47 protein-coding genes (1 of these 47 running past the window's edge) are annotated in these 56,568 nt (G+C 74.8%); 22 read left to right on the top strand and 25 right to left on the bottom strand.

Going from position 1 to position 56,568, the window contains the following annotated elements:
• A protein-coding gene (locus ACFV9Q_RS07160) for a serine/threonine protein kinase (protein ID WP_377233811.1) crosses the window boundary here: on the top strand, positions 1–675 show its final stretch. 732 nt of this gene lie to the left of the window's left edge; only the last 675 of its 1,407 coding nucleotides appear in the window; its start codon lies off the left edge, out of view; it ends in the stop codon at positions 673–675.
• Here ACFV9Q_RS07160 and ACFV9Q_RS07155 read toward each other — a convergent pair.
• On the bottom strand, positions 659–2,098 hold the full coding sequence (locus ACFV9Q_RS07155) for a DHA2 family efflux MFS transporter permease subunit (protein ID WP_377233810.1): 1,440 nt from the start codon (positions 2,096–2,098) through the stop codon (positions 659–661). The two genes, ACFV9Q_RS07160 and ACFV9Q_RS07155, sit on opposite strands and share 17 nt — an antisense overlap.
• A 53-nt stretch (positions 2,099–2,151) precedes the next feature.
• On the opposite strand from ACFV9Q_RS07155, the gene ACFV9Q_RS07150 reads away from it, so the two are divergent.
• Complete coding sequence (locus ACFV9Q_RS07150) at positions 2,152–2,808, top strand: TetR/AcrR family transcriptional regulator (protein WP_377233809.1); 657 nt, start codon at positions 2,152–2,154, stop codon at positions 2,806–2,808.
• A gap of 26 nt (positions 2,809–2,834) precedes the next feature.
• On the opposite strand, the gene ACFV9Q_RS07145 is transcribed toward ACFV9Q_RS07150, so the two are convergent.
• On the bottom strand, positions 2,835–3,458 hold the full coding sequence (locus ACFV9Q_RS07145) for a TetR/AcrR family transcriptional regulator (protein WP_377233808.1): 624 nt from the start codon (positions 3,456–3,458) through the stop codon (positions 2,835–2,837).
• Positions 3,459–3,571: 113 nt separating this feature from the next.
• Here ACFV9Q_RS07145 and ACFV9Q_RS07140 point away from each other — a divergent pair, with 113 nt between their 5' ends.
• From ACFV9Q_RS07140 to ACFV9Q_RS07130, 3 genes are all read left to right on the top strand, one after another.
• Positions 3,572–4,432 (top strand): SDR family NAD(P)-dependent oxidoreductase, encoded by an 861-nt coding sequence (locus ACFV9Q_RS07140; RefSeq protein ID WP_377233807.1) that lies wholly within the window; start codon positions 3,572–3,574, stop codon positions 4,430–4,432.
• Positions 4,432–4,845, top strand: a complete 414-nt coding sequence (locus ACFV9Q_RS07135; protein ID WP_377233806.1) for a nitroreductase/quinone reductase family protein — start codon at positions 4,432–4,434, stop codon at positions 4,843–4,845. Before ACFV9Q_RS07140 ends, ACFV9Q_RS07135 begins: the two co-directional genes overlap by 1 nt.
• 196 nt (positions 4,846–5,041) lie before the next feature.
• A complete protein-coding gene (locus tag ACFV9Q_RS07130) occupies positions 5,042–6,286 on the top strand; it encodes a glycosyltransferase (protein WP_377229842.1) in 1,245 nt (414 codons plus the stop codon).
• A 51-nt stretch (positions 6,287–6,337) separates the two neighbouring features.
• On the opposite strand, the gene ACFV9Q_RS07125 is transcribed toward ACFV9Q_RS07130, so the two are convergent.
• Positions 6,338–6,967: a hypothetical protein gene (locus ACFV9Q_RS07125; protein ID WP_377233805.1), complete on the bottom strand. Its 630-nt coding sequence runs from the start codon at positions 6,965–6,967 to the stop codon at positions 6,338–6,340.
• A gap of 1,191 nt (positions 6,968–8,158) precedes the next feature.
• Here ACFV9Q_RS07125 and ACFV9Q_RS07120 point away from each other — a divergent pair.
• Positions 8,159–8,299 carry a hypothetical protein gene (locus ACFV9Q_RS07120; protein WP_377233804.1) on the top strand — a complete coding sequence of 47 codons (141 nt, stop codon included), beginning with the start codon at positions 8,159–8,161 and terminating at the stop codon, positions 8,297–8,299.
• A gap of 1,667 nt (positions 8,300–9,966) precedes the next feature.
• Here the strand turns inward: ACFV9Q_RS07120 and ACFV9Q_RS07115 are convergent.
• Positions 9,967–10,602, bottom strand: coding sequence for a hypothetical protein (locus ACFV9Q_RS07115; RefSeq protein ID WP_377233803.1), 636 nt, complete (start codon positions 10,600–10,602; stop codon positions 9,967–9,969).
• Positions 10,603–10,778: 176 nt separating this feature from the next.
• On the opposite strand from ACFV9Q_RS07115, the gene ACFV9Q_RS07110 reads away from it, so the two are divergent.
• From ACFV9Q_RS07110 to ACFV9Q_RS07095, 4 genes are all read left to right on the top strand, one after another.
• The gene (locus ACFV9Q_RS07110) at positions 10,779–12,005 is read left to right on the top strand and encodes a YibE/F family protein (RefSeq protein ID WP_377233802.1); all 1,227 of its coding nucleotides are present in this window, start codon (positions 10,779–10,781) and stop codon (positions 12,003–12,005) included.
• 97 nt (positions 12,006–12,102) lie between these two features.
• The gene (locus tag ACFV9Q_RS07105; protein WP_377233801.1) at positions 12,103–12,999 is read left to right on the top strand and encodes an NADP-dependent oxidoreductase; all 897 of its coding nucleotides are present in this window, start codon (positions 12,103–12,105) and stop codon (positions 12,997–12,999) included.
• A gap of 57 nt (positions 13,000–13,056) precedes the next feature.
• Positions 13,057–13,791 (top strand): TetR/AcrR family transcriptional regulator, encoded by a 735-nt coding sequence (locus ACFV9Q_RS07100; protein WP_377233800.1) that lies wholly within the window; start codon positions 13,057–13,059, stop codon positions 13,789–13,791.
• Positions 13,788–14,696: an alpha/beta fold hydrolase gene (locus ACFV9Q_RS07095; protein ID WP_377233799.1), complete on the top strand. Its 909-nt coding sequence runs from the start codon at positions 13,788–13,790 to the stop codon at positions 14,694–14,696. The genes ACFV9Q_RS07100 and ACFV9Q_RS07095 overlap by 4 nt, the downstream gene beginning before the upstream one ends.
• A 145-nt stretch (positions 14,697–14,841) precedes the next feature.
• On the opposite strand, the gene ACFV9Q_RS07090 is transcribed toward ACFV9Q_RS07095, so the two are convergent.
• Positions 14,842–15,654: a TetR/AcrR family transcriptional regulator gene (locus tag ACFV9Q_RS07090; RefSeq protein ID WP_377233798.1), complete on the bottom strand. Its 813-nt coding sequence runs from the start codon at positions 15,652–15,654 to the stop codon at positions 14,842–14,844.
• 258 nt (positions 15,655–15,912) lie between these two features.
• On the opposite strand from ACFV9Q_RS07090, the gene ACFV9Q_RS07085 reads away from it, so the two are divergent.
• Entirely contained in the window at positions 15,913–16,716 is an 804-nt protein-coding gene (locus ACFV9Q_RS07085) for an SDR family NAD(P)-dependent oxidoreductase (RefSeq protein WP_377233797.1), read from the top strand.
• Between the two features lie 183 nt (positions 16,717–16,899).
• Here the strand turns inward: ACFV9Q_RS07085 and ACFV9Q_RS07080 are convergent, their stop codons facing one another.
• Positions 16,900–17,322: a hypothetical protein gene (locus ACFV9Q_RS07080; RefSeq protein WP_377233796.1), complete on the bottom strand. Its 423-nt coding sequence runs from the start codon at positions 17,320–17,322 to the stop codon at positions 16,900–16,902.
• 719 nt (positions 17,323–18,041) lie between these two features.
• Between ACFV9Q_RS07080 and ACFV9Q_RS07075 the strand changes: the two genes are divergently transcribed.
• Positions 18,042–19,370, top strand: coding sequence for an MFS transporter (locus tag ACFV9Q_RS07075; protein WP_377233795.1), 1,329 nt, complete (start codon positions 18,042–18,044; stop codon positions 19,368–19,370).
• A 21-nt stretch (positions 19,371–19,391) separates the two neighbouring features.
• Here ACFV9Q_RS07075 and ACFV9Q_RS07070 read toward each other — a convergent pair whose 3' ends face one another.
• The 11 genes from ACFV9Q_RS07070 to ACFV9Q_RS07020 form a co-directional block, all read right to left on the bottom strand.
• The gene (locus ACFV9Q_RS07070) at positions 19,392–20,954 is read right to left on the bottom strand and encodes an arylsulfatase (protein ID WP_377233794.1); all 1,563 of its coding nucleotides are present in this window, start codon (positions 20,952–20,954) and stop codon (positions 19,392–19,394) included.
• A complete protein-coding gene (locus ACFV9Q_RS07065) occupies positions 20,951–23,053 on the bottom strand; it encodes a fumarylacetoacetate hydrolase family protein (protein ID WP_377233793.1) in 2,103 nt (700 codons plus the stop codon). The genes ACFV9Q_RS07070 and ACFV9Q_RS07065 overlap by 4 nt, the downstream gene beginning before the upstream one ends.
• 52 nt (positions 23,054–23,105) lie before the next feature.
• Complete coding sequence (locus tag ACFV9Q_RS07060) at positions 23,106–25,040, bottom strand: glycosyl hydrolase family 28-related protein (RefSeq protein ID WP_377233792.1); 1,935 nt, start codon at positions 25,038–25,040, stop codon at positions 23,106–23,108.
• Positions 25,041–25,119: 79 nt separating this feature from the next.
• Complete coding sequence (locus ACFV9Q_RS07055) at positions 25,120–26,133, bottom strand: dihydrodipicolinate synthase family protein (protein WP_377233791.1); 1,014 nt, start codon at positions 26,131–26,133, stop codon at positions 25,120–25,122.
• Positions 26,133–27,731: an FAD-dependent oxidoreductase gene (locus tag ACFV9Q_RS07050; RefSeq protein WP_377233790.1), complete on the bottom strand. Its 1,599-nt coding sequence runs from the start codon at positions 27,729–27,731 to the stop codon at positions 26,133–26,135. Before ACFV9Q_RS07050 ends, ACFV9Q_RS07055 begins: the two co-directional genes overlap by 1 nt.
• Before the next feature lie 110 nt (positions 27,732–27,841).
• Positions 27,842–28,636, bottom strand: coding sequence for an ATP-binding cassette domain-containing protein (locus tag ACFV9Q_RS07045; protein WP_377233789.1), 795 nt, complete (start codon positions 28,634–28,636; stop codon positions 27,842–27,844).
• Positions 28,633–29,676 (bottom strand): ABC transporter ATP-binding protein, encoded by a 1,044-nt coding sequence (locus ACFV9Q_RS07040; RefSeq protein WP_377233788.1) that lies wholly within the window; start codon positions 29,674–29,676, stop codon positions 28,633–28,635. Before ACFV9Q_RS07040 ends, ACFV9Q_RS07045 begins: the two co-directional genes overlap by 4 nt.
• Before the next feature lie 31 nt (positions 29,677–29,707).
• Positions 29,708–31,225 carry an ABC transporter substrate-binding protein gene (locus tag ACFV9Q_RS07035; protein ID WP_377233787.1) on the bottom strand — a complete coding sequence of 506 codons (1,518 nt, stop codon included), beginning with the start codon at positions 31,223–31,225 and terminating at the stop codon, positions 29,708–29,710.
• Between the two features lie 63 nt (positions 31,226–31,288).
• A complete protein-coding gene (locus ACFV9Q_RS07030; RefSeq protein ID WP_377233786.1) occupies positions 31,289–32,110 on the bottom strand; it encodes an ABC transporter permease in 822 nt (273 codons plus the stop codon).
• Positions 32,107–33,039: an ABC transporter permease gene (locus ACFV9Q_RS07025; protein WP_377233785.1), complete on the bottom strand. Its 933-nt coding sequence runs from the start codon at positions 33,037–33,039 to the stop codon at positions 32,107–32,109. The genes ACFV9Q_RS07030 and ACFV9Q_RS07025 overlap by 4 nt, the downstream gene beginning before the upstream one ends.
• Complete coding sequence (locus tag ACFV9Q_RS07020) at positions 33,036–34,118, bottom strand: LacI family DNA-binding transcriptional regulator (protein WP_377233784.1); 1,083 nt, start codon at positions 34,116–34,118, stop codon at positions 33,036–33,038. The genes ACFV9Q_RS07025 and ACFV9Q_RS07020 overlap by 4 nt, the downstream gene beginning before the upstream one ends.
• Before the next feature lie 154 nt (positions 34,119–34,272).
• On the opposite strand from ACFV9Q_RS07020, the gene ACFV9Q_RS07015 reads away from it, so the two are divergent.
• Positions 34,273–35,346, top strand: a complete 1,074-nt coding sequence (locus ACFV9Q_RS07015; RefSeq protein ID WP_377233783.1) for a GDSL-type esterase/lipase family protein — start codon at positions 34,273–34,275, stop codon at positions 35,344–35,346.
• A gap of 15 nt (positions 35,347–35,361) precedes the next feature.
• Here the strand turns inward: ACFV9Q_RS07015 and ACFV9Q_RS07010 are convergent, their stop codons facing one another.
• Positions 35,362–36,405 (bottom strand): MBL fold metallo-hydrolase, encoded by a 1,044-nt coding sequence (locus ACFV9Q_RS07010; RefSeq protein ID WP_377233782.1) that lies wholly within the window; start codon positions 36,403–36,405, stop codon positions 35,362–35,364.
• 96 nt (positions 36,406–36,501) lie between these two features.
• On the opposite strand from ACFV9Q_RS07010, the gene ACFV9Q_RS07005 reads away from it, so the two are divergent.
• Positions 36,502–37,605 carry a LysR family transcriptional regulator gene (locus tag ACFV9Q_RS07005; RefSeq protein WP_377233781.1) on the top strand — a complete coding sequence of 368 codons (1,104 nt, stop codon included), beginning with the start codon at positions 36,502–36,504 and terminating at the stop codon, positions 37,603–37,605.
• Positions 37,602–38,582, top strand: coding sequence for a serine hydrolase (locus ACFV9Q_RS07000; protein ID WP_377233780.1), 981 nt, complete (start codon positions 37,602–37,604; stop codon positions 38,580–38,582). The genes ACFV9Q_RS07005 and ACFV9Q_RS07000 overlap by 4 nt, the downstream gene beginning before the upstream one ends.
• A 33-nt stretch (positions 38,583–38,615) precedes the next feature.
• Here ACFV9Q_RS07000 and ACFV9Q_RS06995 read toward each other — a convergent pair whose 3' ends face one another.
• Positions 38,616–39,677: an FUSC family protein gene (locus tag ACFV9Q_RS06995; RefSeq protein ID WP_377233779.1), complete on the bottom strand. Its 1,062-nt coding sequence runs from the start codon at positions 39,675–39,677 to the stop codon at positions 38,616–38,618.
• A gap of 101 nt (positions 39,678–39,778) precedes the next feature.
• Between ACFV9Q_RS06995 and ACFV9Q_RS06990 the strand changes: the two genes are divergently transcribed.
• Positions 39,779–40,246: a hypothetical protein gene (locus ACFV9Q_RS06990; protein WP_377233778.1), complete on the top strand. Its 468-nt coding sequence runs from the start codon at positions 39,779–39,781 to the stop codon at positions 40,244–40,246.
• Between the two features lie 153 nt (positions 40,247–40,399).
• On the opposite strand, the gene ACFV9Q_RS06985 is transcribed toward ACFV9Q_RS06990, so the two are convergent.
• Entirely contained in the window at positions 40,400–43,480 is a 3,081-nt protein-coding gene (locus tag ACFV9Q_RS06985) for a GH92 family glycosyl hydrolase (protein WP_377233777.1), read from the bottom strand.
• A 128-nt stretch (positions 43,481–43,608) separates the two neighbouring features.
• Positions 43,609–44,547: an alpha/beta fold hydrolase gene (locus tag ACFV9Q_RS06980; RefSeq protein ID WP_377233776.1), complete on the bottom strand. Its 939-nt coding sequence runs from the start codon at positions 44,545–44,547 to the stop codon at positions 43,609–43,611.
• A 132-nt stretch (positions 44,548–44,679) separates the two neighbouring features.
• Between ACFV9Q_RS06980 and ACFV9Q_RS06975 the strand changes: the two genes are divergently transcribed.
• On the top strand, positions 44,680–44,883 hold the full coding sequence (locus ACFV9Q_RS06975) for a hypothetical protein (protein WP_377233775.1): 204 nt from the start codon (positions 44,680–44,682) through the stop codon (positions 44,881–44,883).
• A gap of 423 nt (positions 44,884–45,306) precedes the next feature.
• Here ACFV9Q_RS06975 and ACFV9Q_RS06970 read toward each other — a convergent pair whose 3' ends face one another.
• The 3 genes from ACFV9Q_RS06970 to ACFV9Q_RS06960 form a co-directional block, all read right to left on the bottom strand.
• A complete protein-coding gene (locus ACFV9Q_RS06970) occupies positions 45,307–46,131 on the bottom strand; it encodes a DUF899 family protein (protein WP_377233774.1) in 825 nt (274 codons plus the stop codon).
• Between the two features lie 462 nt (positions 46,132–46,593).
• Positions 46,594–46,953, bottom strand: coding sequence for a GntR family transcriptional regulator (locus tag ACFV9Q_RS06965; RefSeq protein ID WP_377233773.1), 360 nt, complete (start codon positions 46,951–46,953; stop codon positions 46,594–46,596).
• A gap of 157 nt (positions 46,954–47,110) precedes the next feature.
• On the bottom strand, positions 47,111–47,548 hold the full coding sequence (locus ACFV9Q_RS06960; protein WP_377233772.1) for a VOC family protein: 438 nt from the start codon (positions 47,546–47,548) through the stop codon (positions 47,111–47,113).
• A gap of 83 nt (positions 47,549–47,631) precedes the next feature.
• Here ACFV9Q_RS06960 and ACFV9Q_RS06955 point away from each other — a divergent pair, with 83 nt between their 5' ends.
• The 3 genes from ACFV9Q_RS06955 to ACFV9Q_RS06945 all read left to right on the top strand — a co-directional run bounded on the left by ACFV9Q_RS06955 (position 47,632) and on the right by ACFV9Q_RS06945 (position 50,496).
• Entirely contained in the window at positions 47,632–48,699 is a 1,068-nt protein-coding gene (locus ACFV9Q_RS06955) for a peptidoglycan recognition family protein (protein WP_377233771.1), read from the top strand.
• A gap of 111 nt (positions 48,700–48,810) precedes the next feature.
• Positions 48,811–49,767 carry a hypothetical protein gene (locus tag ACFV9Q_RS06950; protein ID WP_377233770.1) on the top strand — a complete coding sequence of 319 codons (957 nt, stop codon included), beginning with the start codon at positions 48,811–48,813 and terminating at the stop codon, positions 49,765–49,767.
• Positions 49,768–49,824: 57 nt separating this feature from the next.
• A complete protein-coding gene (locus ACFV9Q_RS06945) occupies positions 49,825–50,496 on the top strand; it encodes a TetR/AcrR family transcriptional regulator (protein ID WP_377233769.1) in 672 nt (223 codons plus the stop codon).
• 13 nt (positions 50,497–50,509) lie between these two features.
• Here ACFV9Q_RS06945 and ACFV9Q_RS06940 read toward each other — a convergent pair whose 3' ends face one another.
• Positions 50,510–52,882 carry a glycoside hydrolase family 3 C-terminal domain-containing protein gene (locus tag ACFV9Q_RS06940; RefSeq protein ID WP_377233768.1) on the bottom strand — a complete coding sequence of 791 codons (2,373 nt, stop codon included), beginning with the start codon at positions 52,880–52,882 and terminating at the stop codon, positions 50,510–50,512.
• 144 nt (positions 52,883–53,026) lie between these two features.
• On the opposite strand from ACFV9Q_RS06940, the gene ACFV9Q_RS06935 reads away from it, so the two are divergent.
• Both ACFV9Q_RS06935 and ACFV9Q_RS06930 read left to right on the top strand, forming a co-directional pair.
• Entirely contained in the window at positions 53,027–54,349 is a 1,323-nt protein-coding gene (locus ACFV9Q_RS06935) for an MFS transporter (protein ID WP_377233767.1), read from the top strand.
• The gene (locus ACFV9Q_RS06930) at positions 54,346–56,298 is read left to right on the top strand and encodes a glycoside hydrolase family 3 protein (protein WP_377233766.1); all 1,953 of its coding nucleotides are present in this window, start codon (positions 54,346–54,348) and stop codon (positions 56,296–56,298) included. The genes ACFV9Q_RS06935 and ACFV9Q_RS06930 overlap by 4 nt, the downstream gene beginning before the upstream one ends.
• Positions 56,299–56,568: the final 270 nt, after the last annotated feature.

Genomic DNA, 56,568 nt, shown 5'->3' with positions numbered 1-56,568 from the left:
GCCGCCGCCGTCCGCGCGAACCCCGGGGAGCGGCCCACGCTCGCGGCGCTGCGCCGGCGGCTGGCGGCCGGGTCTCCGGGTGCGTGGGTGCTGCCCGCCGGCTTGACCGGCGACCTCACGCAGTGGGCGGTGCTGGGCCGGGGCCGGTCGGCGCCGCTGGCGCCGGCGATCCCCGCGGAGCCGACGGCGCGGATCGCGCCGGTGGCGCCCGTGGCGAGGTCGGGGCGGAGCGGGTCCGGTCCCAGCGCGGCCGGGGCGCCGGACGAGACGGAGCGGCTCGACACGGCTGGGCCGGACACGACGGAGCAGCTCGACACGGCCCGGCTGGACGCGACCGAGACGTCGGCGCTGACGAAGCAGCTGGACACGGCCCGGCTGGACGTCCCGCCCGGCGACGCCGGGACCGCTGCCGCCGCTGCCGCCGCCGGCGGTTCCGTCGAGGCCGGCCCCACCGTGGCTGGGCCCGCATCAGGTCCCGCCCCCGGTACCCCGGCGCAGCCGGTGTCGATCCTGCCCCGGGGCGCCCAGGACGACCGGTCGGCACCGGGCTCCGGCCGGAGCGCCGACTCCGGCGGCGGCGCGGGACCGGGCTCCCGGACCTCCCTGGCGCTCATGATCGCCGTCGGCGTGGCGGTGGCGGCCCTGGTGTTCGCGGCGGTCACGCTCCTGCTGTAGCGCGGCCCGCTCCGGCGGTGTCGGCGGCGTCGGCGCTGGCCAGCCGGGCCGAGAGCCCCGCGACCGCGAGGCACGCCACGACGGGGACAGTGAGGGGCCAGCCCGCGACGTCGGCGTCCCAGCGCCCGCCGCCCAGGATCCCGACGATTCCGGCCAGGACGGCCACGCCGAGCGCGCCGCCGAGCTGGTTGGTGACGAACAGGATCGTGGTGCCCGGCGCGATGCGCGCGGGCGGCAGTGCGCGGTAGATCGACGAGACGGTCGGGCTGCCGACCGAGCCGATGCCCAGCCCCACGACCAGGCCGAGCACGGCGTACAGGGCGACCCGGGCGGCGCCGTCGAGCATCCCGGCCAGCGGGTAGCCCGCGAAGCCGACGGCGGCCACGCCGGCCCCGACCCGCACGAGCAGGCCGGTGCTGACCGAGTCCGAGAGCCGGCCCGTGAGCGGCATCGCGATCAGGGTGCCGAGGCCGTACGGGGCCACCAGCAGGCCCGCCGCCGCGGGCGAGAGGCCGCCGACCGACTGGAAGAGCTGGGGCAGCCCGAAGAACGCGGGGTACACGGCCGCGCCGAGCAGGGCCATCACGCCGACGGCGGCGCCGTAGCCCCGGGCGGAGAAGGTGCCGAGGTCGACGATCGCCGTCGTGCCGCGGCGTCGGGCCCACCGCACGAAGGCGAGCAGGGCGAGCGCGCCGCCCACGACGAGCGCGATGGCGAGCGGGTCGACGCCGTCCGGCGCGGCCGCGCGGGAGAACCCGGCGAGCAGGGCCGTCGTGCCGGCCGAGAGCAGCAGGAGCCCCATGAGGTCGAGGGCGGCCGGGGCGCGCTCGTCGTCCCGGACCACGAGCAGCGACACGACCCACAGGGCCGCCGCGGCCACGGCGAGCACACCGAAGACCGCGCGCCAGCCGACCGTTCCGACGAGGAACCCGCCGGTCACGGGGCCGAGCAGCGGCCCGATCGACATGGCGGCCGCCGCTGAGCCCATCACGCGGCCCATCCGGGCCGGGTCGACGGCGCGCGCCAGGGCCGTCAGCATGATCGGCTCCAGGGCCCCGGCCCCCAGGCCCTGCACGACGCGGGCCACCACGAGCACCGGGAACGTGGGGGCGAGGGCGGAGGCGGCCAGGCCGACGGCGAACAGGCCGAGCGCGACCAGCCAGGTGGCGCGCGTGCCGAACCGGGTGGTCGCCCAGCCGGACAGGGGGATCGCCACGCCCGCGGCGAGCAGCGCGACCGTGGCGACCCAGGACGCGTCGGCCTCGGAGACCCGCAGGTCGTCCGCGAGGTCGGGCACGGCGACGCCGACGACCGTGGTGGACAGCAGGGCCAGGACGCCGCCCGCCACGAGGACCGTCGCGAGGGCGCCCAGCCGGGGCGCGGGCACGGGTGTGGACTCAGCAGTTCGCTGAACTGAACTCATAAGTTCACTATATGCGCCGCGCCGGTACAGCGGTCAAGGTAGGATCTGCGGTGATGAGCACGCACACGGACGAGGGGACGGCCGCCCGGCGGCGGGGCGGAGCGCGGCCGGACAAGCGCCGCGCGATCCTCGACGCGGCGCTCCTGGTCTTCGCCCGGGACGGCTTCGCCGACGCGTCCGTGGACGAGATCGCCCGCGACGCGGGCGTGGCCAAGCCGACGGTCTACAACCACTTCGGCGACAAGCGCACGCTCTTCCTCGAGGTGATCACCGAGTACGCCGCGCGCTCGGGGGAGCGGGTGTCGCGGATCGTCGACTCGATCGACGTGGACACCGACGACCTGCGCGCCGAGCTGGAGCGGCTCGGGGCGTCGATCATCGCGTGCGTCACGGACGCCGAGGGGGCGGCGGTGATCCGGCTGCAGTTCGCCGAGTCGCCGCGGTTCGGCGACGCCGTCGACTCCATCCGCGACGCCGGGCGCGACCGCACCCTGGACCGCCTGGCGGGCAAGTTCGGCCAGTTCGCCGCGACGGGGCGCCTGCACACCGACAACCCGGCGCGGGCCGCCCGGCACTTCATGGCGCTCGTGCAGGACGAGGTGCTCACGCGCAGCGCGTACGGGGCGCGCCCGATCGACCCGGCCGAGGCCGTGGGGCCGGTCAACGCCGGTGTCGACACGTTCCTGGCGGCGTTCGGGCCGCGCGGCTGACCTGGGAGTCCGGCGCGCCCCAGGGGTTACGCGATGCCGTGGCGGGCGACGGTCGTCGCCACGGCCTCGTCCACGGCGTTCTCGACCTCGGCCGGCGTCGGGTCCCAGCCCACCACCATGAGTCGGGGCCAGAACACGTAGCTGCCGATCATGCCCAGGAAGTTCGTCGCTGCCATGAGCGTGTCGTCGACACGCGCCGCGCCGGCGTCGTGCTCGGCCTGGAGGTAGTGCTGGACCGCCCGGAAGAACGGCATCTTCCCCGACTCGAACTGGGTGTCGGCGATCTGCGGGAACCGCGGCATCTCGGCGATCACCATCCGGTACAGGCCCACCATCTCGGGCCGTGACATGAGGGCGGCGTAGCGGCGCCCGTACACCCGCAGGCCGCGCGCGAGGTCGCCGGGCTCCGGCGTGGTGCGGTCGTCGTCGGCCGCGTCCCACTGCTGCGTCACCACCGCCTCGAACAGGGCCGCCTTGGTGGGGAACTGCTTGAAGAGCGTGGCCTTGGAGACCTCGGCGTCCTGCGCCACCCGGGCCAGCGACGCGCCCGCGTAGCCGTGGGCCATGAACAGGCGGGTGGCGGCGTCGATGATCGCGGTCCGCTTCTGCTCCGCGAGCTGCTGGTGGTACACGCCCGTCCCTGTCGCCATGCGTCCATCATGCCGGAACCTGCGAGGTGAGTCGCTTGACTCACAACCATAGCCCGGCGTACCGTCGCCGTTGTTGCGAGTCGGATGACTCGCAACTCGACGAGAGGACAGCCGTGCGGCGATTCGAGAACAAGACGGTCCTGGTCACGGGTGCGGGCGGCGGCATGGGCGTGAGCCACGTGCGTGCCTTCCACGCGGAGGGGGCCCACGTGGTGATCGGGGACCGGAACCAGGAGCGCGGGGCCGGCCTGGCCGCCGAGCTGGGGGAGCGGGCACTGGCGGTCACCCTGGACGTGCGCGACGAGCGGCAGTGGACCGACGCCGTGGCGGCGGCCGAGGAGCGGTTCGGGCCGGTGTCGGTGCTGGTGAACAACGCGGGCGTGCCGCAGGCCGCCGCGACGGTGGAGCACACCGAGCTGGCCGACTGGCAGCGCCAGCTCGACATCAACGTGACCGGCCAGTTCCTCGGGATCCGCGCCGTCACGCCGTCGATGCGGCGCGGCGGGGGCGGCTCGATCGTGAACATCGCCTCCTCCATGGCGAACACCGCCACGCCGTACTTCGCGGCCTACACCACGAGCAAGTGGGCGCTGCGCGGCCTGACCCGGACGGCGGCCATGGAGCTCGGCCGAGACGGGATCCGGGTGAACTCGATCCACCCCGGCGCCGTCGCCACCGCGTTCATCACCGAGCCGGCGGCGCCCGGTGCAGCGCCCGTCACTGACGCCTACACGCCGGAGCCGTTCGCGATCCCGCGCGTCGGGCAGCCCGAGGACGTGACCCGGCTGACGCTGTTCGTGGCCTCCGCGGACGCCGCGTACGCCACCGGGTCGGAGTTCGTGGTGGACGGCGGGCTGCTGCTGGGGCCGGCCCTGCGGTACGACGCCGTGGACGCCCCGGCGGCTGAGGACGGCGCCGTCGGCGCCCTGGCGACTGGCGACGCCGCAGCGCGGCGCGAGGGTGAGGCGGCCTGATGGACGCGGCGGTGCGCCGGGCGGTCGAGATCACGCCGGCCGCGACGACCCGGCAGCGGATCGTCGACGTCACGACGACGGGGCGGCGCACCGGCCTGCCCCGGGAGATCGAGATCTTCTTCTACCACGTGGCCGGCCGCACGTACCTGTGCAGCGGGACGGTCGACCGGCCGAGCTGGTACGTGAACCTGGTGGCCGAGCCGGCCTTCACCTTCCACCTCAAGCACGGCGTGCGGGCGGACCTGCGGGCGACCGCCCGGCCCGTCACCGAGGACACGGAGCGGCGCGCGGTGCTCACCGAGATCGCCGCCGACCTCAACCAGCCGGCCAACCCCGGCCACCTGGCCCAGCCGGTGGACCTGGAGGACTGGGTGCGCCGGTGCCGCCTGGTCGAGGTGAGCTTTCTCGACTGAGCGGTGCCGGCCGTCCGGCGGCGGGCCTCCGGCGCGGGCTTCCGGCGTCGGGCGTCGGGCTGGGGATGCGAGCGGGTCCGTCGTCCCTTAGGAATGACCTTGCGCGCAGCAACGGCTCTGCGCAGGCCGGGCGACCAGGCCGCACCGGGCGGCATCGACTGTGGCATCGACGACGGGCACGGGAGGTCGCGGGCACGTGAGGGTATCCGTCTTCACACCGAGTCATGCGCCGGGGTATCTCGACGACTGCTACCGCAGCGTCGTCGCCCAGACGTACCGCGACTGGGAGTGGATCGTCCTGCTCAACGGCGACGCCCGCTGGGAACCGCCGGAGCCGGACCCGCGGATCAGGGTCCTGCGCGGGGAGGCCACCGGTCTCGTGGGGGCGATCAAGCGCGAGGCGTGCGCGCTCGCGACCGGTGAGATCCTCCTCGAGCTCGACCACGACGACGTCCTGGCGCCGCGCTGCCTGGCCGAGGTGGTCGACGCGTTCGACCGGCACCGCGACGCGGTGCTCGTGTACTCCGACTTCGCGCAGATCAACGCGGACGGCTCGCCGAACTTCGACACCTTCAACCCGGCGATGGGCTGGGAGTACGCGCCCGCGAACGTCAACCAGATGCTCGTGAACCGTTGCCGGGCGCTCGCGCCCAGCCCGCACAACGTCGGCTACATCTGGTACGCCCCGAACCACGTGCGCGCTTTCCGGCGCTCTGCGTACGACCGGGTGGGCGGGTACGACGCGTCGCTCGAGGTGCTCGACGACCAGGACCTGATGATGCGCCTGTACGAGGTCGGCGACTTCCACCACGTCGACGCCTGCCTTTACCTGCAGCGCATCCACGACGGGAACACGCAGCGCGAGGGACGGATCAACAAGCTGATCCAGCGCGAGACCGTGGAGCGCTACCACCGCGGCATCGCCGGGCTCGCGGTGGCCTGGGCCAAGCGGGCCGGGCTGGCGTCGATCGACCTGCACACGGCGCAGTGGTCGGCGCGGACGCTCGTCCCCGGCGCGGACGACCTCGGGATCGACGCGGACTACCCGGTGCTGCCGTACGGCGACGGCGAGGTGGGGGTGATCGTCGCGACCGAGCTGCTGCAGCGGATCCCGGACCGGTACGCGTTCTTCACCGAGTGCCACCGGGTGCTCGCGCACGGGGGACTGGTGCTGACGACGACGCCGAGCACCGACGGGCGCGGGGCCTTCCAGGACCCGACGCACGTGGCCTGGTGGAACGAGAACAGCTTCTGGTACCTCACCCAGGCCCCGCTCCGCGAGCGAGCCTTCCCGGGCAGTGCGCACCTGCGGTTCCAGGTCGGCGGCCTGCGCACGTACTTCCCGACGGAGTTCGACCGCACCCACAAGATCTCCTACGTGGGCGCCCAGCTCGTGGCGGTGAAGGACGGCCCCCGCCAGGGCGGTCCGCTGCTCTGCTGAGGGTGTGCTGACGGTCTGGTGTGCTGACGGTTCACTGACGGGCCGGCCGGCTCAGCGGGTGACCTGCTGGACGTTGACGCTGCCGACGAACCCGCTCAGGTTCGTGGTGCCGTGGGTGACGGCGCGGTTGCCGTTGAAGAGCTGGAGCGTGCCGCCCGCGGTCGAGATGGTGATGGTGTTGCTGACGTATCCGTCGACGCTCGACAGGTTCGACGTCGTCTGCCTGATCCGGGACCCGGGGACCTCCGTGCCGCTGAGGACGAGGTAGGCCGAGACGACCTCGCTGGCGGCACCCGTCAGGTCGCCGACTGCGTCCGCGGACCAGGAGTAGGTGACGACGTAGGTGCCCGCGGGCAGCGTGATCGCGCCGCCGCTGAGCGCCACGCCGGTGCCGTAGGTGGTGCCGGCCGTGGTCAGGGGCACCACCGTGTTCGCGTTCTGCCCCGCCGTCGACGTGGTGTAGAAGTACCCGCCGTTCGCGGGCGCGGCGGCGCCCTGGGCGCCCTGCGTCCCGTTGGCGCCCTGTGGCCCGGCGGGACCCTGCGCACCGGTCGCTCCCTGTGGCCCGACGGCGCCCTGCGGGCCCGCGGGGCCCTGCGCGCCGGCGGTCCCGGTCGCGCCCTGGGCGCCGGCCGTGCCCGGCGTGCCGGTCGCGCCCTGGGTGCCCGTTGCCCCCTGCACGCCCTGGGGCCCCTGCGGGCCGGCGGGACCCTGCGGTCCCGTGGGACCCGTGAGGCCCTGGGGTCCGGTGGGGCCCTGCACGCCGGTGGCGCCCTGGGCTCCGGTGGCGCCCTGGGCGCCTGTTGTGCCTTGCGGGCCTGTTGCTCCCTGCGAGCCCGGTGTGCCCTGCGGACCTGCGGCGCCTTGTGCGCCGGTCGCGCCTTGCGTGCCTGGTGTGCCCTGCGGACCTGCGGCGCCTTGTGCGCCGGTCGCGCCTTGCGTGCCCGGTGTGCCCTGCGGTCCGACGGCGCCCTGGGTGCCGGTCGCGCCCTGGGGGCCGACGGGACCTTGTGTGCCCGTCGCGCCCTGGGTTCCAGTGAGGCCCTGCGGACCGATCGGGCCCTGTGTTCCGGCTGTGCCCTGGGTGCCTTGGGGGCCCTGTGCGCCGGTGGCTCCGGACGTGCCCTGTGGCCCTGTCTGGCCCTGGGCACCCGCCGTGCCCTGGGGACCTGTGGCACCTTGCGAGCCGGTCGCTCCTTGTGTGCCTGGTGCGCCGTCGACGCCGTCGGCGCCGTCCGCGCCCTGAGGGCCTTGCGGCCCGGCGGGCCCCTGCACTCCCTGGGGTCCGGCAGCGCCCTGAGGTCCCGTCGGACCTTGAGCGCCGTCGGCGCCCTGCGACCCGGTCGCGCCCTGCGAACCGTCGGCTCCGTCAGCCCCGTCCGCGCCTTGCGGTCCGGTCGCGCCGTCAGCCCCGTCCGCGCCTTGCGGTCCGGTCGCGCCGTCGGCTCCGGTCGCGCCTTGGGCCCCGTTGGCGCCCTGTGAACCTGTCGCTCCCTGCGGGCCCGTTGCGCCCTGTGCGCCGTCGGTTCCGTCACTGCCGTCTGCGCCTTGCGGTCCGGTCGCGCCATCAGCACCCTGGGCGCCCGTGGCGCCGTCGGCTCCGGTCGCGCCTTGCGCCCCGTCGGCTCCCTGCGGTCCTGTCGCTCCCTGCGGGCCGTCGGTTCCGTCAGTGCCGTCCGAGCCTTGCGCTCCGTCTGCCCCCTGTGGTCCGGTCGTGCCCTGTGGTCCGGTCGCGCCGTCGGTTCCGGGGGCGCCCTGGGCGCCGGCCTCTCCCTCCGGACCGACACTGCCCTGAGGGCCCTGGGGTCCGGCCGGTCCTTGCACGCCCGCAGGTCCGTCCGTGCCCGACGCGCCCTGTGGACCGGTCGGTCCTTGCGCGCCGGTCGCGCCCTGAGCGCCGTCCGCACCCGATGCTCCCTGCGCGCCGGTCGCGCCCTGCGGGCCGTCGGCACCATCCAGGCCGTCCGCACCCTGCGCCCCGGTGGCGCCTTGCGGGCCGTCGGCACCGTCTGACCCGTTGAGGCCCCGCGGTCCGGCCGCACCCTGTGCGCCCTGTGCCCCGTCCGAGCCTTGGGCGCCTGTTGCGCCCTGTGCGCCGTCGGTCCCGTCCGTGCCGTCCGCGCCCTGCGGGCCCGCGGCACCTTCCGCTCCTTGGGCGCCGGTCTCGCCGTCGGGCCCGACGTCGCCCTGAGGCCCCTGCGGTCCGGCCGGTCCCTGTACGCCCACGGGTCCGTCTGCGCCCGAAGCGCCTTGGGGGCCGGTGGGTCCTTGCGGGCCGTCGGCGCCCTGCGCGCCGTCCGCGCCCTGAGGGCCGGTTGAACCGTCAGCACCGTCAGCGCCCTGCGCACCGTCAGGGCCTTGTGCGCCGTCTGCGCCTTGTGCGCCGTCGGCTCCGCTTGCTCCCTGCGGCCCTGTGGCTCCGTCCGCTCCCTGCGGACCCGTCGCACCGTCCGCTCCCTGCGGTCCGGTGGCGCCGTCGGCACCCTGGGAGCCTTGTGCGCCGTCGGTTCCGTCGGTTCCGTCTGCTCCCTGCGGCCCTGTCTCGCCGTCTGCTCCTTGGGGACCCTGCGGACCGGCCGGACCTTGTACGCCCTCCGGACCGTCAGCTCCTGAAGCACCCTGTGCTCCGGCAGGGCCCTGCGGGCCGGCGGCTCCTTGGGCGCCGGTCGCTCCGTCTGCGCCCTGCGGACCGTCGGCTCCGTCAGCACCCTGCGCGCCCGTGGCGCCATCGGCACCGTCGGCACCACCAGCGCCTTGAGATCCGGTGGCGCCCTGCGCGCCGTCGGCTCCCTGCGGGCCTGTCTCGCCCTGCGCGCCGGCCTCGCCCGCAGACCCCGTGCTGCCCTGGGGACCTTGCGGGCCGGCCGGTCCCTGCGCGCCTTCGGGCCCTTCCGAGCCTGCTGCACCCTGAGGCCCGGCAGGCCCCTGCGCGCCGTCAGCTCCCTGTGCCCCGTCCGCTCCGTCAGCGCCGTCGCTGCCGTCAGCACCCTGCGGTCCCGTCGCGCCGTCGGAACCGTCTGCACCCGCAGCACCCTGCGCGCCCGCGGGACCCTGCTGTCCGGCAGGTCCCTGCGCTCCGTCGGCTCCTTGTGCACCGGTCGCGCCCTGGGCGCCGTCCACGCCGTCGACACCGTCCGTGCCGTCGGAGCCGTCAGCACCGTCGGCTCCCTGCGCCCCAGTCGCGCCGTCCGCGCCGTCGGCACCTGGAGCGCCCTGTGGGCCGACCATGCCCATCGGCCCGGCGGGTCCCTGGGCTCCGTCGACACCGTCCGCCCCGTCCGTGCCGTCTGCACCATCAGTGCCGTCCGCACCATCGGTGCCGTCGACACCGTCCGTGCCATCCACCCCGTTCGCGCCCGGCTCGCCGTCGGCGCCGTCCGGGCCGCGCGCGCCGTCTTCACCCCGGGGGCCGGGCGGGCCGCCGGGGCCCGGGACTCCCCGTGCGCCGTCCGCTCCCTGCGGGCCGACGGGGCCGGTGCGCCCCGTCTCGCCGGGTTCACCGGTCGTGTCCTCGAGGTCGCCGAACACCGGGCCGCGCACTCCCGGGGGCTGCTGTCCCGCCCAGGGGTTGTCCGGGCCGGTCGCGGCGTCGGCGTCCGCTGCGAGGCGGCCGCCGGCGAGGAAGAGCACCGCGGTCGCGCCCACCGTCAGGGTGGTCCGACCGGCTCTCCGGTACCAGGTCACGAAGCCTCTCCGCCGACGAGCCCGATGGTGCCGTCGTCGGTCAGCTTCTTTGACTCGTCCTTCTCCGGTGAGAAGACCTCGACCTGGAAAGCGGCGTTCTGGAACGAGAAATAGGTCGAGAGCGGGCGGTCGTCGAACACGGCGATCACCGCGCCGCTCTTGCTTTGCTCGACGGTCGCGAGATCCTCGTCGGCGGACTTCAGGCCGTCGTATCCCGAGATTGCCTCATAGGTGGCGACAGTGAGGTATTTGTCAGGGTCGGCCGCTTTCGCATTCTGCGGCAGATAACGGACAAAAGTTCCGCTGTTGGCGGTGAGGGTCAGCTCGATCTTGGTCTCAGGGATCTCTCCCGCCCAGTACAAGGGGTAATGGTTCGCCGAGACCTGTTCGAGGGTCTGCGCCGACACCACGGTCGGCACCCCGACCCTGATGTCGTCGGCAGCGGCGACAGCAGCGGCAGCGGCCTGATCGGCGCTGTTCGCCTGCGCGCCCCGGATCGACCAGCTCCCGACCGCGACAGCGACGAGGAGGACGACGGCGACCAGGGCTACGAGTGTGACCTTCGCTGGTGTTCGCAAGGAAAGACCGCCTGAGGTGTCGGGTATTGATGAAAAATCCTCGTCCCATGTCACACCAGGAAGGTGATCGTCGCAATTCATCCACAGCCGATACGCCGGTTGTGTCGTTAGTTGACGCCTATGAGGTAAATCCGGTGATATTGGATGGCGCGCTCCGCGGTTTTCGGCGGCCTGTGGACAAAGCCTTCTCTCGCCGCGCCCGCGGCGCACTCCTGAGCCAGGATGTCGGCATGGCGCATGCTCCCTCGCACGGCTCGGCGGGCCCTGCCGCGCCGAAGACCACGTTCTTCCTGGTCATGATCCTGGTCTCGGCGCTGCTCGCCACGCTGGCCGGGCTGTGGCTGCTGTGGCCGAACGCCGGCGACGTGCCCGACCGGGTGCCGAACCGGGCCGAGGGCACGTCCTTCGTGGACGTCACGATCGCGGGCCCCGCTGACCCGGCCACGGGGAGCATCCCGGTGGAGCTGGCCGACGGCGGGGCCTCCCGGATGCAGTCGCCCGGTCCGTCGGTCCCGCTCGCCGAGGGCGACCGCATCACCGCCGTGGACATCTCCGGGGTCGCGCAGCCCGGCGTCGACCCGCTCGTGTTCATGGACTTCCAGCGCGAGCTGCCGATCGCGCTGCTCGCCGTCGTCTACGCGCTGGTGGTGCTGCTCGTGGCGCGGTGGCGCGGGCTGGCGGCGATGGCCGGGCTCGGGATCGCGTTCGTGGTGCTCCTCGGGTTCACCATGCCGGCCCTGCTCGCGGGGCAGAACGCGTTCGGCGTGGCGCTGGTGACGTCGTCGCTGATCATGTTCGTCACCCTGTACCTGGCGCACGGGTTGTCGGCGCGCACCTCGACGGCGCTGCTGGGCACGCTGGTGGGCCTCGCGCTGACGGCGGGGATCGCCGCCTGGGCGTCGGGCGCCGCGCAGATCACCGGCACCTCCGACGATGCCTCGGCCTTCCTGCCGTCGAGCGCGCCCCTCGCGGACCTGCGCGGCATCGCGCTGTGCGGCATCGTCCTGGCCGGCCTGGGCGTGCTGAACGACGTGACCATCACGCAGGCCTCGGCGGTGTGGGAGCTGCGCGCCGTCGCGCCGACGGCGACCCGGGCCGAGCTCTTCACGAGCGCCATGCGGATCGGCCGCGACCACATCGCCTCGACCGTCTACACGATCGCGTTCGCCTACGTGGGCGCCGCCCTGCCGCTGCTCATGATCGTCTGGCTCGTGGACCAGTCGCCGCTGACCGCCCTGACCTCGGGCGAGATCGCCGAGGAGGTGGTGCGCACCCTTGTGGGCTCGATCGGCCTTGTGCTCGCGATCCCGGTGACCACCGCGATCGCCACCCTCACCGTCCCGGGGCCGACGACGGGCCTCGTGGGCGTCGCCGGCCTCGAGCCGTCGTCGGACCCCGAGCTGATGGCGCCCGTCTCGGAGGCGTGGGCCGCGCAGGCCCGGGCGTCGGAGTCCTGACCTGCGGTGTCCCGAACTGCGGAGTCCCGAACTACGGAGTCCTGAACCGCGGTGTCACACACGGCGGGCAGACTGGTCCTGAGGGAGAGGACGCACGATGCGCGCAGTGGTGTACGACGAGTTCGGCGGGCCCGAGGTGCTGCACCTCGGTGAGGTCCCGGAGCCGGAGGCCGGCCCGGGGAAGGTCCGGGTCCGGGTCGAGGCGGTGGGCCTCAACGCCTTCGACGGCAAGGTCCGTTCGGGGGCCATGGAATCCGTGTTCCGGACCCGCCTCCCGGCGGTGCCGGGGCTGGAGGTCGTCGGCGTCGTCGACCAGGTGGGGGCGGCCGTCGCCGGGGTCGCCCCGGGCGACCGGGTCACCGGGTGGACCAGTCGGGGCGCCGCGGAGCTGGCCCTCCTGAAGCGGTGGGCCCCGGTGCCCGACGGGCTGGCCGTGACGCAGGCGGCCGCGCTGCCCGTGGTGGGCGAGGCCGCCCGGCGGGCGTTGCGCATCCTCGGCCCGCAGCCGGGGGAGACCCTGCTGGTGCACGGGGCCAGCGGTGGCATCGGCGGGCTGGTGACCCAGCTCGCCGTCGCGGCGGGCGTGCGCGTGGTCGGCACGGCGTCGCCCGCCAACCAGGGCCGGGTCGCGGCCTACGGGGCGACGCCCACGACGTACGGCGCCGGGCTCGTCGAGCGCGTCCGCGGGCTCACGCCCGTCGTCGACGCCGTGCTGGACACCTCCGGAGCTGGCGTGCTGCCGGACAGCATCGAGCTGCGGGGCGGCACCGACCGCGTGCTGACCCTCACCGACCCGGCGGCGCACGACCTCGGCGTGGAGTTCGACGAGCGGTCCGAGCCCTCAGCTGCCGAGCTCGCGGACCTCGTCGGTCTCGTGCTGCGCGGCGAGGTGTCCGTGCCGGTCGCACACGTGCTGCCGCTCGCGGAGGCGGCGCGGGGGCAGGAGCTGGTAGACGGTGGGCACGCCGGCGGCAAGGTCGTGCTCGTGCCCTGACCTGGCGGTTCACCCGTAGTGACCAATGCGGTAGTTTGGGTCACTACGGAGGTGCGCATGCCCAGACCGACCATCCCGGACCGCCGGGAGACCCTGCTCGACGTCGCCGAACGGCTCGTGCTCGACCGCGGCTTCGACGCGATGTCGATGCAGTCCGTGGCGGACGCCGCGGGGGTGAGCAAGGGCGGCGTCTACCGCGAGTTCGCGGGCAAGCACGAGCTGCTCGACGCCGTCCTGCTGCGCTCCACCACCCGGCTCGGCGCACGGGTGGACGAGCTCACGGCGCACCTGCCGCGCCCGGTCGCGCTGAGCGCGCTCTACCGCGCGGGCGTCGAGGCGCTGCTGGCCGACCCGCTGATGTCGGCGGCGTTCCTCGACGACCGCGCGGTGCTCGGCGAGCACGTGCGCGCCGTCGACCCCGAGCGGTACCGCGCCCGGTTCCGCTGGATCACGGCGCACGTCGAGGAGCTGCGCGCCGCCGGCCGTGTGCGGCCCGACGTCGACCCCGAGGCGGTCTCGCTCGCGCTGTCGAGCGTGACGATCGGGCTGCTGTCCGCCTCGGCGCTGATCGGGCCGCTGACGCCGGACCGGCTGCGCGCCGCCCTCGGCGTGGTCGAGGGGCTGGTGCGCGAGGGCATCGACGTCGGCGCGGACGAGGCGGGCACCGATGACGTCGGGCCGGGCGAGATGGGCGCTGCCGGCGTCGGCGTGGGCGAGGTGGGCGCTGACGAAACGCGCGCCGCCGAGGCGCGTGCCGGCGGCGTCGGCCGTGCGGAGAGGACCGGGTCATGACGACCGCGACCACCGCCTTCGACGACGTCCGCGACCTCACCGTCGCGGGCGGGCCGATCCGCCTCTACACCAGCGGCCGCCCCGACGCGCCGCCGGTCCTGCTGCTGCACGGCGCGATGCTGGACACCGCGGAGCTGGACTGGATGCACGTGGCGCCGGCGCTCGCGGAGCACTTCCGGGTCCTGGCGATCGACCTGCCGCGGCACGGCGGCAGCCGACCCTGGGCGGGGCCCGTGGACCAGCCGCGGCTCCAGCGGGTCGTGATCGGGCTGCTGGACCAGCTCGGCATCGAGCGGACCGCGCTGGTCGGGCTCTCGATGGGCGGGGGCGTGTCGATCGGCACCGCGCTTGACCACCCGGACCGGGTCAGCGCCGCGGTCCTGCTGGCACCGGGCGGGCTGGGCGCGCGGCGTTCGGCGCAGCTCGTCACCTGGCTGTCCACGCGCACGCCCTGGCTGCTCCGCGCGACCACGGCATGGCTGGCGCGGAGCCCGCGCGCGGTGCGCCGCTCGCTCGTCGACAACCTGCAGCACGGCGCGGACACCCGTGGCTTCGAGCGGGCGGTCGAGCTCGCGCAGCGGGAGGCCGAACAGAAGGACAGGCACCGCGAGCCGGCCCTCGACGACTGGCAGGCGCTGTCGTTCGGCCCGTTCGCGATGCGCACCGACTTTCTCCCGGCGCTGCACCGGCTGTCGGTGCCGACGCTCTGGGTGCGCGGCTCGGAGGACCCGCTGGTGCTCCAGCCCGAGCTCGACGCCGCGATCGCCGCGGCGCCCGGCGCGCGGTCGGCGGTGCTGCCGGGCGCGGGCCACCTCTCCACGCTGGACCAGCCGGACCGGGTGGTGGCGCTGGTGCGGGAGTTCCTCCTGGCACACGCCGGGAGTGCCGACCCGGACCGTCGCTGACCCGGGCGGCGTCGAGCGGGCGCGCGAGGTGCGCTTCTACCCAGCCATTAGGCCCGAAAACAGCCCCGTTTCGGGCCCAATCGCGGGGTAGAAGCGCACCTTCCGGTGCGGTGCGGGCGCGGCGGGCCGTGCGTGGCGCGGCGGGTCAGCGGGTCGCCTCGTGGACCAGGCTCTCGATCTCGGCGGTCAGCAGGGTGCCGCCGTCTAGTCCCATCGTGTCGAAACCGCCGACCAGCTCCAGCGACACCAGCCCGTGCACGCGGTACCAGGTGGACAGCGCCAGCCGCAGCGCGCCGGGTGCGGTCTCCGGCGGGGCGCCGAGCGTCCGGCCCCACCGGGACAGCTCCGCGTCGAGGCCTGGCCGCGCACCGGACTCTTGTCCCGCACCGGACTTTGGCCCCGCACCGGGTTCGCCGCTGTCGCGGCCCCCGCCGTCCGCGCCGTCGTCGCGGCCCCCGCCGTCCCCGACGCCCCCGCCGTCCCGTACGAGCTCCTGGAGGGCCGTGACCAGGGCGAGCATGCTCGCGGTGATCGGGCCCACGTGCTCCAGCGGGTCGACGGCGTCGCGCCGGCTGCCAGTGAACAGCATCGCGTAGCGCCGCGGGTGGTCCAGGGCCCAGCGTCGCCACGCGTGGGCGATCGCGGCGACCCGCTCGGCGGCGGGCCGGTCCGACGCCGCACGCGCGGCGCCCTCGACGGCGGTGCCGAGGTCCGTGTACCCGGCCAGGACCAGGGCGTCGAGCAGCGCGTCGCGGGAAGCGAAATAGTGGTAGAGCGCCGGCGGCGTCATGCCCATCGCCTTGCTGACCGAAGCGATCGACAGTCCGTGCGCCCCGCCCGAGTCGACGAGCTCCAGCGCCCGCTCCACGATCTCGTCGACCGTCTGCCGCCGCAGGCGCTCGCGGCGGGTCAGGGTCCGCGGCGGTGCGGGCCGGGTGTCGACGTCGTCCACGGGCATGCCGCGAGCCTAGTGCCAACTCCTGGAGCCGATGCCCGGGAGCCGAAGCGCGGGGCGTCGCGGGGCGCGGCGTCCGGAGTGCGGCCCGGCTGCCCGGGAGACCGACCTGGCCGGCACCCGGAGCCGCTCCGCGACACACCCGGCACCCGGCGCCGCTCCGCGACACACCCGGCGCTCGCCTGGCACGATGACGCGCATGTCGACCGACTCCGTGCGCACCCACGCGCCCACCCCGCCGCACACCCCGGACGGCACCCGATGAACCGGACCTGGTTCGTCACCGGCGCGGGCCGCGGGCTCGGCCGCGCGATCGCGGTCGCCGCCCTGGAGCGCGGCGACCGCGTCGCGGCGACGGCGCGGGACCTGGCCGCGATCGACGACCTCGTGGCCGGGTACGGCGACGCCGTCGTGCCGCTGCGCCTCGACGTGACTGATCGGGACCAGGCCCGGGACGCGGTGCGGGCGGCGGCCGAGGCGCTCGGCCGCATCGACGTGGTGGTGAACAACGCGGGTTACGGCCTGTTCGGCACGGTCGAGGAGATCACGCCCGAGCAGCTGCGCGACCAGCTCGACGTCAACCTCTTCGGCGTGCTGCACGTGACCCAGGCGGCCCTGCCGGTGCTGCGCGCGCAGGGCAGCGGGCACGTGGTCCAGGTCTCCAGCTCCAGCGGGGTCGCGGCCTGGCCCGGGCTCGGCGGCTACAGCGCGTCGAAGTGGGCGCTCGAGGGGCTGTCGGAGGCGCTCGCCCAGGAGGTCGCGGGGTTCGGCGTCCGCGTCACGCTCGTCGAGCCGGGGCCCGTGGACACCGGGTGGCGCGACGAGTCCGGGGTGCACGCCGCCCAACTGCCCGCCTACGACGCGCTGCGCACGGCCGCCTGGCACCCGCCGGGCTCGTCGTCCCCGGCCGACGTCGCCCGCGTGGTCCTCGCCGTGGTCGACGCCGACGAGCCGCCCCTGCGCATCCTGGTCGGCGACCTCGCCGTGGACGCCGTGCTGCCGATCACCGAGGAGCGGGTCGCCGCGTGGCGCCGCTGGGAGGACCTGGGGCGCTCGGCGGGCTGACGGCGGCGTGGCCGGACGGCGGGGGGCTGGCGGCGGCGCGGACGGCGGGGGGCTGGCGGCGGCGCCGGACGCCGGGGGCTAGCGGCGGCGGCCTGACGGCGGGGGCTGACGGTTGCGGCCTGACGGCGGCCCGGCCTGACGGCTGCCCGGCCTGACGGCTGCCCGGTCTGACGGCGGCGCGGGTCAGCGCGTGCGCCAGCCCGGCAGCAGGCGGTCCAGGACGTCGGCCAGGGGCATGGACTCGCCGTCCTTCCCGCCCGCGCCGAGGACCAGGGGCGGACGGCGCGTCTCGGGGCGGATCCCGCGCAGCCGGTCGAGCAGGCCGATGGGCGCGGTGAGCACGTAGAAGTCGCCGTCGGTGCTGACCCCGGCGCTGCGGTCGACGCGCAGGTACCAGCCCTTGAGCCCGGTGCGCGCCGTCCCGCGCCCGCCGTAACCCTGGACCTGGAGGTCCTCGGGGGCGAGCCCGGCGGTGCGCGCGGCGGCCACGAACTCGCGCAGCATCGCCTCGGCCCGGGTGTGCTCGGCGTCCTGCCGCGCCTCCAGGCGTTCCGCCTGCACCCGCACCGCCTCGGCGCGCTGCCGGGACCACTCGTCGTCACGCATGGGCGCAGTCTCGCACTCCCGGCAGGGACGGTGCTTCGGCGACGATGCTTCGGCGACGGCGCTTCGGCGACGGCGCTTCGACGGCGACGGTGCTTCGACGGCGGCGCTGCGACGGCGGCGGTCGCCCGAGCGATCGGCGCCGCACAGCTGGGTCGGCAGTTTGCATCGCAGAGTCGGCAGTTTGCATCGAGGTCGGCACAGGCCTGTGCCGACCTCGATGCAGACTGCCGACCGCCGACCGGACGAGGAAACTGCCGACCGGACGAGGGGACTGCCGACCGGAGGAGGGGCTGCCGACCGGACGAGGAAACTGCCGACCGGACGAGGAAACTGCCGACCGGACGAGGAAACTGCCGACCGGACGAGGGGACTGCCGACCGGGCGAGGGGGGCTGCCGACCTGGCCCGCGCGCTGCCGACCACGAGCAGACTGCCGACCTCGCCGGTGTACGGTGAGAGCGTGCCCGAGGCAACTGAGTTTCACAGCGGGCGTCGGCAGTACGACGCCGGGCGGGGCGCACGACGACCCAGCGGGCGAGCCGCAGGGTGACGGGCCCCGATCGACCGACGGGCCCCCAGCAGCCAGGCGGCCCCCAGCAGCCAGGCGGCCCCGATCAGCCGGGCGGCCCCGATCAGCCGGGCGGCCCCGACCGACCCACCGGACCTGACGACCAGCCCGCCCCCGAGCCCGCGCGGTTCGACCGCAGGCTCATCGCGCCGATGGTTCTCGGGTCGGTGCTCAACCCGCTCAACACCTCGCTGCTGGCGGTCGCGCTCGTGCCGATCGGCCTGGCGTTCGGGGCGCCGCCGTCGGACACCGCGTGGCTGGTCAGCGCGCTGTACCTCGCGTGCGCGGTGGGGCAGCCAGTGGTGGGCCGCATGGTCGACACCTACGGGCCGCGGCGGCTGTACCTCATCGGCACGGCGCTCGTCGGCGCCGCCGGGCTGCTCGGCACGTTCGCGCCGACGCTCGGCTGGCTGGTCGTCGCCCGGGTGCTGATCGGCCTGGGCACGTGCGCCGGCTACCCGGCGTCGATGGCGCTCATCAAGCGTGAGGGGCGCCGCACCGGCGGGCCGTCGCCCGCCGGGGTGCTGGCCACGCTGTCGTTCGCCAACCAGGTGATCGCGGTCGTCGGGCCGTCGCTCGGCGGGCTGCTCGTGGACCTCGGCGGCTGGCGCACCGTGTTCTCCGTCAACGTGCCGTTCGCCGTCGCCTGCCTGGTGCTGGGCGCGCTGTTCCTGCCGCGGGACGACGACGCGGACGGCGTCCGGGTCCCGCGCCGCACCTGGGACGCCGCCGGGATCGCCCTGTTCGCCGTGTCGCTCACCGCGCTGATGCTGTTCCTCATGGACCCGGCGGCCCGGGCGCTGTGGCTCGTCGCGATCACGCTCGTGACCGGGACGGGGTTCGTGTGGCGGGAGCTGCGCACGACCGACCCCTTCCTCGACGTCCGCGTCCTGGGCCAGAACCGGCCGCTGCTGCTCACCTACGCCCGGCAGATGCTGACCGGGATCGTCATGTACTGCGTGGTCTACGGGATGCCGCAGTGGCTGGAGCACGCGCGCGGGCTGTCGCCGTCGCACACCGGGCTGGTGGTGCTGCCGATGTTCGGCACCGCGATGCTGTTCACGGTGCTGACCGGGCGCAGCCCGGCGATCCTCGGCAAGCTGCTCGCCGGGTCGGCGGTCCAGGTGGTCGCCTGCGCCGCGCTCCTCCTGCTCGACGCCGGCACGCCCGTGCTCTGGCTGTGCGTCGTCATCGCGCTGCACGGCATCCCGCAGGCGCTGAACGGGCTGGCCAACCAGAACGCCCTGTACGAGCAGGCCACCCCCGAGCAGATCGGCGCGGCGTCCGGGCTGTTCCGCACCTTCATGTACGTGGGCGCCCTGTGCGCGACGGCGGCCACCGCCGCGGCCTACCGGCAGGAGCCCGACACCACCGGCATGCACGCCCTCGCCCTGTTCGCGGGCGCCTGCGCCGTCGTCCTGCTGCTGACGGTGCTCGGCGAGCTCCTGTTCCGGCGCCGCCGCCGCCGTCGTCCTGCCTGAACCCGGTAACGACCCACCGGGTCAGTCCGGGAGGACCGACCGTTCCAGGCCGCGCTCGCGGTAGTACGCCAGCAGGCGGTCCCACCCGATCACCCCGGCCGACCGCGCCCACGCCTCCCAGCAGCGCTCCAGCCGCGCGACGACGCCGGGGTGCGCGGCCGCGAGGTCGTGCGTCTCGCCGCGGTCCGCGCCGACGTCGTACAGCTCCCACGGCTGCCCCGCCTCGCGCACCAGCTTCCACCGGCCGTGCCGCACCGCGGCGTTGCCGAGGTGCTCCCAGAACAGGGGCCGCTCCACCGCAGGCGCGCCCCGCCACTGGTCGAGCATGCTCACGCCCGTCATGCCGTCGGCGTCGCCGCCCGCCGCGCGCAGCACCGTCGGCGCGACGTCGACCACGTGGCCCGGCCCCGCCGTCCTACCTCCGCCGCGCACGCCGCCCGCGGGCCACGACGCGATCAGGGGCGACGCGATGCCGCCCTCGTGCACCCACCGCTTGTACAGGCGGAACGGCGTGTTCGACAGGTGCGCCCACGCCCGCCCGTAGCTCGCGAACGTGTCCTCCGGCCCCGGGACGACGGCGGGGGAGCTGCCCACCCGCACCGCCCGCCCGTCGCGCGTCGTCGGCGGGGACACGTCCGGGCTCAGGCTGCCCGACGGCGGCGGCAGCTCCTCCGCGCACGCCCCGTTGTCCGAGCAGAACACGACCAGCGTGTCGTCCAGCGTGCCCTGCGCCGCGAGCTGGTCCAGCAGCGCGCCCACGCCCCGGTCCATCGCCTCGACCTGCGCCGCGTATACCGCCATCCGCTCCGCCTCCCACTCGCGGTCCGTCGTCTCCGCCCACGCCGGCACCCGCGGGTCACGCGGCGGCAGGTCCGTGGCCGTGGCCAGGCCGAGGCGGTGCTGCGCGGCCAGCCGGCGCTCGCGGAGGCGGTCCCAGCCCGCGAGGTAGCGCTCGCGGTACTGCGCGACGTCGGCCTCGCGCGCGTGCAGCGGCCAGTGCGGCGCCGTGTACGCGAGGTAGAGGAACCACGGCCGGCCGGCGCGGTGCGCCCGCTCCACGAACCCGCGCGCATACCGGCTCAGGTCGTCCGTCAGGTAGTAGTCGCCCGCGGTGGCGGACGGCGGCAGCCGCTCCTCGCCCTGGACCAGCGGCGGGGCGTAGTAACTGGTCGCGCCGGGCAGCACGCCGTAGAACTCGTCGAACCCGCGGCGCGTGGGCCAGGTCTCGTCGGGCTCGTCCGTCCGCGACGACAGGTGCCACTTGCCCGCCAGCGCCGTCGTGTAGCCGACGGCGCGCAGACGCTCGGCGAGGGTCGGCGCCGCGGGGTCGGGGGAGCCGCGGTAGCCGTCCGGGCGGTCGTCGCTGGTGAGGACGCCGACGCCGACGTCGTGCGCGTGGCGGCCCGTGAGCAGCGCGGCGCGCGACGGGCTGCAGCGGGGCGTCGCGTAGAAGGAGCTCATCCGGACGCCGCGCCGGGCCAGCCGGTCGAGGGCGGGGGTGTCGATCTCGCCGCCGAACGCGCCGAGGTCGGAGAACCCGAGGTCGTCGGCGAGGACGACCAGCACGTCGGGCCGGCGGGTCATGTCGCCCCCTGATCCAGAGGTGCCGGGTCAGACGTGCGGGTCACCCGGGGGACCTGTGCGTCTGACACGGAGGCCTCCGACACGGACGTGTCCGACCCGGCCGGGGTGATCCGGGCGTGCACCACGCCCAGGCCCTCGATCCCCGCGACGACGTCCAGCCCCGCCGCGTACTGCTCGCGCGTGACGCGCGCCCGGGCCGACGCCGAACCCAGCGTCACCACGTCCCCCGGGAACAGCGTGATCATGCGGGAGATCGTGGCCAGCAGCTCGCCCGGCCCTGCGGCGTACTCCGCCGTCGAGCCGCGGACGGTGCCCGCCGCCGTCGTCAGCCACATCTCGCGCCCCCACCAGCCGGCCGGGTCGGGCAGGGCGGCGACGGGCAGGAGCGGGCCGGGCGCGGGCATGACCACGTTGAAGCCGTCGGCCCAGCGTCCGTAGACGGCGCCGATGCCGCGCTCGCCGGCGCGGGCGGGCTCGGCGACGGCGTCGGAGAACGACTGGTCGCAGACCGAGATCAGGGGCGTGTACCCGAGCACCAGGTCGCCCGCCCCCGCCGTGCCGGACGCCCAGGTCCCTCCGGGGACCTGGACGTCCGACACGGCGGGGGCTTCGGCGACCAGGCGGCGCAGCACCAGCGCCAGCTCGACCGCGACGACCAGGTCCGTGGCGCGCGCCGGGACGCGCACGACGGCGCTCGCGACGCCGCCCGCAGCGCCGCCCGCGACGCCGCCCGCAGCGTCGCCCGGGACGCCGACCGCAGCGCCGCTCGCAGCGCCGCCCGCCGTGAGCGCCGACGCCGGACCGTTGAGGAAGCGCGGCACGGCGAGCCGCGGCAGGCCGTCCGGGTCGACGGCGTCTTGCGGGGCGGCATTGCCGAAGGCGGTCCAGAAGTGCCGCACGCCCGCGACCGACCAGTCCGCGGGCGCCCCGATCACCGTCGAGCCGGGCTCGGCGCGTTCGCGCAGCGCGAGCTCCCGCACGGCCCACGACGGGTGCCGGGTCAGGTCGGGCGGCGCGGCCGGGGACCCCGGGACGTCGTCGGGCGCCACCACCGGGTTGGCCAGCGCGCCCACCCGCTCGATCTCGACCTCGAGCCGCGTGCCGGCGGCGACCTCACCGGGGGTGACGGGCAGGCCGTCGATGCCCATGGTGCCGAGGTGGATCACGTCGCCCACGTGCAGCGACGCGAACGAGGAGTACCAGGCGAGCACGCGCTCGATACCCAGCAGGGTGGCGCCGCTGTGCGCGCGGTCGCGTGTGCGGCCCGACTGTCGCGTCCACATCAGCAGGTCGTACGGGTCGCCCACCTCGTCCTTCGTGACGAGGTACGGGCCCATGGGGCACATCGTGTCGGCCTTCTTGCCGGCCCACGACGCCGTCGCCTGGAACAGCCAGTCCTGGTACCCGGGCGGGAGCGAGTACCCGGCGCCGGCGTTGCCCGGCACGGCGGAGAAGTAGTGGGTGCCGGACACGTCGTCCACCACGGTGTACCCCGCGACGTGCTCCATGGCCCGCTCGACCGGGACGTCCCGCCCCGCCCGGCCGATCACCACGGCCAGCTCCACGTTGTAGGCCATGGCGGGCAGGTGGTGGCCGTGGCGGACGACGACGGGGGCGCCGTGCCCGACCACCGCCCCCTGCGGCCGCTGGTGCCCCAGCGGGAACAGGTTGAGCAGCGGCACACCCGGCCGGTTCCGCACGAAGGACGGCGAGTTGGTCACCAGCCCCCAGCACAGGCGCGGCTTCGGGACGGGCGCGAGCAGCTCGATGTCGTCGTCCGCCCCGCCGTCGCCGACCCGGTGCCCCGAGCGCGGCAGGAACGTCAGGTCGGTCCGCGCCCGCTGCTCGACGGCGGCGGCGAGCCGGGACAGGGCCGCCAGGCCGGCGTCGTCGAGCGCGAGGAGGCCGACGAGCGTGTCCGGCCACGGCCCCGCGAGGAAGTGCGGGGCCGGGCCCGGGGCCGGGACGGGCGCGTGCGCCGCGAGGGCGGCCTCGGCGCGGACGGGCTCGACGAGCCACTCGCGGTCCGCCACGCCGGGGTCGCGCAGCACGACGCCCCAGCGCTCCGTGCCCTGGGCCAGGAAGCTGGCGAGCCTCACCGCTCGTTCCTCACCGCTCGTTCCTCACAGCTCGTTCCTCACAGCCGGTACCTCACGACATCTCCCCGGCGCCCGGCACCTCGATCGTCGCGCCGTCGGCGGTGAGGTACCCGGCCACGATCACCCGGTACCAGCGCCGCCCGTCGGACACGGCGAGCGTGGGGAACGGCCCCAGCGCGTCGGGCACCATCACGAGCCCGCCGGCGACGGGCTCGGGGAGCTCGGCCACGGGGTTGGGCACGAGCTGCAGGCTGTGCGCGTGAACGCGGCGCATCCGCAGCTCCGCGGAGCCGAGGTCGCGCTCGTTGTCCGCGGTGGGCACCACGCCGTCGGCCCCGACGCGGACGGCGGCCAGCGCGTTCGCCTCCGGCGTGGCGGCGACCAGCTCGACGACGGCGGCGCCCGCCGCGCCGTCCGGCACCACCCGGACGCCACCCTTGATGCCCGGCCCGGCGCCCGCGACCTGGGCGGACGCCGCGAGGAAGCTGCCGTAGGCGTCGCCGTCCGCGTACCCGTCGGCCGCCGTGGCCCGCACGACCGACGCGCCGTTCTTCGCGGAGGTGAGCTCGTGCTCGTTGTTCCCGGCACTGCGCCGCTGGACGTAGCACCCCGCACCCACGGTGCCCGCGAGCAGCACGGGCGCGGCGGCGTCCAGGGTGTTGCCGCTGATCGTGGAGCCGGTCAGGGTTCCGGTGACCCGCACGGGCGCGTTCGCGGGCACCGTGTTGGCGCCGAACGCGTTGCCCATCACGGAGATGCCGTCGGCGTCGCCGGCGATCCGCACCGCGCCGCGGATCACGCTGCGCTCCAGGTTCCAGTTGTCGAACGAGTTGGCGGAGACCGTGATCTCGGACGCCGACTGCTCGAACGCGACCGGGTCGAGGTTGATCCAGTTGAACGTGTTCCCGGTGATGGTGACGTTGTGCGCGTCCACGCCGCGGAACAGGATCGCGTTCGGGGGTCGGTTGCCGCCCGGCTCCACCCCGCCGCCGCCGATCACGTTGCCCGCGATCGTCAGGTTGGAGCCGCCCGCCGTGATGTCGATCGCCGGCCCGGAGGCGTGCTCCACGACGTTGCCGACGATCGTGGAGTTGATGATGCCGCCGACGAAGAACCGGCGGCCGATGTCCACCAGGTTGTTCGAGATCACGGCGCCGCGGAAGTTCTCGTTCTCCGCGCCGGTGGTCGCGATGCACTGGTTCATGCTGTGGAAGTGGTTGCCCTCGATGAGCCACTTGCGCATGCCGTACGGCAGCAGGTGCAGGTCGCCGCCGCCCGTGCCGTCGGTGGGCCACTGCACGGTCAGGGCGGTCCCGGAGATCGCCACCAGGTTGTTCGTGAACACCAGCCCGCGCCCGACGTGCACCACCGCCTGGTTGAACGACACGAAGGTGCACTCCGTGATGGTGGCGTCCATGTCGTCGGTGTTGGTGGTCCGGGCCGTGCGCACCGCGACCGAGCCGGGCGTGCGGGTCCGGGTGATGAACGACAGCCCGCGGATGCCGCACAGCGGGGCGTGCATCTCCAGGCCGGTGCCGTCGAAGTCCACGAGGATCAGCGACGTGCGCACGCCCATGGTGCCCTGGCCGGCCAGCACGATGCGGTTGAGGTTCATCGGCTCGGTGAACTCGGTGTCCCGCACCACGAGCGGCGCGGTGATGCGGTAGGTGCCCGGCGGGAACCAGACGATCTTGCTGAGCCGCTCGAACTGGGCGTCGATGGCGGCCTGGATCGCGGCGGTGTCGTCGTTGACGCCGTCGGCCAGGGCGCCGAACTCCTGCGGCGTGGTGGCCCCCGAGATGTCGAGGGTGGCCAGCGCCGGGTCGGAGAGCTCGGGCGGGCCGGGCTCGCCCGGGACCGCGGAGCCGGGGGACAGGCTGGGGGACAGTGCGGCGGACAGCGGCGTGGACACGGCGCCTGCGGCGGTGGCGAGACCGGCCAGGCTGGCGGTGCGGAGCATGTTCCGTCGGGTCACGGGCTGGTGCATCGTTGCTTTCCTTCCGTTGAGCCTTACGGGCTGGGCCCTCGTGGGGCGGCCCAGATGGGGGTGACTCAGGTAGGGGCACTCAGATGAGATGCTCCGCGAAGGGCGCGAGGAAGGCGTGCAGCGCCTCCCGTTCGGCCGGGTCGCACGCGATCAGGGGTGGTGCGACGTGCGGTGGGCACAGCCCGCGCCGGGCGAGCACGGCCTTGATCGCGGGGGTGCCCGGGCGCACCTTGTGCAGGCCCACCAGGGCGGTCAGCAGCTCCTGCAGGCGGGCCACCTCGGCGGTGGCGCCCGCGCGGTGCGCGGCCACGAGCGCGAGCGTCGCGCGCGGCGCGATGTTGCCGATGCCGGGCACCACGCCGTGCGCGCCGAGGTCCAGGGCGGCCGCGAGCTGCGTCTCGTCGCCCTGCCCGACGGCGAACCCCGGCCGGCGCGCCGCGATCCCGACCAGGTGCCGCATCAGCACGAGGTCGCCGGAGCTGTCCTTGATGCCGACCACGTGGTCGAGGTCGGCCAGCGCGTCGGCCAGGCCCGGCGTGATCGGGCTGCTGTACCGGGGCGCGTTGTAGGCCACGACGGGCAGGCCGACGTCGGCCAGGGCCGCGAAGTGCGCCACGACCTCGTCGGCGCGGTGGTGGAAGTAGATGGGCGGGCTGAGCACCAGGGCGTCCGCGCCGGCCGCCGCGGCGGAGAAGGCCCGCGCGAGGACGTCGTGCGTGCCGGCCGCCGTCACGTTCACCAGCACGAACCCGCCGTCGTGACCGGTGCCGTGGTGCGGTGTGATGTGCGGCGGTGTGCCGGGACGCTGCCCGCCGAAGTGGGGCCCACCGTTGTGGTGACCGTTGTGGTGCTCGGAGCTCCGGCCCAGCGCGTGCCAGCGCGCCACCACCTCGGCGGTGAACGGGCCGACGTCCGCGACAGGCACCAGCGGGCCCTCGCCGTTGCTGCCGAACAGCATCAGGGTGCGCACCCCGTGGGCGTGCAGGCTGTTCAGCAGCCGGCTCGCGCTCGCTGCCGCCGGCCGGCCGCGCACGTCCATGGGCGTCACGAGCGGCACGGTCACCCCGGTCAGGAGCGGTGTTCCGGTCAGCATCAGTACCCCCTGATCTCGGGCCAGTCGAGCTCGAACCCGTCGGCGACGAGCTCGGCCTGGAACGCGGCGAGCAGCGCGGCGTCGCCGTGCACCTGGGCGGGCTCCACGCCGTGGGCCAGGCAGTGCGCGGCGAGCGCCCCGGCGGCCTCCCCGGCGTTCCACTCGACGGGGTGCAGCCGGTAGCAGCCGTTGGTGATGTGCGTGGTGCCGATGTTCTTCCCGGCGGCCAGCAGGTTGCGCACCCGCACGGGCAGCAGTGCGCCGAGCGGGATCCGGAACGGGCTGGACGGCACGTCCAGGTAGTTGTCCCCGCCGGTGCTGGGGTGCAGGTCGATCCGGTACATGCCCACGCCCACGGAGTCGGGGTAGGCCACGGCCCCTGCGGCGCCGCGCACCGCGAGCGACAGGTCCTGCTCCACCACGGTGGTGCGGGCCCGGATGCGGCGCGACTCGCGCACGTAGGGCGCCTTGGCGAACCCGTCCTGGGTGCCCAGCACGTCCGGCCGCAGCCGCAGTCCCGGCCAGCCGGTGCCGCCGTCGGGCCGGGGCGCCTCGGTCTGCAGCCAGTAGAGCATGCTGAGGGACAGCTGCCGGGCGCCCAGCAGGTGCTTGTCGTGCTCGGCGTCGGGCACGGGGTCGTCCGCCGGGCCGACCAGCGGGCCGGGCAGGTAGTCGATCATGGGCCAGTTGACGAGCGTGACGTCGCTGGCGGCGAAGCCGGCCTCGAACTGCTCGCGCGCCACGATGCGGCGGAACAGCCACAGCTCCCGGTCACCGGGGTCGGCGCTCTGGTCGGCCACGACCGGGCCGCTGGGCGCGTGCGGCACGAACGTGCGCACCAGCGGCTCCAGCGTGCGCGGGTCGGGGGCGGTGAGGCTGAGCATCCGGTCGGGCCAGTAGGTCGGGCGGTAGTCGTGCCAGGTCTCGTACTGCTCGGGCCGGTCGACCGTGTGGTCCTCGCCCTCGCGGTGCTCCACGGCGAACACCCACGAGAAGGCCTGCTGGTTGCCCGGCTGCGGATGAGCGGGGGCGCTCGGCTCCCCGGTCTCCTCCTGCGACTCGAACCCCGTCACGTGCTCGACGCCGCCCAGCGGCAGCAGGTCGCCGAGCTCCGTGGCGTCCAGGACGTAGGGCGCCGCGACCGTCACGTGGGCGCCGTCCGGGCCGGTCAGGGTCACGGCTTCCACCCGGTCGCCGTCCGCGTGCACCGCCACCGGGCGGTGCCCGAACAGGACCCGCAGCCGCCCCGCTGCCAGGTACGGCGCCACCATCGCGTCCAGCACCGCGGCGGCGACCCGGGGCTCGTAGCACAGCCGGCTCACCCGGCCCAGGCCCGGGTTGAGGTCCATCACCCGGCGGGCCGACGGCGTCAGCGGGTACCACGCGCGGTAGTACTGCCGCACCCCCTCCCGGAACGCCCGGTAGGAGCGCGTGCAGCCGAACTGCTCGATCCACGGGTGCTCGTCGGGCGGCACGCCCTGCGCGCTGAGCTGCCCGCCCAGCCAGTCCGTCTCCTCGGTCAGCACCACCGACCGCCCCCGCCGCAGCGCGGCGAGCGCCGCGGCCACCCCACCGGCCCCGCCCCCCACGACCAACACGTCGGCCCCCACAACCCGCCCACCCATCCGTTGAGTGCTGGGCATTTGTGGTGTCGAATCGTTCTGAGAGGACAGATACCCAGCACTCAACGGGGTCGGTCGGGCGGGCGTCATGCTGCTCCCTCCAAGGTTTGGGCCGCTTGCAGGAGGGCTTGGGTGTACGGGTGCGCCGGTGCGGTGAAGAGCTGTTCCGCGGAGGTGTCCTCCACCAGCACCCCGCGGTGCATCACGGCCACCCGGTCGGCGATCTGCCGCACCACCGCGAGGTCGTGCGTGATGAACAGCAGCGACAGGTCGTGCTCGTCGCGCAGGTCCACCAGCAGCCGCAGGATCTGCGACTGCACCGACACGTCCAGTGCCGAGACCGCCTCGTCGCAGACCAGCAGCCGCGGGCGCAGCGCGAGCGCCCGGGCGATGCTCACCCGCTGCTTCTGCCCGCCCGACAGTGCGGACGGCCGCCGGTCCGCCACCCCCGGGTCCAGCCCGACGTCGGCCAGCACCCGTGCCAGCGCCTCCCGCCGGTCGCCGGACGGCGCCACCGACGGGTGCACCCGCCACGCCTCGCGCACGATCGCGCCCACCGTCATGCGCGGGTTGAGCGACGACCCCGGGTCCTGGAACACCATCTGCACCGCGCGGTGCAGCTCCGGCGACCGCCGCCGCACCGGCCCGAGCGGGTGCCCCTCGAACGTGATGCTGCCCTCCTGCGGCGTCACCAGCCCCAGCACGCACCGCGCCACCGTCGACTTGCCCGAACCCGACTCGCCGACCAGCGCCACGGTCTGCCGGGCACCGACGTCCAGGTCCACGCCGTCGACCGCCGTTACCGTGGTGCGGCGCTCGCGGACCGACCGCCGCGGGCCGGCGAACGTGACGCGCAGGCCACGGATCTCGAGCACGCTCACGGGGTGACCTCCTCGGCGAAGTGGCAGGCGCTGAGCCGCCGGGCCGCGGGCTCGCCCGGGTCGGTGCCGTCCGGGGCACCGCCGCCCGTGTCGATCTCGCGAAGCGCCGGGACCTCCGTGGCGCAGCGCGCCCGCGCCATCGGGCAGCGGGGGTGGAACGGGCACCCGGACGGCGGGTCGAAGGGGCTCGCGGGCGCGCCCGGGAGCGGCTCGGCGATCGCCGTCCGGCTGGTCACGGCCGGGACGTTGCCCGCGAGCGCCCGCGTGTAGGGGTGGTGCGGGCGGTCGAGCACGGCGCGGGCCGGGCCCTGCTCGCAGACCCGGCCTGCGTACATCACCACCACCTCGTCGGCGACGTGCGCCATGACCCGCAGGTCGTGGCTGACCAGGATCATGGCCAGGCCCTCGCGGTCGCGCAGGTCGGCGAGCAGCGCCAGGATCCGCGCCTGCGTGGTGACGTCGAGCGCGGTGGTCGGCTCGTCGGCGATGACCAGCTCGGGCCGTCCGGCCAGCGCGATGGCGATCATGACGCGCTGGCGCATGCCGCCCGACAGCTCGTGCGGGTACGAGCCGGCCTGCCGCTCCGGCTCGGGCAGCCCGACGCGCGCCAGCAGCTCCAGCACGCGCGCCCGGACCTCGGCGCGCGGGCGGCCGGCGCGCCGCAGGATCTCGCCGACCTGCCGCCCCACGGTCTGGATCGGGTCGAGCGCGGCCGACGGGTCCTGGAAGACGACGCCGATCTCGCGCCCGCGCACCTGCCGCCGACGGCGCTCGGGCGCGGTCAGGAGGTCCTGCGACTTCCACCGCACCTCGCCGGAGGCGACGGCGGCGTCCGGCAGCAGCCCGACGACGGCCATGGCCGTCATCGTCTTGCCGCTGCCGGACTCGCCGATCAGGCCCGTGGTGCGCCCGGCCAGGACGGTGAACGAGACCCGGTCGACCACCGTCCCCGCGGGCAGGGCGACGCCGAGCCCGGTCACCTCGAGCATCGGGGTGGTGCTCCGCTCGGGGGTCACCACCGCGACGGACTGGTCTGCCATCCGTACTCCCTCCCGCGCTCCGGCGCGCCCGTCAGCTCTCGGAGTTCGTCACGCGCGTGAAGTACGGCAGGCTGTCGGACGCCGGCACGAAGCCCTCGACCCCGGAGCGCCACGCGTACGGCATGCCGACGAACATCGGGTACATGCCCACGGCGTCGTCCCAGACGATCTGCGTGGCCTGCGCGTACAGGTCCTCCCGCTCGGCGGTGTCGCTCGTGGCCTCCGCGGCGGCCAGCAGCTCGTCGAGGTCCTCGTTGCAGTAGCCGGTGCGGCCCGCGGCGCACGGGTACAGACGCCCCAGGTTGGTGGCGGCGTCGTACCCCTGCGAGCCGATCTGCTGGATGTTGAGGTCCCACTTCAGGGCCAGCAGGTCCTCAAGGAACACCGCCTGCTCCTTCTCCAGCGGCTCGACCTGCACGCCGATCTCGGCCAGGTCGGAGGCCACGGCCTGCGCGAGCTGGCGGAACTGCGGCTGCGAGAACTGCATGCGCAGCTTCGTGTCGTAGTCGAAGCCGGCGGCGTCCAGGGCGGCCTTGGCGGCCTGCGGGTCGTAGGCCACCGGTTCCTGCGGCGCGTAGCCGAGCACCACGGGGCTGACGACGGAGTCGGCCGGCGAGCCCGTCTCCGGGAACAGCGACGTCGTGATCTCGTCGAAGTCGACCGCCTGCCACAGCGCGCGCCGCACGGCGGCCTCCTTGAGGGTCTCCTCGGAGCTGTTCATCCACATGGTCAGCACGCCGGGGCTGTCCACGCTCTCGACCGTGATCGAGGTGTCGCCCTGCAGGGCGGGGATCTGGTCGTCGGGCATGGCCCACGTGACGTCTACCTCGCCGGTCTGCAGCGCCGTCATGCGCGCCGAGACCTCGGGGATCGACTGGAAGACCAGCTCCTCCAATGCCGGGGGTCCGTCCCAGTAGGTCGGGTTCGGCGTCATCCGCAGCGTCTGGCCCGGCTCGAACGACTCCACGACGAACGGCCCGGAGCCCACGGGGTCCTGGAAGAACGACTCGTCGACGTCGGGCGGGGTGACGAAGAACGACGAGATCTTCGCGACGAACGACGCGTCCGGCTTGCCGGCGTCGAACACCACGGTCGACTCGTCGGGCGCCTCGACCTGGTAGTCCACGAAGTTGCCCGCCAGCGGGCCCTGCAGCTCCAGCACGCGCTCGAAGGAGGCGACGACGGCGTCGGCGTCGACCGGCTCGCCGTCGGAGAACTCCACGCCGTCACGCAGCGTGAACGTCCACTCGCTCGTGTCGTCGTCGGGCTCCCACTCGGTGGCCAGGTCGCCCGTGAACTCGCCCGGGCCGGTGCTGACCACGAGCTGGCTGAACAGGGCGCGGGCCGCGAGCTGCGTGCCTGCGTCCATGCTGGACGGGCCGTGCGGGTCCAGGTTCTCGATGGGGATGGGGCCGGCCGCGGTCAGGGTGCCGCCCGCGGCGTCCCCGCCGGGGTCGTCCCCGCCGTCGGAGCCGCCGCAGGCCGCCGTGGCCAGGAGCGCGAGAGTGATCGTGAGGGCGGGTACGGCGCGCCGGGTGCTGAGCTTCATCGCTCGTTCCTTCCGGAGGGGTGTGCCGGGTGTGTGCTGGTGCAGCGCCGGGGTGCGGCGTTGTCAGGTCTGGGCGAAACGTCTGGTGAGGCGGTCGCCGACGAGGCCGATGCAGACGACCAGGACGGTGAGCGCGATGCCGGGGAAGGCCGAGATCCACCACGCGGTGGCGAGGTACTCCTTGCCGCTCGCGATGCTCTGGCCCCAGGACGCGACGTGCGGGGGCAGGCCGAGGCCCAGGAAGCTGAGGGCCGCCTCGGACAGGACCACGGAGGCGAGCTCCATCGTGGCGAGCGCGACCACGGGCCCGGCGAGGAACGGCACCACGTGCCGCCCGAGGATCACCGGGGTGCGCACGCCCATGATCCGGGCGGCGTCGACCCAGTCGCGCTCGCGGACGGACAGGGCCACGCTCCGCGACAGGCGGGCGAACCCGATCCAGCCCGCCACGGACAGCGCGATGATCACCACGCCCGTGCCCCGGTCCAGGAGGCCCGCGATCACGATGGCGAGCAGGATGCCGGGGAACGCCATGAGCACGTCGACGGTGCGGGCCACGGCGACGTCGGCGAACCCGCCCGCGTAGCCGGCCACCGCGCCGAGCGCCACGCCCACCACGGAGCACAGCGCCACCACGACCACGCCGATGGTCAGGGACGTGCGCGCCCCGTGCACCACCTGCGCCAGCACGTCGCGGCCCACGCCGTCCGTGCCGAGCCACGCGGTGCCCGACGCCGTGGCCGAGCCGGGCGGCAGCAGCCGCTCGGTGACGACGGTCGCCACCGGGTCGTACGGCACGAGGTACGGGCCGACGACGGCGGCGAGCACGTAGACGCCGATGATCCCGTAGACGACCCAGGCGCCGACCGAACCCGTGCCTCTCATCGGCGGGCCTCCAGCCGGATGCGCGGGTCGAGGCGGGCGTAGGCGAGGTCGGCGGCCAGGTTGAGCACGACGACGCAGACGGCGATCAGCACCGTGGCGGCCTGCACCACGGCGTAGTCGCGGTTGCCGACCGCGCCGACCAGCAGGTTGCCGAGCCCGGGCCAGGCGAACACGGTCTCGATGACGACGGCGCCGCCCAGCAGCGTGCCGACCTGGAGGCCGACGACCGTGACCACGGGGACCAGCGAGTTCTTCAGGACGTGCCCGGTCAGCACCTCGCGCTCGGTCAGGCCCTTGGACCGCGCGGTGCGCACGAACGGCTCGGACATCGTCTCGGCGACGCCGCTGCGCGTGATGCGCCCGACCAGCGCGGTGAACGGGATGGCGAGCGTGACCGCGGGCAGCACCAGGTGCTCCAGGTCCCCGCCGCCCGCGCTCGGCAGGAGCCGCAGCCACAGCGCGAGCACGAGGATGAGCATGATGCCGACCCAGAACGGCGGCAGCGCCTGCATCCCGAGGGTGACCGTGGAGGTGGCGCGGTCCACGAGGCTGCCGGGCCGGTGCCCCGCCAGCACGCCGAGCACGATCCCGACCGTGACCGCGACGAGCGTGGCCGCCAGCGTGAGCGTGACGGTCGCGGGGAACCGTTCGAGCACCGCGTCCATGGCCGGGCGGCCGTACCGGTACGACTCGCCGAAGTCGCCGCGCACGGCGTCGCCCAGGAACGACAGGTACTGGGCGAGCAGCGGCTGGTCGAGGCCCAGGGTGTGCCGCAGCTCCGCGATCTGCTCGGGGGCGGCGTCCGGGCCGAGGGCGACCGTGGCCTGGTCGCCCGGTGCGAGCCGCACGATGAGGAAGACCGCGGTGAGCACGCCCCAGATGGTGAACAGCCCGACGGCGAGGCGCCGCAGCAGGAACGTGAGCATCATCGCGGGCTCCCCACCGAGTCGCCGTCGACGGGCGTGCACGCGACCGAGAGCTGGCGCGGGCCGTCGTCGGCGTCCAGGATCTCCAGCAGGAGGCCCACCGCCGCGCGGCCCATGTCCTCGCGGGGGAGCGTGAAGCGGGTCCAGTCGCGGCCGGACGAGGTCGCGGTGTTGTTCGGCGCGCTGCCGGGCGTGCTGCTGGGTGCCGGGTCGCCCAGCAGGGCGACGGAGAGGTCCTCCGGGATGCGCAGCCCCGCCGCGGCGGCGACCCGCTCGAGGGCGGCGACGGTCTGGTCGTCCTCGCTCGGCTCGACCAGCAGCGCCGTCACGCCGTCGGCCCGCCACCGCTGGAGCAGGTCGGTCAGCAGCGCGGCGGTGGTGGCGGCGTCGTCCGGCATCTCGTGGACCGGCTGGTCCGTCAGGCCGGCGTCGGCCAGGCCCGCGCGGAACCCCGCCTCGCGGTCGCGCGTGGGCTCCTGGTGGTCGGCGGGCCGCAGGTAGGCGAGGCGGCGGTGCCCGGCGTCGGTCAGGCGGCGCACCATGTCGCGGGTGGCGCCCACGTAGTCCGGGGCCACGTAGGAGAGCTCCGCGCCGGGCAGCTCGCGCCGGCCGACGAAGACGAACGGAAAGTCCTCGCGGACCAGGTCGGCGAGGTCCGCGCGGTCGATGTGCCGGCCCAGCAGCACGCAGCCGTCGGCGACCTTGAGCCGGTTGATGCCGCCCGAGTAGATGCGGCGCTCGCCCGTGCCGACGGAGCTGAACAGCAGCAGGTCGTACCCGAACTCGGCGGTTGCCTCCTCGACGCCCAGCAGGAACGGGAAGTAGAAGTCGCGCTGGTCCACGGGAAAGACCGGCTCGAACGTGTAGAGGCCGAGCATGCGGTTGCGCCCGCCCTTGAGGCTGCGCGCGGCGGTGTTGACGGTGTAGCCGAGCGCCGCCGCGGCGTCGAGCACGGCCCGGCGGGTCTGCTCGGCGACCTGGCTGCTGGCCTGGCCGCCGCTGACCACCAGGGATACGGTCGCCTGCGAGACGCCGGCGGCCCGCGCGATGTCCACCTGGGTGGGACGCCGACGTTGCGTCATCGCAGACTCCTCGGGTAGCCGGCGCCATTGCCGGGTAGCCTCTTTAATACGTATTAAAGCCGTGGGACGCCACACTATGGATCCGGGCAACGGGCCGTCAAGGAAATCCCGGCCGAAACGCCTGTATTCACCCGGTCGACGGAACGAGGGCGGGATGCGGGAGATCCGGGCGGACGACGACGTCCTGACCTGGGCCGGTGCCGTCTCCGTGGAGCACGGGCCGCGCTGGTCCCGCGCCTGGCGCCTGCCGCACGACCGGATCGGCCTGTTTCCCGGCGGCGCCCTGCGCTCGCGCGCCGCGATGCCCGCGGGGGTGCGGCTGGTGCTCGGCACCGACGCGCGGAGGCTCGCGGGGTTCGCCGCGGTCCAGGGGGTGGAGGTGCCGCTGGACGTGGTGGTGGACGGCGGTGGGCCGGGTGGTGCTGGATCGGACGGCGCCGGGCCGGGTGGTGCCGTCGTCGCCTCCGTGCCGGTCGGGCCGGACGGGGGCTTCGCGATGGAGCTCCCGCCCGGCGACAAGCGGGTCGAGGTGTGGCTGCCGCAGTTCGGGACCTTCCGGCTCCTGAGCCTCGCGATCGACGACGGCGCGCGGGTCTGGCCGGCGCGCGGCCCGTCCGGCCCCCGGCTCGTGACGTACGGCAGCTCCCTGACGCAGTGCCGCCAGGCGGCGTCCCCCACGCGGACGTGGCCCGCGCTGGTGGCGCGCGGGCTCGGTCTGGACCTGACGTGCCTGGGCTTCGCGGGGGAGGCGCACCTCGACCCGATGGTCGCGCGCGTGCTGCGCGACCTGCCCGCCGACGTCGTCGTGGCCTGCCTCGGCATCAACGTGTACGGCGCGGGCACGTTCACCGAGCGGTCGCTGCTCCCGGCGCTGCTCGGGTTCCTGAGCACGGTCCGCGACGGGCACCCGGGCGTGCCCGTGCTCGTGGTCTCGCCGGTCGCCTCGCCGCGGCGCGAGGACGCCGTGGGTCCCGCAGGTCTGACGCTCGCGCAGGTGCGCGACCAGGTGGCCGACGCGGTCGGCCTCCTGACCGCGCACGGCGACCCGGACCTGCACCTGCTCGACGGGCGGGCGGTGCTCGGCCCCGAGCACGCGCACCTGCTGGCCGACGGCCTGCACCCGGGGCCCGAGGGCTACGCGCACATGGCGTCGGTGATCGTGCCGGTGGTGCGGGAGCTGCTCGCCGGCCGGGGCGTGGGTGGCGCGGTCGTGCCGAGCCGGTCGTGAGGTCTCAGCGAGGCCTCACAGCAGGTCCAGCGGCGTCCCGTACTCCGGGACCACCACCCGCGTGCCCGGCGAGAGCTGCCCGATCCGCTCGGTGAGGTCGCGCATCCGGCCCCGCGTACGGTCGTCGGCGCGCGGCGGGTTGGTCAGCGGCGACTCGAAGTCGTCCCAGTGCACCAGGACGACCTGGCCGACGCCGTCCAGCGCCGCGAGCAGGCGGCCCGCGTAGTCGGCGGTGACGTCGGTGCTCGGCACGGGCAGCGCGACGGTGTCGACGCGCAGGCCGCGCAGCGCCCGGTCGTCGTAGTCGCTGCCGCCGAGCAGCAGCACGGACCGGCCCTGCGGTGAGCGCAGCAGGTACGACAGGGTGTCGCCCTCCGGCAGGTCGGCGATCGTGCGGGGCCGCGCCGGGACCCGCGTGTGCACGCCGGGGAACAGCAGCCCGCCGGACGCCGTGCGGCTGTGCAGCGAGGGCACGACGCGCAGCACGAGGTCGCCCAGGTGCAGCTCCTCGCCGCCGCGCACCACCGCGAGCTGCTCCCGGGGGACGCCCAGGGCCAGCGCCAGGTGGTACCCGGTCAGGGTGGTGAACACGGTGGCGCCGCGGGTGCGGGCCAGGTGGGGCACGTCGGCGAAGTGGTCCCAGTGGGTGTGCGTCACCAGGATCGAGTCGACGGCGCCCTCCGCCGTCCCCGGGGCGCCGAGCGCGGCGTCCAGCGCGGCGGCGTCGACCCGCAGCCGGGTGGTGGCGCTGAACTTCCCGGCCGCGAGGCCGGTGTCGAACCGCGTGACGTACGGGTCGAGCAGCACCGTGGTCGTGGGGGTGCGGATACGCCAGCCCGAGGTGCCGAGCCAGGCGAACGTGGCGAAGCCGGCCGGGGCCGCGGTCTCGGCCGGGTTCGCGGTCTCCGGGCCGACGGCGGTGGCGGCGACGGCGGCCGACGCCGCGCCCGGCACGGCCGCACCGGCCAGCCCGCCGAGCACGCCCAGGGCCGCCGTCCCGGCGCCGGACATCAGTGTGCGGCGGCTGAGGCCGCGGTTCGAGGTGGTGGGTGTCGTCATGCGGCACACCCTTCGCGAGGCCGCCGGCGAGAGTCAAAGAGTCTTGCCGACGTGACCCGAGTCGATCCTGATATGGCCCCCGCCTAGGCTCGGGGCGTGGACCTCCTGAAGCACCTGGGCTTCTTCGCGGCCGTCGCCGACACCCGGCACTTCGGCAACGCCGCCGCCGACCTCGGCATGACCCAGCCGCCGCTGTCCCAGGGCATCCTCCGGCTGGAGCGGCACCTCGGCGTGCGGCTCTTCGACCGCGACGCGCGCGGCGTGCGGATCACCGCCGCCGGGCGCCGGCTCCTGCCCGCAGCGCGGGAGCTGCTCGACGCCGCCGACGACCTCGTCGCCGCCGCCCGCGACCTCGCCCTGCCCGAGCAGGTCCGGCTCGGCCTCGCCGCCGACCTGGAGGACGCCGTTCCCGGGCTGCTCCGGGTGGTCGCGGGCGGCTCCGTCGGCGCGGGTGCTGCGGGCTCGGGCGGCCCCGCTGGCTCGGGCGTCTCGGGTGTCGCGGGTACCGCGTCCGGCGCCGTCGTGCCCACGGTCGCGGGCAGCGTCGAGCTCGTCGACCTGCTGCGGGACGGCCTGCTCGACGTCGCCGTCGTGCGCCACCCGGGCGTGCTCGACGGGCTGACGGCGGGGCCGGTGCTCGTGCTGCCGACCCGGCTGGTGGGTGTCGGCACGGGTGCAGATGACGGAGGCGGCTCCGACGCCGGTGCAGGTGCGCACGGCGGCGGCCGGGTCGGCGCCGGACGACCGGGCCCCGGCGCCGGCCTCGCCGAGGTCCGCCTGCCCGTGGCCGTGCCGCCCCGGCACTACCAGCCGCCCGCGCACGACCAGCTCGTCGACGCCCTGCGCCGCGCCGGCCACAGCGGCGCGGTGATCGAGGCGCGGGACGCCGCACAGCGCCGGGCGCTCGTCGCGGCGGGTGTTGCAGCAGGAATCGTGCCAGTGCCCGTCGGGCAGTCCGGCCCGGTGTCAGACCTGGACGACTGCCGGGACCACGACCGGGGGCACGACCGGGGCCACGGTCCGGACGGCAGGGACCGAGGCTCCGACGGTGGCCCGGGTCCGGAAGATCCCGGCCCGTCGTGCCCGCCGCTGCGGCTGCGGGTGGCCCTGCCGCACGCCCCGCAGCGCAGGCCCGAGGTCGACCACGACGCGGTCGCAGCCGCGCTCGAGCGGGCGCTCGGCGCGGGACGAGCCCGATGAAGCCCGCCGCGTCGTCCGGGGCCCCGTCCGTCGCCCATCCGTCCGAGGTACCCGAGACGTCGACGGCCGCCGGCACCTGGGCCGCTGACACCTCCGCCGTCGTCGCCGCGCTCCGGGAGGTGGCGCGCGACGCAGGCGTCACGGCCCGGGTCCATGCGACCCGCCTGACCGGCCCGCCCGGCATTGTCGCCCTGGACGACACCGACGCCGTCGCGATCGCCTCGCTCTACAAGCTGCCCCTCGCGCTGGTCTGGGCGGATCTCGTGGCGGCCGGCGACCTCGCCGCGGACCTGCCCGTGCGCCTCGCGGCGGCTTCCCGCATGCCCGGTCCGACGGGCGTCGCGATGCTGCTCGACGACGTGTCACTGACCGCTCGCGACGCCGTGCGGCTGATGCTCGCGGTGTCCGACAACGCGTGCGGCGACGCCGTCCTGGCCCTGGTCGGCCGCACCCGCGTGCACGAGCACCTGGCGGAGCTGGGCCTCCCGGCGACTCTGGTGCGGCAGGGCTCGGCCGAGGAGACGCGGGCCGTCCTGCGCGATACCGGCACCGGCGACTGGGCCGCCGCCCAGGGGGCGCTCGCCGACCCGGACCGGGCCGCGGAGACGTCGCAGTACGACCCGGCGTACGCGAGCGCCGCGACGGCGGCGCAGGTCGGTCAGGTGCTGCGCATCCTGTGGTCGCGCACCGGCCCGGCCCACGACCTGGTGCGCGACGCCCTGGCCCATCAGGCCTGGCGGCACCGCGTGGGCAGCGGGTTCCCGCACGACGACGTCGCGCTGCTCGGCAAGACCGGCACCCTCGGGCGGCTGCGGCACGAGGCCGCCGTCGTCCGGTTCCCGCACGAGCACCCCGTGGGCGTGGTGGTGCTGACCCGGGCCGCGCGGCCCGAGCGGCACCTGCCGCGGGTGGACGCGGCGATCGGTGAGCTGGCGCGGCTCGCCGTCGGGCCGCTGCGGCTGCCCGACGACGTGTGAACCCGGCACGCGGCCGGCAGCACGCGACCGGCGTCAGCCCGCGGCGTCCTGGCGGCGCTCGTGGGTCAGGAGCGTGATCGCCACGGCGACGACGACGCCGATCAGCGTGTCGATCGCACGGTCGCTGACGAGGCCGGCGACGGGCACCGGGTGCGCGAGGTGCGTCATGGACAGGGCGAGCGGCGTGATGAACAGCATCGCGACGGCGTAGTTGCGGCCCACGTACAGCTCGGCGCCGGCCTGCAGCAGCGCGGCGACCGCGATCACCACCAGCGGCGGCGGCCCCGCCGTCAGCAGCGCCCACGCCAGGAGCACGCCCACCAGGGTGCCCGCCAGGCGCTGGGCGGCGCGCATGATCGCCCCGGAGGCATCGGGCGCCGACATCGGCACCACGGCGGCGACCATCGCCCAGTACGGGTGCCCGACGGCGGTGGCGATCGCGCCCGCGACGGCCACGCCGGCGGCGTACCGCACGAGGTAGTGCGAGAGCGTCCACTCCGGGCCGGTGCCGGATGCGACGGCCGTGGCGGCGACCGCGCCAGAAGCGACGACGGCCGGGGCCGGGCCCGGCTCGAACCGCGCGAAGACGGCGGTCAGCGCGAGCGCGAACAGCACGGCGGCCACGGCCACGGCCAGGGCGACGACCAGGCTGCCCGCGTCGGCCGGGACGGAGGAGCAGGCGCCCAGCGCGAACACGGGGAACAGCGGCCCGGGCGGGTGCCAGCGCAGCCGGTGCGACACGATCGCCACGCCCGTGGCCCACAGCGCCGCGACGGGCACCACTACCCACCCCGTGCCGGGGACGGCGGACGCCAGGACCGCGATCAGCGTGCCGACCAGCACCGACGCGACCAGCACGGCCCCGGCCTGGACCTGCATCACCAGGCGCGGCCGGATCGGCACGGTGCGGCCGAACAGGCTGGTGAACGCGCCGAACGTCGCGTAGAGGGACCACTCCAGGTGGCCCGTCGCCCACAGCACCAGCATCGGCACGGCCACCGACGCGGCGGCCCGCAGCGCCACGGGCAGCTCCCCGCCGTACGGTCCCACGTGCAGCATCCGGCGCAGGTGGGGGAGCGGGGAGCGGAAGTTCATGACCTTTGCATCTTCCCACGCGGCAGGGTCGGGATAACCCCCGGCCCAGCACGGAGGACAGCCGGTTGGTGCGTCGGGAGCCCGCTGACCAGCATGGACGCATGACCGAAACCGCACCGCACACGTTGCTCACAGGCCGGTCGCTCCGGACGTCCGCGGCGGGCGCGTTCGCGCTCGCCGTCGCGGCCGGGATCGCCGAGGCCGTCGTCGCCGTCACCTCGATCGTGGCCCAGCAGGGGGCCGACGCCGCCCTGCTCACGCAGGTCGGGGTGCGCGGCCTGATCTTCGCCGCCGCCCTGACCTGCGCCTGGTACCTGGCCCGCGGACGGCGCTGGGCCTGGTGGGCCCTGCTGCTCGGCCTGGGCGTGGTGGGCCTCGCCTCGATGCTCCTGCCCATGGCCGCGATGCTGGCCGACGGCGCCTCCTGGTCCACCGCCTTCGAGGGAGACGTCTCGCCGCTCTTCCCCGTGATCCGCGCGCTGCACATCCTGTTCGTGCTGGCGGGCGTCACGCTGGCGCTGCACCCGGCGGTCCGCGCGAGCCTGGGCACGGGCGGCCGGGAACGCTGACCGGCGGTCGCTGACATTGGCCGCTGACACGGGCTCCCAAGCGACCATGCACCTGCTGCCAGAACCTGATCGGTCCTGGCAGCAGGTGCATGGTTGACGTCGCGGTCTGGCGCGAGATCGGTCGCCCGATCGGCAGCCTGCTCCGCCGCCCGGTCAGCCGGCCGGCGTCGCCTCCGGAACCGGCGCCGTCGCGACGTCGAAGACGTGCATGATGCCGCGGTCCGTCGAGGCGGGCAGCACCACGGCGTCGACCGTCCTGTCCGGGTCCAGCGCGACGGGCCGCGTCGCGAACACGCGGAACGTGCCCGTCCCGGCCGTGCCGTTGCGGTTGTTGCGGCCCTGCACCTCGACCAGCGTCGTGTTGCCCGCACCGGGTGCCGCCGCCCAGTCGGTCAGCTCGACCTCGACCGGCTGGCGCGTGCCGTCCGTGTACTCGACGTACGCCGTCCCGCGCGCGGGGCCGTTCGTGGCCAGCCCGAGGAACGAGACCGACGACGCCGGGGCGTCGTCCAGCTCGACCCGCTGACCGGCGACGATCCAGTTGTCCGGCTCGCCGGCCCCGGCGTCGGGCCAGGTGAACGCGACACCCGTGTCCGCGCCGTCCACGCGCAGGGGCAGGCGCGCCCCCGGCGCGGCGCCCGCCGCCGTCAGACCCTCGCGCGACAGCGACCAGTCGCTCAGGTCCATCGACCCCAGGTTGCCGCGGCCGTCGGGCGTGGTGCCCACGTTGTTCCGGCCGTCCATCCCCTCGCTGTACGACGGCGGGACGTCGTCCGCCCCGGTGCCCCACGTACCCGGCTCGTCGGACATCGTGAACCGCAGCGTTCCGCCCTTCCGGGCGAACGACGCGTCGACGACGGACGCGTTCTGCGCCCGGCCGTTCACGCGCAGGCCGGTCGTGTACCGGCGCTCGCTGCTCGCGCCCGGCGCCACGATCTCGTAGTCCCGGTGGCTGTCGGCGGCGTCGATCGTGATGCGCTCCCACAGCGGGGCGCTGACCACCAGGTCCGCGGTGCCGTAGACCACGGGGTAGATGCCCAGGTTGGCCCAGACGTACCAGGCGCTCAGCCCGCCCTGGTCGTCGTTGCCGGGCAGGCCCGTCGGCGTCGTGTCGTACAGCTCGTTCACCGCGCGGTGCAGCACGTCCGTGGTCTTGTGTGGCTTGCCGAGCCAGTTGTAGACCCACGGGTTGGAGAAGCTGGGCTGGTTGCTCAGATAGCTGCCGGTCTGCGTGTAGGCGCCGGCGTCCAGGTGCTCCAGCAGCACGTCGAGCGCCTGCTCGGACGCCGCCACGCCGCCCCGCTTCTCGACCAGGGTGCCGATGTTGTGCGGCACCATCCAGCCGTACTGGTAGCCCGTCGACTGGTTGAACTGGCCGCGGCCCGCGGCGTCGTCCCGCACGCGCAGGTCGAACGACCGGTCGAAGCCGGTGCGCTCGCGCGGCCTGATGTGCTGGGTCACCGGGTCGAACACGTTCTGCCAGGACTGGGCGCGGACCATGAGGCGGTCGTGCGCGTCGTCGTCCCCGAGCCGCTCCGCGAGCTGCGCGATCGCGAAGTCCTCCACGGAGTACTCCAGGACGCGCGCCGTCGCGAAGTTGCCCTTGCGGTTCTCCACCATGCCGGTGGCGAGGTACTGGTAGGCGTCCGGGCGCGTGCTCTTGTCGCCCGGCAGGGACTGGGTCTGAAGGAGCGAGGCCAGCGCGGCCTCGCGGTCGTAGCCGGTGGCGCCGAAGTCGTCCATCGCGGCCAGCGCCACGGGCAGCGAGTCGGCGGCCATCCGGGCCTGCACCAGGTTCAGCGTCGGGCCGTCGTACCAGGTGCCGGTCTGCCGGGCCATGAGCACCAGCGACTGCGCGACGTCGTCCGCGACCTTCGGGAAGGCCATGGCGAGGAGCTGCGCGTGGCCGCGGTAGAAGTCCCAGCCGGCGAAGTTCACGTAGAGGTGGCGGCCCTTCTCGACGCGGTGCACCTCGCCGTCGTAGCCGACGTACTGCCCGTTGACGTCCTCGAACACGTTCGGGTGGTGCAGCACGTGGTAGAGCGCCGTGTAGAGCTTGGTGCGCTCGGCGTCGGTGTCGGTGCCCGCGTCGGGGCCGTCGCCGCCGTCCACCTCGATGGTCCCCAGCGCGTCGCGCCAGGTGTTCCGGGCGGCGGCGCGGACGGCGTCGAAGCTCTTGTTCCGCACCTCGGTGACGCGGTTGAGCGCCGCGTTCTCGACGCTCGTGTAGCTCAGGCCGATGCGCGCCGTCACGGTGCTGCCCGGCTCGAAGCCCAGGTAGGCGCCCGTGCCGTGCTTGGCCGTGGTGCCGGCCGCGTGGCTCGCGCCGGGCGTCACCGCGCCGTCGCCCCACACGCCGTGGGCCTTGATGGGGCGGTCGAACGTCGCCGAGAAGTGCACCGTGTAGTACGTGCCCTGGTTGCAGACGGCGCCCGCGGTGACGGTGCCGGTCACGGTGCGGCGGTCCGCGTCGACCGTGACCTCGCTGGTGCGGATCGAGTTGTTGGAGCCGGCGACGTCGAGCAGGAGGGTGGCGGCGTCGTTCGTGCCATCGGTGCCGGGGGTGCCGGCGGCGCCGGCCTCGGGGAAGGTGAAGGAGGCGACGGCGGTGCGCTGGCTCGCCGTCAGCCGGGTGCGGACGCCGTTGCTCGTCGTGACCTCGTAGAACCCGGGCTCGGCGCGCTCGTCGTCGTGGCTGAACGGCAGGTCGTAGTCCCGGATGTTCGACGCCGGGTCGGTCGGCAGGGCGCCGTCGTCGGTCAGGCTGCCGGTGAAGGGCAGGAGCGGGAAGTCGAAGCCGCTGTAGTTGCCCGTGCAGCCCGTGCCCGACAGCCGGGTCATGCCGAAGCCGCGGATCCGGTCGGCCGTGTACTCGTAGCCGCCCTTCTCGCCGTTGCTGCCCTCGCGGTACGTCGTGGGGCTGGGCTGCACCAGGCCGAACGGCACCGTGGCGCCCGGGAACGTGTTCCCGTAGGCGTCGTTGCTCTTGTTCTCCGTGGTGTCCAGCTCGGTGCCGATGAAGGGGTCGACGGCGTCGAACGGGGAGAGCTCGCGGGAGTGCGACGTCGCCTGCTGGGCCTGCTGGGCCTGCTCGGCCGCGGCGGGCTGGGCCGCCGCGGACAGCGTGACGGCGGGGGTGAGCGCGAGGAGCGTCACCACCCCCGCCGCGAGCGCCGCCCGGGTACCGGCGGGACGGGTGGGGCGCGATGCTGGGCGCCATCTGGATGAGGACATGACGAGTTCCTGACGTGTCCGGGGAAGGGTCGGCTCAGTGTGTTGGCCGAGGTCTTCGTCCAGATGAGCGCCGCACGGCCGCCGGGTGAACGCGCCGTGGCGGCCCGGCTACCGCTGGTGTGGCCCGGCTACCGCCGCAGGAAGTCGGTCACGGCCGCGAGGAACTCGTCGGGGGCCTCGTCGTGCACCATGTGGCCCACGCGGATCTCCACGAGCCGGCCGTGGGCCACGCGCGAGGTGAACTCCGCGAGGTCCGCCTGGTCCACGTTGCTCGTGGGGCCGCCCGCGACGACGAGCACCGGCGCCTCGATCCCCAGCGCGTCGTCCCACCAGGCCGGGTCGGGGTCGCCGCGCTGGGCGCGCAGGGCGTTGACGAGCGGCCAGTCGAACGGGACGGGGTGGTCCGGCTCGTCGAACGGCTCGAACCGCGGCCCGCCGGGGCGCGGCGGCGCGGCGTCCTCGAGGACGAGCCGGGTGACGGGGGCGGTGGACTGAGTCGGAGTCGGAGTCGGAGTCGGGGTCGGCTCGTCGCTGGCGGCGGGCGCGGTGGCGTTCAGGGCGGTGGTGACCAGGGCCGCCGTGACGGCGCCCATCGAGTGCCCGACGATCGCGAAGCCGTCCGGGGCCGCGACCGGGCGGGCCGCGACCGTGCCGCCGGCGTCGGCCGCGCCGGCGGCGTCGTCCTGGGCGGTCACGCCGAGGGCGGCACAGAACGCGAGGGTGTCGGCCGTCATCAGCTCGTACGAGTACTGCCCGGGGCGGTCGCTGTCGCCGTGGCCGCGCGCGTCGGGGGCCAGGACGCGGTAGCCGAGCGCCGCGAGGTCGTCGAGCAGGGGATCCCAGGACAGCGAGCTCTCGCCGAGGGCGTGCAGCAGGAGCAGCACCGGTGCGGCGGGGTCGCCGGCCTCGCGGTAGGCGAGGCGCAGGGGAGCGGTGGCGGCCGGTCCGACGGTGTCGGGCGCGGCGTTGGTTGGCCTGGTGGCGGTGGGCGCGACGGCGTCGTCGTGCCGCAGGGGTGCGTGCTGGATGTCGACGTGGCGGACCGGGTGCTGGGCTGCGGTGGTCATCCGCGCAAGTATGCCGAGCCCGGGACCGGCCGTTGACCAGCGGGAACAACCGGCCGGGAAAATCCGCTGACCGCGTACGGGTCCGGCCGCTACGGTCGGGCGTCGCTGACGCACCGGACGGAGGTGAGACGTGTGAGCAGCAACAAGAAGGACCGAACCCGGCACAGGCACGCGCTCCCGGCCGAGGCCGTGCGCGAACGCGCCGAGCATGCCCGGTCGGGCGCGGCCGGGGTGCACGACGATCAGCAGGCCCGGGCCTACCGCACCGGCGCCACCAACCGGGTGGGCTCCCGGTCGGCCCGTGTCCGCGCCACCATCCGAGCCGACGAGCGCTGACCCGCGCGAGGCCACACGGGGCGGGGCCGCAGTGCCGCCGAGATCGGTCCCTTGCGTCGAGACCGGTCGGTCGCCCGACCGATCTCGACACAACCGACCGATCTCGTCCAGCCCGGTCGGCACTGGACTGAGCACGAGCTGCCCGTCCGGCAGCGGACCGATCTCATTCAGCCCGTCCGGCAGCGGACCGATCTCGTGCTGCCCGGTCAACATTCGGACGACGCCGACCACGCGCCCGCGCCGTGGCGGGGCCGTCGATGTGCGCTTCTACCCCGTCATTGGGCCCGAAACACGGCTGATTCCGGGCCCAATGACGGGGTAGAAGCGCACCTCCGTCCGCCGCACCTCCGCACACCGCGCCTCCCGGCACCCCCACGCGCATCCGGCCGACGCCGGGCAGCGCGCAACGGGCAGAGGCCGGGGTCAGTGGTGGTGGTGCTCGGCCGTCGTCACCGGGGTCGCGCCCGGGCGGGTCCACTGGATGGCCGGCCGGCCGCCGGTCCAGCTGTTGCCGGCGCCGTCCTCGTGGGTGCGCCAGAACCAGCCCGGACCCTTGCCCTCCGGCCAGCCCGCAGGGGAGTCCTGCCACGACTCCAGCCGGCCGCGCGCCGTCATGTCGAGCAGCGCCAGCGCCGGCATGGTGGCCTCCGCGCCCCGTCCGGTGACCGAGTTGGTGAGGAACACCCGGTCGCCCTGCCGCAGGAAGCACACCCAGGTGCCGAACTCGTCGCCGCCCACGATCTCGTCCGCACCGTCCTGCGCGGAGTAGTCCAGCACGGAGTACCAGTGCTCCGGGTACCCCATGAACTCCACGAACGGCGCGAGCTCCGTGTACGGCGCCTTGGCGAACACCGCGAACGAGACGCCGCGGGCGGTGAGGTAGGCCGGGTCCTGCACCGCCCAGTAGGTCAGGGTGCAACCCTCGCACTGGTTCTCGAACGGCTCGCCCGGGTGCCACATGTGCTTGTAGACGATCAGCTCCTCGCGGCCCTGGAACAGGTCCAGCAGCGTGGTGGGCCCGTCCGGTCCGACGACGACGGCGCCCGCGTCGACCTCCGTCATCGGCAGCCGGCGCCGCGCCGCCGCGATGGCATCGCCCTCGTGCGTGTGCGCCTTCTCCCGCACCAGCAGCTCGTCGCGCGCGGCCTGCCAGGCGGTCCGGTCGACGACGGGCGGCACGCCGGGGGAGCCTGCCTGGGCGCTCGCGGCACCTTCCTGGTCGGGGTGGTGCTCATGTGTCGTGGTCATGTGCTCTCCTCGGTCGACGGGCTGCCCGGCGTGCGGACGACGCCTCTCCACGTACCGACGACCAGCCACGTCGAAGCTCATCGGCCGGGCGTCCATGAGGACGACGAACGGGCCACGCCCAGAACGACATCCTGCTCAGAACGACACCCGCCGACGGAACGGTCCGGGAGGCGGCCTGTGGCGACGTCGGCACATTCCTGCGCGGTCGGCAGTCTGCATCGAGGTCGGCACAGGCCTGTGCCGACCTCGATGCCAACTGCCGACTTTGTGCGGCAAACTGCCGTCGTCGCAGCGGACTGCGGACTTTGTGCGGCAAACTGCCGTCGTCGCAGCGGACTGCCGACTTTGTGCGGCAAACTGCCGTCGTCGCAGCGGACTGCGGACTTTGTGCGGCAAACTGCCGACGTCGGCGCGGACTGCCGAGTTCGCGGGGCAAACTGCCGTCGTCGGCGGCGAGTCCGACTACCGCAGCGCCGCCGAGACGATCTCCAGGGCCTCGGCCCGGCTGATCCCGAGGGCGCGGGTCGTCTCCGCGTACTGCGTCGCGGCGTCCTGGGCCAGGGCGAGGCGCTGGTTGCCGGCAGCGCTGACGAACGTCCCGGCGCGGCCGCGGGTCTCGACGAGCCCGGCCGCCTCCAGCTCGCGGTACGCGCGAGCCACGGTGTTCACGGCGATCCCGAGGTCGGCGGCCAGGGCCCGCACGGTCGGGAGCCGCGCGCCGACGGGCAGGGTCCGGTCCGCCATCTGCTGCGCGAGCGTGGTGCGCACCTGCTCGTACGGCGGGACGGAGGACTCGGCGTCGATGCTGATCACGCTCGCCACAGTACAAGCGCGACCCACGCCGGACAGGCCGGAACACGCCCCACGCGACGCGGCCACGCCCGTCACACCACGCCCGTCACACCACGCCCGCCGGCCACGCCCGTCACACCACGCCCGCCGGCCACGCCCGTCACACCACGCCCGCCGGCCACGCCCGTCACACCACGCAGAGCTCGTTCCCCTCCGGGTCGCGCACCGTGACGTGGTCCAGGCCCGCCGGCCCGGGGGCCTCCCACGCGATCGTGCCGCCTGCCGCGACCAGCTCGGCGACCTTGGCGCGGATGCGTTCCTCGCGCACCTGCGGCGGGAGGTCACGTCCGCCCGAGACCTGAAGGTCCACGTGCACGCGGTTCTTGACCGTCTTGGGCTCGGGCACCCGGAGGAACGACACGGACGGCAGCCGCCCCTCGGGGTCGGCGAGGTAGGCGACGTCGTGCCACTCCTCCTCGGGCACGCCCTGCGCGGCCAGCCAGTCCTCCCAGGAGCCCCACCCCGCGGGCGGCGGGCGCTCGGCGTAGCCGAGCGCGAGCATCCAGAACGGGGCGACGGCGCGGACGTCGGTGCAGTCGATGGTGAGGGACCAGGCAGTGGTCATACCCGCACGCTAAGGGGTCGCCACGTCCGCCGCACGGTGGTAGACATGACGGACATATACGGAACTTGGGGCGAGGGGGAGCCGTGGCTGAGACGTACGAGATCAAGGGTGAGGGCGGCGTGGTGCTGGAGGTGCTCGGGCCCGACGACGAGCCGCAGGGCGAGGTGACCGAGCCCTGGACGCCCCCGGAACCCACCGAGACCCCGGAGACGCCGCAGATTCCAGAACCCACCACGACCCCCGAACCGCCCGAGCCGGCCGTCGAGCCCACCGCCACGGTGAGCATCGCGACCCGCGCGTCCTGGGGCGCCCGCTATCCCGACGGCGACCTGACGCTGACCGGCCCCGCCGTCGAGGTGTGGGTGCACCACTCGGTCACGGCTCAGCTCTCGCCCGGCGCGAGCGTGGCCGCCGAGGCCGAGCAGATGCGCGCGCTGGAGAGCGTGGGCCAGACCCGGTTCGGCACCGGCATCTCGTACAACGTGGTGATCTTCCCCTCCGGCCGGGCCTACCAGGGCGTGAGCTGGAACCGCCGCGGCACCCACACCGGCGGCCGCAACAGCACCTCCCGGTCCATCTGCTTCGCCGGCAACTACGAGACCAACAACCCCACCGCCGCCCAGATCTCCACGGCCGCGGCCATCTACGACGCCGGCAAGGGCCGCTGGTGGACCCAGGGCGCGCCGCTCGGCGGCCACCGCGACGTCTCGCAGACCGCCTGCCCCGGCCGCAACCTGTACGCGCGCCTCGACGACATCCGCGCCGGCGAGGGCTCCACCCCGCCCAGCCCGGGGGAGCCCGGCGGCCTGACCGTCGACGGCTTCTGGGGCTCGTCCACCACCCGCCGCCTCCAGCAGGAGCTCGGCACCCCGGTCGACGGCGTCGTCTCGTCCCAGAGCGTCGCCTGGCGTGACGTCAACCCGGGCCTGACCACCGGCTGGCGCTGGGTCACCGACGCCCAGGGCTCCCGCGTGATCGCCGCCCTGCAGCGCAAGATCGGCATGCCCGCCGACCAGCGCGACGGCAAGATCGGCCCGCAGACCATCCGCGCCCTCCAGCGCTACCTCGGCACCCCGGTCGACGGCGTCATCTCGCGCGACTCCCGCGCCGTCATGGCCCTGCAGCGCCGCCTCAACCAGGGCCGCGTCTGACGACGGCCGGGTCGGCCAGGTTCGCGTCGGCCAGGCCCGTCCGACGACGGCGGGCCGGGCCCGACCGCAGCCCACCGACCCCGCGCCGCGATCACCGCTAGTCTCGCGTCCATGACCGACGCCGCCCAGCGCCCCGCACCCGACCAGCCCGCCGGCCGCCCCGCACCCGGCCCGATCCCGCTCGGCACCGCACCCCGGCCCACCTTCGGCGTCGATCTGGAGGCGCGGATCCGAGCGACGTTGACGGACGAGCTCGGCGGCCAGGCGCTGAGGCTGGACCACGCGCCGATCACGGCGGAGCTCGACGGCGCCGACATCACGTCGGCCGTCATCGATCTGTCGGGCGTCGCCGTCTCGCTGCCGCAGGCCGCGCAGGCCGGTCACCCGCATCACGCCGCGCACCCGGGCCACCACACCGGCCCGCAGGCCGCGCGCGAGCGCGCCGGCTGGCACCCCGAGGTGATCGCCAGCGAGCGCGGCACGCTCCATCACCTGCGGATCGACGCCCACCGGCTCGTCGCGGTGGACCTGCCCGTGGACATCACCGCCGAGCTCACGAACCTGCGGTTCGACTGGGTCGAGGGCTCCGACGGCCGCGTGGGCATCCAGCCCGTCGAGCCCAGCGCCGACCACCCGGTCTCCGGCCACGCCCGGGTCGCCGTCGACAAGGCGGGCCTGGTCGCGACGGCGCGCGGGGTGCTCACCGTCGTGCTGCTGCAGCAGGGCATCACACTGACCGGGCTGGACCTCGACGTGGTCTCGCAGGGCCCGCGGGCCGCGACGCTCCGGGTCGACGCCGCGATCAGGAAGGGCGTGTTCCTCTCGGCGCGGGTGCAGGCCACGGCGTCGGTCAGCATCGACGAGAACATGGTGCTCGCCGTGCGCGACGTGCAGCTCGGCAGCGGCAACCCGCTGGTCGCCGCGCTGCTCGGGACGATCCGCGGCAAGGTCGAGGCCGCCACGAGCCGGGACATCGACCTGGCCGAGAAGCTGCCGGACGGCGTCCGCCTGGCCGACGTCCGCCTGGACGTTGGCCGCGAGATCGTGGCCAGCGCCCGCCTCTCCTGAGCCGGAGGGGCGCGGCCCGAGACCGTCGCCCCGTCCCGGCCGGGGTACGTTGGGCGCATGTCCGTCAGCGCTCAGACCGGCCCGTCCACCAGGACGGGAGCCACCGCCGGAACCGCCCGCACCGCGACGACCGGTCAGCGCGGCGGCTACGCCAAGGGCCGCGCGACGCAGCAGGAGATCATCCGCGCGGCGATCCTCGTGTTCGCCGACGTCGGCTTCCACGGCGCCTCCCTGCGGGACATCGCGGCCCGGGTGGGCATCTCCCACCCGGGCCTGCTGCACCACTTCCCGAACAAGGCCGCCCTGCTGGAGGCCGTGCTGGAGTACCGCGACGCCGTGGACGAGCAGTCCTTCCAGGAGGACATGGAGCGCGGCTCCGAGTACTTCGAGGCCCTGCTGAACCTCGTGGAGCGCAACCGGCTGCGCCGTCCGCTCGTCGAGCTGTTCGCCGGGCTGTCCACCGAGGCCACCTCGCCGGACCACCCGGCGCACGAGTACTTCCGGCGCCGGTACGCGCGCGTGCTGGGCGAGCAGTCCCAGCTCCTCCGGGAGCGGGCCGCGCGGGGCGGCCTCGCTCCCGGGGTGGACCCGGACCAGGCGGCGCGCACCGTGGTGGCGCTCATGGACGGCCTGCAGATCCAGTGGCTCTTCTCCCTGGAACGGCCGGGCGCCGAGCGGGTCGACATGGCTGCCGACCTGCGCGGCTACCTGAACCTCATCCTGCGCTGACCGCGCCGGGCGCTCAGCCGTTCGCCTCCGCCAGGAGCGCCGTCAGGCCGTCCCGGTCGAACCCGCCCATGCCGAAGTCGGCGACGACGGTCAGCGGCATGTCGCCGATCATGCCGAGCATGTCCTCGGCCACGGCGCCGCCGTGCACGAGCGCCTGGATGCGCGGCCCGACGACGGGGTGCGCCATCGCCTCCGCAACCGTCGAGAGCGGCTCCAGGGGCAGGCGCACGTCCTCGCCCTCGACGACGACGGTCGCCGCACCGCGCAGGTCGCGCGACGAGGCGCCCACGGAGATCACGAACTCGCCGCCCTCGACCACCCAGCGGCGCAGCACGGGGTGCCAGTAGGCCAGGTCGCGGCCCACGAGGTCGAGCGTGACCTCGCGCGACTCGCCCGGTTCCAGGTCGACCTTGGCGAACGCCTTGAGCTCCCGCTCCGGTCGCTGCACCTGGGACTCGGGGTCGCCGACGTACACCTGCACGACGTCGGCGCCCGACCGCTCGCCGGTGTTGGTGACGGTCACGGTCACGCGCACCACGGCGTCGTCGGCCGCGGCGTCGTCCGCCCCGGACGCCGTGCGCAGCACCTCGGCGGCCACGCCGTCGTAGGCGAACGTGGTGTACGACAGGCCGTGGCCGAACGGGAAGGCGACGTCCGCCTGCCGCGCGTCGTACCAGCGGTAGCCCACCAGCAGGCCCTCGCCGTAGCGCACGTGCCCCAGCTCGCCGGGGAAGTTGCCGTAGGACGGGTTGTCCTGAAGCCGCAGCGGGATCGTCTCGGCCAGGCGCCCGGCCGGGTTCACCGCCCCGAGCAGCACGTCGACGACGGCGGAGCCGCCGGCCTGGCCGCCCAGCCAGCCCTCGACCACGGCCGGGGCGAGGTGCCGCCACGCCGCGACGGAGACGGCCGAGCCGTTCGCCAGCACGACGACGACGCGCGGGTTGACCGCCGCGACGGCCTCCAGCAGCGCGACCTGCTCGGCGGGCAGGTCCATGTGCGCGCGGTCGAAGCCCTCCGACTCGTAGGAGGCGGGCAGGCCCAGGAACACCAGCACGGTCCCGGCGGCGCGGGCCACCTCGGCGGCCTCGGCCAGCAGGGCCGCCGCGTCCGTGCCCGAGCCTGCGTCGGCGCCGTCGACCGTGTACCCGGCCGCGAACGGCACCTCGGCGCCCGTCGCGGCGCGGAGCGCGGACAGCGCGTCGTCGAGCCGCGTGGGGTTGACCTGCGAGGACCCGGCGCCCTGGTAGCGCGGCGTGCGGGCCAGCTCGCCGACGACGGCGACGCCGTCGGCCGAGTCGAGCGGCAGCAGCGGCGCACCGGCCGAGCCGTCGGCCGCGGGGGCGGCGTCGTTCTTCAGCAGCACCGTCCCGGCAGCCGCGGCCTCGCGGGCCAGGGCGTGGTGGGCGTCGACGTCGAAGCCCTCACCGGAAGCCGCGGCGGCGTCCAGCGCCGGCAGCGAGCGCGCCACGAGGCGCAGCACGCGGCGGGCCGCGACGTCGACCACGGCCTCGTCGAGCGTGCCGGCGCGCACCGCGGCGACGACCTCGGCGTCGGTGCGGCCGCCCGAGGCGGGCATCTCCAGGTCGAGCCCGGCGGCGACGGCGGCGACGCGGTCGCGCACCGCGCCCCAGTCGGACACGACGAGCCCCTCGAAGCCCCACTCGTCGCGCAGCACCTCGGTGAGCAGCCAGTGGTTCTGCGACGCGTAGACGTCGTTGATCTTGTTGTACGAGCACATCACCGTCCACGGCTGTGCCCGCTTGACCACGCGCTCGAACCCGGGCAGGTAGATCTCGCGCAGGGTGCGCTCGTCGACGTCGGCCGAGACGCGCATGCGGTCGGCCTCCTGGTTGTTGGCCGCGAAGTGCTTGAGCGAGGTGCCGACGCCCTGGGACTGGATGCCGGCCACGAGGGCGGTGCCGAGCTCGCCCGAGATCACCGGGTCCTCGGACAGGTACTCGAAGTTGCGCCCGTTGAGCGGCGAGCGCTTGATGTTGATGCCGGGGCCCAGCAGCACGGCGACGTCGTTGACGCGCGTCTCGCGGCCCAGCGCCTCGCCGACCCGGCGCAGCAGCGCGGGGTCCCACGTGGAGCCGAGCGTGGCCGCGGGCGGGAAGCAGGTGGCGGGCACGGAGGTGCCGAGCCCCAGGTGGTCGGGGGTCTCGGCCTGCTTGCGCAGCCCGTGCGGGCCGTCGGTGACCATGACGCCGGGCACGGCCACGCCGTCCCGGTCGACCGGCTGCGTGGTCCAGAAGTCCAGGCCCGACAGCAGCGACGCCTTCTCCTCGAGCGTGAGGGCGGCGAGCACGCGCTCGACGTCGAACGCGCGGCTTCCGGCGCCCGATCCTGCGGCTGCCGGCGCCTCGGTGGTCTCCTCGATGGTCATGTGTGCACTCCTTAGCCTGGACTGTTGCGCTGCAAACCTACCGAGTGGTAGAAATTCAAAAACTACCACCCGGTAGCCGTTGACGACAGCGGCCCACCGGGAGCCCGCCCAGCCGGGGCAGTGCTGCCCCACCCAGGAGTCACCATGGCAACTCTCGATTCGCGTCCCGCGCAGGACCCGGCCGCCACGCCGCCGCGCCCGGCAGCCCACCCGGCGCCGTCCAAGGCCGGCGGCACCGGCCTCGTCCTCGCCTACGTCGCCGCGTTCTTCGCGCTCTACGTGGCGCTCCTGACGCCCGTGATCAGCACGCTCGCGCTGCGGGTCAGTGCCCTGTCCACCCCCGAGACCCGCGCCGCCGACCTCGCGCTCGTCACCGGCGTCGGCGCCTTCTTCGCGTTCGTGGCCAACCCGCTCGCGGGCGCCCTGTCCGACCGCACCACCTCCCGCCTCGGCATGCGCCGCCCGTGGCTGCTGTGGGGCGTGCTGCTCGGCTCCGCCGGCATCGCGATCATCGCGGTCGCGCCGAACATCGCCGTGGTCGCCATCGGCTGGGCGATCGCGCAGACGGCGTTCAACGGCACCCAGGCCGCCCTCCAGGCCCTGCTGCCGGACCAGGTCTCCGAGCGCCTGCGCGCCCGCGTCTCCGGCTGGCTCGGCATCGCGCAGAACCTCGCGCCGCTGGCCGGCATCGGTATCGCGGCCTGGCTGACGGCGGCCGGCGCGGGCTCGGCCTGGCTGTTCCTCCTGCCCACGGCGCTGGCGATCGTCGGCGTGCTCGCGCTGGTCGCCGTCCTGAAGGACCGCCGCCTCGACCCGGCCGACGTCGAGCCGTTCCACCTGGGCCGCTTCCTCGCGGGCTTCTGGGTCTCGCCGCGCAAGCACCCCGACTTCGGCTGGGCCTTCGCCGGCCGCTTCCTGCTGCTGTTCGGCTTCGCGCTGTACAACAGCTACCAGGTGTACTTCCTGCAGGACCGGTTCGGGATGGACGAGCCGACGGCGCTCGGCTGGCAGCTGCGGCTCATGGTGCTCCAGGCGGCCGTGCTGCTGCTGGCCGGCGCCGCGGGCGGCGCGCTGTCGGACCGCACCGGCCGCCGCAAGGTGTTCGTCATCGTCTCCACCGTGCTCGCGGGCGCGGGCCTGCTTGTGTTCGCCTTCGCCGGCGCGCCGAGCCACCTGTACCTCGGGGCCGCCCTGTTCGGCGCGGGCCTGGGTGCGTACTTCGCCGTCGACCTGGCGCTCGTCACGGACGTGCTGCCGAACAAGGACACCGAGGCCGCCAAGAACATGGGCGTCTTCAACATCGCCAACGCCCTGCCGCAGTCGCTCGCGCCGGCCCTCGCCCCCGCGCTGCTGGCGATCGGCCCGGCCTCCGGGGCGGGCGGCAACTACACGTCGCTTTTCCTGGTGGGCGCGCTGGTCGTCGTGGTCGGCGCCGTGAGCACCATGTTCATCCGGGGTGCGCGATGACGGCGACCGAGGTGGGCCGCGAGGCGCTGCCCGTGGCGGCGTCCGACACGGTGCCGTACCGCGATCCCGCGCTGCCCGCCGCCGAGCGGGTCGCCGACCTGCTGGGCCGGATGTCCCTGGCCGAGAAGGCCGGGCAGATGTTCCAGACCATGGTCGAGGTGGGCCCCGGCGGCACGCTGGCCGACGAGCCGTCCGACCACGGCATGCCCGGCACGTCCGAGCTCGTGCTCGACCGGCACCTGACGCACCTCAACGTGCTCGCCGCGCCGCCCACCGCTCGCGAGTTCGCCGTCTGGCACAACCGGCTGCAGCGCCTGGCCGCCGACACCCGGCTCGGCATCCCGGTGACCATCGCCTCCGACCCGCGGCACGGCTTCACGGACAACCCGGGCGCGGCCCTGCTGTCGGGGCCGTTCTCGCAGTGGCCCGAGACGCTGGGCCTGGCCGCGACCCGCGACGAGCGGCTGGTCGAGGAGCACGGCGACGCCGCCCGCCAGGAGTACCTCGCCGTCGGCATCCGGACGGCGCTGCACCCGCAGGTGGACCTCGTGACCGAGCCCCGCTGGGCGCGCGGCGGGGGCACCTTCGGCGAGGACGCCGACCTCACCGGACGCCTGGGCGCCGCCTACGTGCGCGGCCTCCAGGCCGGGGGCGACGTCGCGCGCGAGGCGGGCCTGGACGGCGCGTTCGGGCCCGACAGCGTGTCCACGATGACCAAGCACTTCCCGGGCGGCGGCCCGCAGCTCGACGGCGAGGACCCGCACTTCGCCTACGGCCGCGAGCAGGTCTACCCGGGCGGGCAGTTCGACCTGCACCTGGAGCCGTTCAAGGCGCTGCTCGCCGCCGGCACGCGGCAGATGATGCCGTACTACGGCATGCCCGTGGGGCTGCGCGCGGACCTCGGCTCCGGCCCGGAGGACGTCGAGCAGGTCGGGTTCGGCTTCAACCGCGGCGTGCTCACGCGGCTGCTGCGCGAGCACCTCGGGTTCGACGGCATCATCTGCACCGACTGGGGCCTGGTGACCGACGTCGAGATGTTCGGCCTCCCGTTCCCCGCCCGCGCCTGGGGTGTGGAGCACCTGAGCCCGCTGGAGCGCGTGGCGAAGATCCTGGACGCCGGCGCCGACCAGCTCGGCGGCGAGGCCTGCCCGGAGCACGTGGTCGAGCTCGTGCGCTCGGGGCGGGTGCCCGAGGCGCGCATCGACGCCTCGGTGCGGCGGCTGCTGGCCGAGAAGTTCGAGCTCGGCCTGTTCGACGACCGCCGGTACGTCGACGAGGACGCCGCGGCCGTCGTCGTCGGCCGCGCGGACCTGGTCGCCGCGGGACGGCGGGCGCAGTCGCGGTCGGTGACGGTGCTGCGCAACGCGGGATCTGCTGGTGCCGTCGTGGGCGGCGTCGCGGACGGCGTCGTCGGCGGGGGAGCGGGCGGCGCGGCGCGACTGCCGCTCGCGCCCGGCCTGCGCCTGTACGCGGAGGGCGTGCCCGACGGCGAGGTGGCCGGCTTCCGGCGCGTGGCGACCCCCGCCGAGGCGGACGTCGCGCTGCTGCGCGTCGACCCGCCGTTCGAGGAGCGCGGCCCGGGCTTCGAGAGCTTCTTCCACGCGGGGTCGCTCGAGCTCGCCGACGACGTCGTGGCGCACGTCGCCGAGGTGGCCGCGGCCGTGCCGACCGTCGTGGACGCGCACCTGGACCGCCCCGCGGTCCTGACGCCGCTGCTGGAGCTGCCCGGCACGACCACGCTCGTCGTCACGTTCGGCGTCGGCGCCCCCGCGCTGCTCGACGCGCTCACCGGCGCTGTCCCGCCCGAGGGCCGGCTGCCGTTCGACCTGCCGCGGTCGACGGCGGCGGTCGAGCAGTCCCGCTCGGACGTCCCGTTCGACACGGAGGACCCGCTGTTCCGCTTCGGCCACGGCGAGCCGCTGGAGGTGGCGGACGGCGCACCGGTGTGACCGGTCGTCGGCCCGCGCCGTCGTCCGACGTCAAGGGCGGCACGCGGCCTGACCTGCCGTGACAGTCGGCACGCGGCCCGACCCTCAGCCTCGACTTGAGGGTGAGCCGGAGCCAACCTTCAACCTTGAGTTGAGGCTGACCCCCACGCTCCGGCTGCCCCACACCCGGTGTTGGGCAAAAGAAGTTGTTGTCCCAGGGCGCCCCCGCCTGGAAAAAACTCCGTTGGCACAACCCAGAAGGGGGGAGAGGGGAAGGCCATGAAGGGTGGG

The sequence above is a fragment of the Promicromonospora sp. NPDC059942 genome, assembly GCF_042731755.1.
In the GTDB taxonomy this organism is placed as follows: Bacteria; Actinomycetota; Actinomycetes; order Actinomycetales; family Cellulomonadaceae; genus Promicromonospora.
This window is presented reverse-complemented; position numbering and strand designations above follow the sequence as displayed.

Bases quoted from the DNA above. Each gene is read 5' to 3' on its own strand.
- ACFV9Q_RS07155 (WP_377233810.1), bottom strand. From the start codon at position 2,098: ATGAGTTCAGTTCAGCGAACTGCTGAGTCCACACCCGTGCCCGCGCCC.
- ACFV9Q_RS07150 (WP_377233809.1), top strand. From the start codon at position 2,152: ATGAGCACGCACACGGACGAGGGGACGGCCGCCCGGCGGCGGGGCGGA.
- ACFV9Q_RS07145 (WP_377233808.1), bottom strand. From the start codon at position 3,458: ATGGCGACAGGGACGGGCGTGTACCACCAGCAGCTCGCGGAGCAGAAG.
- ACFV9Q_RS07135 (WP_377233806.1), top strand. From the start codon at position 4,432: ATGGACGCGGCGGTGCGCCGGGCGGTCGAGATCACGCCGGCCGCGACG.
- ACFV9Q_RS07110 (WP_377233802.1), top strand. From the start codon at position 10,779: ATGGCGCATGCTCCCTCGCACGGCTCGGCGGGCCCTGCCGCGCCGAAG.
- ACFV9Q_RS07105 (WP_377233801.1), top strand. From the start codon at position 12,103: ATGCGCGCAGTGGTGTACGACGAGTTCGGCGGGCCCGAGGTGCTGCAC.
- ACFV9Q_RS07100 (WP_377233800.1), top strand. From the start codon at position 13,057: ATGCCCAGACCGACCATCCCGGACCGCCGGGAGACCCTGCTCGACGTC.
- ACFV9Q_RS07095 (WP_377233799.1), top strand. From the start codon at position 13,788: ATGACGACCGCGACCACCGCCTTCGACGACGTCCGCGACCTCACCGTC.
- ACFV9Q_RS07090 (WP_377233798.1), bottom strand. From the start codon at position 15,654: ATGCCCGTGGACGACGTCGACACCCGGCCCGCACCGCCGCGGACCCTG.
- ACFV9Q_RS07085 (WP_377233797.1), top strand. From the start codon at position 15,913: ATGAACCGGACCTGGTTCGTCACCGGCGCGGGCCGCGGGCTCGGCCGC.
- ACFV9Q_RS07080 (WP_377233796.1), bottom strand. From the start codon at position 17,322: ATGCGTGACGACGAGTGGTCCCGGCAGCGCGCCGAGGCGGTGCGGGTG.
- ACFV9Q_RS07075 (WP_377233795.1), top strand. From the start codon at position 18,042: ATGGTTCTCGGGTCGGTGCTCAACCCGCTCAACACCTCGCTGCTGGCG.
- ACFV9Q_RS07070 (WP_377233794.1), bottom strand. From the start codon at position 20,954: ATGACCCGCCGGCCCGACGTGCTGGTCGTCCTCGCCGACGACCTCGGG.
- ACFV9Q_RS07060 (WP_377233792.1), bottom strand. From the start codon at position 25,040: ATGCACCAGCCCGTGACCCGACGGAACATGCTCCGCACCGCCAGCCTG.
- ACFV9Q_RS07055 (WP_377233791.1), bottom strand. From the start codon at position 26,133: ATGCTGACCGGAACACCGCTCCTGACCGGGGTGACCGTGCCGCTCGTG.
- ACFV9Q_RS07040 (WP_377233788.1), bottom strand. From the start codon at position 29,676: ATGGCAGACCAGTCCGTCGCGGTGGTGACCCCCGAGCGGAGCACCACC.
- ACFV9Q_RS07035 (WP_377233787.1), bottom strand. From the start codon at position 31,225: ATGAAGCTCAGCACCCGGCGCGCCGTACCCGCCCTCACGATCACTCTC.
- ACFV9Q_RS07030 (WP_377233786.1), bottom strand. From the start codon at position 32,110: ATGAGAGGCACGGGTTCGGTCGGCGCCTGGGTCGTCTACGGGATCATC.
- ACFV9Q_RS07025 (WP_377233785.1), bottom strand. From the start codon at position 33,039: ATGATGCTCACGTTCCTGCTGCGGCGCCTCGCCGTCGGGCTGTTCACC.
- ACFV9Q_RS07020 (WP_377233784.1), bottom strand. From the start codon at position 34,118: ATGACGCAACGTCGGCGTCCCACCCAGGTGGACATCGCGCGGGCCGCC.
- ACFV9Q_RS07015 (WP_377233783.1), top strand. From the start codon at position 34,273: ATGCGGGAGATCCGGGCGGACGACGACGTCCTGACCTGGGCCGGTGCC.
- ACFV9Q_RS07010 (WP_377233782.1), bottom strand. From the start codon at position 36,405: ATGACGACACCCACCACCTCGAACCGCGGCCTCAGCCGCCGCACACTG.
- ACFV9Q_RS07000 (WP_377233780.1), top strand. From the start codon at position 37,602: ATGAAGCCCGCCGCGTCGTCCGGGGCCCCGTCCGTCGCCCATCCGTCC.
- ACFV9Q_RS06995 (WP_377233779.1), bottom strand. From the start codon at position 39,677: ATGAACTTCCGCTCCCCGCTCCCCCACCTGCGCCGGATGCTGCACGTG.
- ACFV9Q_RS06990 (WP_377233778.1), top strand. From the start codon at position 39,779: ATGACCGAAACCGCACCGCACACGTTGCTCACAGGCCGGTCGCTCCGG.
- ACFV9Q_RS06985 (WP_377233777.1), bottom strand. From the start codon at position 43,480: ATGTCCTCATCCAGATGGCGCCCAGCATCGCGCCCCACCCGTCCCGCC.
- ACFV9Q_RS06980 (WP_377233776.1), bottom strand. From the start codon at position 44,547: ATGACCACCGCAGCCCAGCACCCGGTCCGCCACGTCGACATCCAGCAC.
- ACFV9Q_RS06970 (WP_377233774.1), bottom strand. From the start codon at position 46,131: ATGACCACGACACATGAGCACCACCCCGACCAGGAAGGTGCCGCGAGC.
- ACFV9Q_RS06960 (WP_377233772.1), bottom strand. From the start codon at position 47,548: ATGACCACTGCCTGGTCCCTCACCATCGACTGCACCGACGTCCGCGCC.
- ACFV9Q_RS06950 (WP_377233770.1), top strand. From the start codon at position 48,811: ATGACCGACGCCGCCCAGCGCCCCGCACCCGACCAGCCCGCCGGCCGC.
- ACFV9Q_RS06945 (WP_377233769.1), top strand. From the start codon at position 49,825: ATGTCCGTCAGCGCTCAGACCGGCCCGTCCACCAGGACGGGAGCCACC.
- ACFV9Q_RS06940 (WP_377233768.1), bottom strand. From the start codon at position 52,882: ATGACCATCGAGGAGACCACCGAGGCGCCGGCAGCCGCAGGATCGGGC.
- ACFV9Q_RS06935 (WP_377233767.1), top strand. From the start codon at position 53,027: ATGGCAACTCTCGATTCGCGTCCCGCGCAGGACCCGGCCGCCACGCCG.
- ACFV9Q_RS06930 (WP_377233766.1), top strand. From the start codon at position 54,346: ATGACGGCGACCGAGGTGGGCCGCGAGGCGCTGCCCGTGGCGGCGTCC.